Source organism: Tepidicella xavieri (genome assembly GCF_004363315.1).
GTDB lineage: Bacteria > Pseudomonadota > Gammaproteobacteria > Burkholderiales > Burkholderiaceae_C > Tepidicella > Tepidicella xavieri.
This window is the reverse complement of sequence record NZ_SNYL01000008.1, coordinates 56,515-112,702: the sequence shown is the minus strand read 5'-3', so window position 1 is coordinate 112,702 and position 56,188 is coordinate 56,515. Positions and strand designations below refer to the sequence as shown.

Genomic DNA, 56,188 nt, shown 5'->3' with positions numbered 1-56,188 from the left:
TCCGCACTGAAGCGCCCGATTCTGTGATGAAGAGCGGGGCGCCGCCAGGCGCGGCGCCCCAAAGCTAATGAGAGAACCGGATTCGACAGTATCGATGACGAAAAGGAAACTCCCAGAATGGGCCGCAGATGCGCTCGATGCCTATCGGCCTGTCAATCCATCGCACGGCTTGCCGCCGAATGCCGACCGGCTGGGTTCCTGGGAGGCTCTCCGGGACCGCCTTTCCTGTCGATGGCTCGAACTGGACGCCGATTGCTGGCGTGTTGGCGCGAATGGAGACACCATTCGGGGCCAAATCTTGGAGTCCGCAATCGAATGCGCGCTGGATTATGTGCGCGGAAAAACGCCTGCACGCGCGGTAGCGGCATTGCGGCAACTCGACGAACTCAATGAAGCTATCGGCCGTACAGCAGCGCAATTAGCAGAGCTCGTATCCATTCATCGGCAGATTCGAGAGTCAGAAGGGGTCGATGATTGGCCTCATGATGCGCCCGATCCACTTGACCTATGGAGCTGGGTCGGAGAATTGAACGCGGACGATTTAGAGGTGGCAAGATTGGCCCGACTGGTCTTCACGATAAATCGACCGCTGCCAGGCCTGGAGGACCTTTTGCAAGCCATTGCCGATCGGCATCCCGCACCGGCAAACCGACTTTGGTCGGCGGATCGTCGGGAGGTGTTCAGTCGAAAGACGGTCGGTTGGGCCCCAATCGCACGACGGCTCATGGCTACCCTTGAGCGCCGGGGGCATTGGCTAGGGGTGAACCTGCTGGACGCCCTCACTCCCGAGCAGATGGCATCGTTGCTCTGCGTGACGCTGGACGCCCCCGCCGAGGCCTTCAGCGCTGATGCAGTCAAGGCGCTCAAGACGCGCTACAAACGCCGAACGTAACCAATTCCGTGCGTGACGATTCCGGCCTAATCCATCTTTGAATCGTCCCTGACAAAAACACCCCCAAACCCGACGATCACTCCACCGGCCACTAATCGGCACGGCCCAGCGTCTGGGAACCGCAGGCCAACCCCTGCGGGACGCTGGCAAACCTGGAGTGATCGCAGTGTCTGAAAAACTACGCATCAAGGGCGCCCCCGCACGGGTGTCCGTCATGCAGGGGTTCGTGCCCCTGCGCACCCTCTGGGCCAACGATGACGCGCCCTACCCGTCGGAACATGCCGCCCGCTGGGCATTGCGCAAGCTGCGCGACGAGCTCGCCGAGGCCGGTGCTGTCGCCCTGCACCGCAACCGACTGTTGATCCACCCCGAGCGCTTCGCCGCCGTGGTGGAGCGCGCCGCCTTGAGCGCCTACGTCGAGCGGACGGCAAAAAATGGCTGAGGTCCTCAGGCTCGACCCCGCCGCCAGGCGCTCCGGCCAACGTGACAAGCGCCAATCTTCTACACGCCGGCAACCGCCGCAAACTCCGCAGCAGCGCGATCTGCTGGCAAAGGCCTGGCGTCTGGTCGATGCCCTCAACCCGCGCGGGCGCGCGCTCTGGAAGGCCACGCTGCGGCCCCAGGACAGCGGCGCCGAGCGGCCCTACCTGGTCGAGGTGCTGCCAGACCTGACGCTGCGCCTGAGCGACCCGGACACCGGCGAGGAAATCGCGCGCAGCAGCCTGCACCGCCGCCGCCGCACCAGTGCCGAGGGGATGCGTTGATGGCCCCGGCTGGAAATCCTGCACCACGCGGACGCTTTGACCGTGGGCTGTTGCCCGATCCAGAGACTTATTACATCGCAACCGAGGGGCTGGCGTTTCGCGAGAAGCGCGGCACCTGGCGCACGGCCGACTGTCCCTGGCACGGCGGGCAATCCTTGCGAATAAATCTTGCCAGCGGCGCGTACGCCTGCATGGGTTGCGGCGAACGCGGCGGGGATGTGATCGCGTTCGCCATGAACCGCCACGGCCTGACCTTCGTCGAGGCCGCCCGGCGACTCGGCTGCTGGATCGAGGATGGCAGCGCCATCGCGCCACCGCCGACGCGACCGGCCGGGCTGAGTGCCGCCGATGCCCTGGCACTGATTGCGGCCGACGCCGAGCTGCTGGCGATCGAGGCGCTGCGCGTTGCCAACGGCCACGTCCTCGACCAAAACGCCCGCCAGGCGATCATCGACGCAGCCCGTCGCGTGCTGCTGTTGGCCACGCCGCCAGGGGGACGCCGATGATGCAGGTGGACCCCAAACGCATCGAACAACTGCGTGCCCGCACGATGGCCGAACTCGACCCCAACGGCGCAATGCCTGGCGAGTGTCCTGGCCCTGGCGAACTGGCGCAGCGCCTGCAGCAACCGCTGCAGCTCGTGGACGCGCTCGAGCGCTGGGTCTACATCCTTGGGACCGATCGCGTCTTTGACCTGTGGCTGCTGCGCGAGTACCCGGTCCGGCACCTGCGCTATGAGCTGGCGGGGAATGCATCGATTTACAAGGCGTGGCTGACTCACCCGGCACGCCGCCAGGTGGCACCCGAAGATATCGTCTTCGAGCCCTCCGGGCACTGCTTGCCACATCAAATTAACCTCTGGCGCGGATTCCCTCTGGCCCCCGTCGAGGGCGACTGCGGACCGATTCTGGAGCTGGTCGAGCATTTGATGAGTGAGACCGCACCCGACCCAGAAGGGCGAGCGCGTCACGTGGAATACCTGCTGCACTGGTTGGCATACCCGCTGCAGCATCCCGGCGCCAAGCTGCGCAGCGCGCTGGTATTTCATGGCCCGCAGGGCTGCGGCAAGAGCCTGCTGTTCGAGGGCGTCATGGCCCGCATCTACGGCGAATACGCGCGCGTGATCGGCCAGGCGCAACTGGAGAGCCGGTACACCGACTGGGCCTCGCGGTGCCTCTTCGTGGTGGCCGACGAGGTGCTTGCACCCGGCGAGGCGGCCCACTACCGCCACCGGCTCAAGGCGCTGATTACGGGCGAAACGCTGATGATCGAGGCCAAGTTTGCGACCGTGCGCCAGGAGCGCAACGCCGCGAATCTGGTCTTCCTCTCCAACGAGGCGAAGCCGCTGGCGCTCGAGGCAGACGACCGACGTCACTACGTGGTCTGGTGCCCGCCTAAACGAACCGACGACCTCTATGCGCGCGTCGGGCGCTGCATTGATTCGGGCGGGCTCAACGCCTTTCTGGCCTACCTTGTCGGCCTCGACACGAGTCGCTTTGACCCCTACGCGCCGCCGCCCCTGACCCAGGCCAAGCGCGAGCTGGTGGAGCTCGGCCTACGCCCGGCGGAACGCTTCGTGCGCGACTGGCTCGCCCAGCAGCTCGAGCTACCCCTATGGCCCTGCAGTACAGCGCAGCTCTATCGCGGCTTTGCGCGCTGGTGCCGCGCCCACGGCGAGCGCAGCATCCCCGCACAGACGACGTTCACGGCGATCGCGGCGAAGGCTGCAGGCCAGCGCCTGTCGCGCCAGAAGTGCTCGCCATCAGGCGGCAGCAGCGGCGCGCCAATCACGCTCTGGCTGCCCAGTGGCGCCGGTCCACGCAACGGCGTGACCTGGTACGACTTCGCCACCCAGGCCGTGGCAGCCTTTGATGGACCGCTGCGCGGGTTCTGCCGCGTCTTTGGCGAGGAGGCCCCGACATGAGTGCTCCGCTTCCAACCCTTGGCGGCACCGCTTCCAACCCCATCGGCCACTTTGCCGCCGCCATCCCCCTCCGCTTCCACCCCGGTCGGAAGCGCAACCAACCGGAAGTGCGCGCAAGTGCTTGTCACGTATACGCTTCCACCGCTTCCAACCCATTACCTATTAAGGAAGAAAAGGTAGGTAAGTGGAGAAATTGGAAAGATGCGAAAACACGTGGAAGCGTTGGAAGCGACGGAAGCGCCAGGCTTCCCCCCAGGTCGGTTCCCCCTACGGGAAAAAGAGATGCGGGTCATTGGCGGCCGCGGCCTCTCGCTAGTGGGCAGTGCCAGGAATAGTTAAGGCTATCGACAAAGCAGCTCTGATTTATGAAAACTCAACTAATCACGAAAAGTGAATACGCCCGTCGCCGAGGCGTCGCACCCAGCGCTGTAACCCGCGCCATCGCAGAGGGTCGCATCACGCCAATAGCGGTCGACGGGCGAGAGATGATCGAGCCCATTGCGGCCGACGCGCAGTGGGCGGCCAACTCTCGTCGGCGGACGGGTAGCTCACCCGCCGTGCCGGTGCGAAGCGGTAGCGTAGCTCCGGGTGCCACCTACGAGGACGCACGACGCGTTCGCGAGGAAGCAGAGGCGCAGTTGGCCATGCTGAGGCTGCAGGAGCAGCGGGGTGAGCTCATTCGCGTCGACGCGGTACGGCATGCGGTCGCCCGGCGACTGAGCATCCTGCGTGAGCGCTTTCTGGGTATCCCTGACCGCGTTGCGACGGGCCTGGCTGCGACCACTGATCCGGTGGCTGTGCACCAAATACTAGAGGACGAGATTCGAGGTGCGCTGAGCCTTGTCGCTGATGGCGACTTGCTCAATTCGCAGGAGGGCAGCCATGCATGAATCGCTAGAGCTGTACGTGCTCCCGCTGGCTTCGCATGATGCCGAAATCGCCGGTCTGGAGGCCGTACCTGGCCGCCTTCCCGAAATCTGGCGACTGCCAGGCGAGCCGCTGCGGACGATGCTGCGCCGCGCACTGCGCGAGGCGACGCCGGGCCCCTCGTTCTGGTGTTCGCCGATCATCAGGAGGCCGCACCATGAGTGACCACCGCGAGCACTTGCTGGCGCTGCTCGAGGATCGGCCCTCACCCGAGACCTGGCAGTGGGTGCGCGAGCGCGTGCGCGCATGGCTCCTGTCGGGGCAGCGTGGCGCCCTTGACGCGGACGGCCGCCGACTGCGACGGCCCTCGCCAAGCCTGGCGCGCTGCCTGGGGATGCCAAGCACCCCCGAACCGGCCCGCCTTCGGCTCCGCGACGAATACCTGTACCGCCTGGCGCAGCACGTTGAAACCGAGATCGGTCCCCATCCCTGGCGCATCGCAGTCGAGCTCGCGCGAATGGCCCAGCGATTCGAGCTGCGCAAGTGGCCCGCCTGGTGGCGCCTGGCTGAAGCGCCTGAACACGCCAGCGAGCTCGAGCGGCTGCTGTTTGAGGCCCGCCGCATTGGCGGGGTGCCGCTGCCATCGACGCCCCGCCGCTACCGCCAGCTCCTGGAAAGCCGGGGCCGCTGAAGCGGTTTGTTGTCAGGACTTCGCGCGCGCGTCGGTTCAATCGTGGCATCAACACATCACGAAGGGACCCCGAATGGAAGCGACCCCAATCCGCCCGACGCTGCGCGAGCTGCAGCGCAGGACCGCCGACGAGCTCGGTTTGCAGGCGCAATCCCTGCAGCGATATGGGTCCAAGCTGGACCTCCGCGAGCTGGTGCTGTCCAAGACCCGCCACCCGTTGCGCCCGCTTGATGAGCGCAAGGTCTCGGCCTGGTCTGAGCTCTCCGAATCGCTGCGTCAGCGCGGCGGCAATGTTCCGAGTGGCACCTGGGTGCCGCTGAAAGCGCTGACGCGCGATCTGACCACGAGCAATTCGTCGAGCCTGACCACGGCGCGCCTGGACCGCGAAAACGCCGCAAGTCTGCTGCCGAGCTCCGCTGTCATTGGCGGCGGCGCTACCGTGCTCTCGGGCCTGACGGGATCGTCTTACGGCATCACCACCACCACGCCGCTTGACCCCGCCGATGGGTGGATTGCCGAGGGCGACCCGGCCCCCCAGCGTGAGCCGACCTTTGGCGAGTCGCGCCTCACGCCGAAAAGCCTGATCGTCACCGTCACACTCTCGCGCCGCCTGCTGCATGACGCAGCCGTCGACGTCAACGCGCTGCTGTCGCGCGAGCTGGTGACCCGCCTCGCACACGCCATCGACCTGGCCGCGATCAACGGCAACGGCACGAGCCAACCGCTGGGCCTGCTGGGCAATGCCGACCTCGACGTGCTCGAGGCTGGCGCGAACGGTGCTGCACCCACCTGGGGGCACCTGGTGGACCTCGAGCACTCTGTCGCCACACGCGCGGGCCAGATGGCTGCGCCTGCGTTCCTGATGAGCCCTGCCCTGGCCAAGAAGCTGCGGACCACCCAGCGCGTTTCAGGCGGCGACCTGTTCCTCTTCGAAGGCCGCGACCTGCTGGGCTACCCGGTGCGCGTGACCCCAAATGTCCCGGACAACCTGACCAAGGGCACCAGTTCCGGCGTCTGTTCTGCGCTGGTGCTGGGCGACCTGGCCGAGATCGCTGTCGGTTTCTGGGGTCCGGCAGCAATCGACTTGCTGGTCGACGACATTACCGGCGCCAAGGATGGCCGCGTGCGCATCATCGCCCGTGCTGACGTTGGCATCGCGCCGATCCGCGTCGGAGCCTTCGCAGCCTTCAAAGACCTGCTGGCCGCCTGAATGAGTACCGCCGCCAGCCGGATCAATCGCGTCCCAAAGGGGCTCATCGGCCGCAAGGCGGAGCAACCGCAGGCCAGCAACTCCGCCATCTGGGAACTGCTGCTACGCCCACGGGATGTAATGATGGCTCAACGGGGCTACTCGCTGGCGCTCGAGCTGATCCAAGGTAAGCGCGAGCTGATGCCGCTACTGCAGATCGAGTTGGTAGCCGCTGCAACCACGGGCGATGCGTCTCGCGCCTCTGGCTTTCTCGATGGCGTGTTAGCCGCAGTTGAATCTTTGGTGGCGAGCGGGGCTCGCGTCAATACCCAAAATCCCGTCACCCGTCATCTGCTGTCGATCGGCCCCCAGGAGCGGCGCGCCTTGCTGCCGTGGCTGGGAGCCGACGAAGGGGTGGCGGTACTGCGCGACTTTGTGGAGCTCGCGCAGTGGGTGGGGCTCAACTGCCGCATCAACCTGGTAAAAAAGCATTGAGCCGCTCTGGTGGCGCCGAAGTGACAGGCGCCACGGCGTGACCCAAGGCCGAAAGGCTGGAAAGTCCCCAACAAGCGCAGCGTGGTTTCTGCGTTCACTCGTAGTCGAGATGGGAAGACACCCCCGGCAGGCGAAAGCCTGACCGGGGCTCTGTCTTTATGGGGACGAGGCTCAAACGTCTGGCCATGCTTTGCACCCGTCTATGGCTGGTGTATATTGGTGCCTGTTGGTGTCTGTACTCGGCCTGTTAATCCGTAGGTCCCTGGTTCGAGCCCAGGTTGGGGAGCCAAATTCATCAATGACCGAGCCCGCCACTGTGCGGGCTTTGTGTTTTTTATGCACGCTTGGCACTGGCTTTAAAACCAAACCGCAGTACTGGCTGCTCCGGTTCTTGTGGAATATCAAGCCAGGCGGCAGATCTGAGCGCCATCGTCTGCTGCCCAGTACAGATTCATGTACGGCTCGCCCCGGTCATCGACCCCATAGACACATGCCCCAATTCGGCCGCTCCCCACACCCGCTGGAGATCGGCCACCACCTGACGTTGATGCAGCCACCCCTGCGGCACGGCTGCTTTCTGGATCACCTCGCCCAGCCAGTCTGACAGAGTCAGGCCTTGCCCATACAGCCTGAAGTCCAGCCCTTGCGAACGGGAGTCATGGAGGACTTGCAGGATGTCGATAGCGGGGCGGGTTGACCACGCCCGCTGGGCCAGAAAATCGGCTAATTGGTGCATGAGTGCATTGGCGGCATGCCGCTGCGGCATGAACTGCAGCGCCTCATCCACGCTTCTGCCGGGCAGCAGGTGGTAGTCCGTCTGGCTGTGGCGGAGGCGATGGCCATCCACCTTGTATCCGCGGCACCACAGCACGGGGGCTCCCCATTGCGTCACCCCGCCCATCTGCGTGGCCACCAGCACCGGAAATTCCAGATAGAACTTGAGGGTGGGGGCTGGCTCCAGATCGAGTGCGCAGTAGGCAAAGTTGGCACTCTCCCATTGTGCTGCAATGTCGGATTGCACGTCGGGCGGATAGCCCGCCAGAAACGGCTGCCTGGCGAGCGCCTCCCAGTTCAGCCCTTGTTTGTCAAACCCGAACAGCCACCGCTGGGTGCTGGCAAAGGCCGGGGTGATTTTTGCAGAGCGCTCCCAGCCCACAACCCTGGGGCCCAGGTAGTCGGCCAGGGCGCGGTAGTTGGCCCAGTGCGGGTGGTTGGACAAGCGGTCACTCGGCATTCCCCGGTATGATGTGAAATCAGGCCTTTGTATCTATCTGACCATTTCATGCCGACTGGTTTTCGCATTGTGGCCTCCACAGGTATCGATCCTGGGGATCGGCCTTATCAGCAGGATCAACTGCTGCTCACGGGGCATCATCGCGTCAAGGGCTGCGTGCTGGGCGTGGTGGCCGATGGCATGGGGGGCCGCAGCGGCGGGCGCAAGGCGGCCGATCAGGTGCTGCTGACGGCCCAGCAACTGTTCGAGCGCTACGATCCGCTGACCGATGACGCCGGCGCCTTTCTGCAGCGTGTCGGCCAGGAGGCCCATGTCGTGATCCGGCTGACCGCCGCCTCCACCGAAGAAGAGCCGCACAGCACCATGGCGGCGTTCCTCATCAACCCCAATGGCCAATGCCATTTCGTCCACTCGGGGGATTCCCGCCTCTACCACTTCCGGCAAGAGGTGCTGCAGCACCGCACCAAGGATCACTCCTTCGTGCAAAACCTGGTGGACAAAGGCCAGCTCACCGAAGAACAGGCGCTCATCGACCCGCGCAACAACCTGCTGCTCCATTGCCTGGGCGCCGATCACGACCCGGTACTCGATGTGCACCGCATCGATGCGCTGGAGCCTGGCGATGTGCTGATCGCTTGCAGCGACGGCATCTGGCACTATTTCAGCCCGTCGGAACTTGGGCGTATCACCCACCAGTTCCCGCCTCGCCAAGCGTGCGAATTTTTGGTGGACAAGGCGCGCCAGCGCGCCGAAGGCCACGGCGACAACATGGCCCTGATCGTGGTCAAGCTCGAACCCCTGCCCGCCCCTGCCCGCCCGCGTCCGGCGCTGTGGCCGGCCACCTGACGCGGCCCAGACCAGCGCCCGGCTCAGGTCAGTGAGGTGTCCACGTCCCGCCGCTGCTGGGCCAGGTATTCCTTGGACTGCATTTCATTGAGCCGCGAGACCGTGCGCGGGAACTCGTGGGCCAACGGGCCGTCGGTGTACAACTGCTCGGCCGGCACCGCCGCCGAGACGATCAGCTTGACCCGGCGGTCGTACAGCACGTCCACCAGCCAGGTGAAGCGCCGCGCTTCCGAGGCCATGTTCACCGGCATGTGCGGCACGTTGCTCAGCAGCACCGTGTGAAACTGGGTGGCAATTTCCAGATAGTCGTTTTGCGAGCGCGGGCCACCGCAGAGCGTGCGGAAGTCAAACCACACCACCCCGCCCGCGCGGCGAATGGCCCGGATTTCGCGGGCCTCGATGTGAAGCACCGGCGTCTCATCGTGGGCTTCGGCCAAGCGCTCGAAGGTCGCCTCCATCTCGGCTTCGGCTTCTGGCCCCAATGGGGTGTGATAGAGCTTGACCTGCTCCAGCGTGCGGCGCCGGTAGTCGGTGCCGTTGTCCACATTGAGCACCTCCATCGTCTGCTTGAGCAGCTCGATCGCCGGCAAAATGCGGTCGCGGTGCAGGCCGTCGGGATAGAGGCCGTCGGGGTGAAAGTTGCTGGTCGTGACCATGCCGATGCCATACTTGCGCATGGCATCCAGCACCCGGTGCAGGATCATGGCGTCGGTCACGTCAGCCACGTGGAATTCGTCAAAGCACACGAGCCGGTAGCGCTTGGCCATGCGCTTGCCCAGTTCGTCCAGCGGATTGACCGTGCCCTGCAACTCGGCCAGTTCGCGATGCACCTCACGCATGAACTCGTGAAAGTGCAGCCGCGTCTTGCGTCGCAGGGGCACGGCGTTGTAGAAGCAGTCCATCAGAAAGCTCTTGCCACGCCCCACGCCGCCATACATGTACACGCCGCGTGGAATGGGCAAGCGGTTGATGAGCTTTTTCAGGGGATTGGAGCGGCGCTGCTTGAAGTGCGCCCATTCGGCGGCGCAGCGCTCCAGCGCCTCGATGGCGCGCAGTTGCGCCGGGTCGCTCTTGAACCCGCGGGCTTTGAGCTCGGACTCATAGGCCGCGCGCACCGGCCCGAAGACCGGCACGCGCGCGCCTGGTGTGCTGGACTGCATCGAGGCTCAGCGTGGATGGATCGCTCAGAAATTGAGCGTGCGCTTGTCCACCGCCAGCGCGGCCTCCTTGGTGGCCTCGCTCAAGCTGGGGTGGGCGTGGCAGATGCGGGCAATGTCTTCCGCGCTGGCCTTGAACTCCATGGCCACCACGGCCTCGGCAATCAGTTCGGACGCCATCGGGCCGACGATGTGCACCCCGAGAATTTCATCGGTCTTGGCGTCGGCCAGAAACTTGACCATGCCCGTGGTGTCGCCCAGCGCACGTGCCCGGCCATTGGCCAGGAAGGGGAAGGTGCCGGCCTTGTACGCCACGCCATCGGCCTTGAGCTGCTGTTCGGTGCGGCCCACCCAGGCGATTTCCGGGCTGGTGTAGATGACCCAGGGGATGGTGTTGAAGTTGACATGCCCGTGCTGACCCGCGATGCGCTCGGCCACGGCCACGCCCTCTTCCTCGGCCTTGTGCGCGAGCATGGGGCCGCGCACCACGTCGCCCACCGCCCACACGCCGGGAAGGTTGGTGCGGCATTCGTCGTCCACCACGATGGCGCCACGCTCGTCCAGCTTCAGGCCCACCGCTTCGGCATTGAGGCCGTTGGTGTTGGGCACCCGCCCGATGGAGACGATCAGCTTGTCGGCTTCCAGGAGCTTGCCTTCGCCCTTGGCGTCGGTGTAAGCGATGCTCACGCCTTTCTTGCCGGTCTTGACTTCGCCGACCTTGACACCGAGCTCGATCTTGAGGCCCTGCTTGTCGAAGGCCTTCTTGGCCTCCTTGGCAATCTGTTCGTCCACGGCGCCGAGGAAGGTCGGCAGGCCTTCCAGAATCGTCACCTCCGCGCCGAGGCGGCGCCACACCGAGCCCATTTCCAGGCCGATCACGCCGGAGCCGATGACCGCCAGCTTCTTGGGCACGGCGCCCATGCGCAGCGCGCCATCGTTGGACAGCACATGGACCTCATCGAACGCCACCCCAGGCAGCGCACGCGGGTTGGAGCCGGTGGCCACGATGACCTGCTTGCCCACCAACGTCTCGGGCTTGTCGCCAGCGACGGCGATCTCGTAGCCCCCCTCGAAGGCGCGCGCGAATGAGCCGCGGCCGTGGAAGAAGCTCACCTTGTTCTTCTTGAACAGGTACAGGATGCCGTCGTTGTTCTGCTTGACCACCGCATCCTTGCGGGCGATCATCTTGGCCACGTCCATCTTCACCGTCCCGGTGGAGATGCCGTGCTCGGCAAAATGGTGCTGCGCGTGCTCGAAGTGCTCGGACGATTGCAGCAGCGCCTTGGAGGGGATGCAGCCCACATTGGTGCAGGTGCCGCCCGGCGCCGGGCCGCCGGCCGCGTTTTTCCATTCGTCGATACAGGCCACCTTGAAGCCGAGTTGCGCGGCGCGGATGGCCGCGATGTAGCCACCGGGGCCCGCGCCGATGACGATGACGTCGAAAGTCTGAGACATGATGAATTCCTGATTCGGTGGACCAACGCCCCCGAGGGGGCGTTGGCGGATGCGCTTCTGCGGATCAGATGTTGAACAGCAGGCGCGCCGGATCTTCCAGCGCTTCTTTCATGGCCACCAGGCCCAGCACGGCTTCACGGCCGTCGATGATGCGGTGGTCGTAGCTCATTGCCAGGTAATTGATCGGGCGAATCACGATCTGGCCGTTCTCCACCACAGGGCGCTCCTTGGTGGCATGCACGCCCAGGATGGCCGATTGCGGCGGGTTGATGATGGGCGTCGAGAGCATGGAGCCAAACACGCCGCCGTTGGAGATGGAGAAGGTGCCGCCGGTCATTTCCTCGATGCCCAGCTTGCCGTCTTTGGCTTTCTGACCAAATTCGGCGATTTTCTTCTCGATGTCGGCAAAGCTCATCTGGTCGGCGTTGCGCAGGATGGGCACCACCAGACCGCGGGGCGAGCCCACGGCGATGCCGATGTCGAAGTAACCGTGATAGACGATGTCGTTGCCGTCCACCGAGGCGTTGAGAATCGGGAACTTCTTCAGCGCATGCACCGCAGCCTTCACGAAGAAGCTCATGAAGCCGAGCTTGACGCCGTGCTCCTTCTCGAACTTCTCCTGGAAGCGCTTGCGCATCTCCATCACCGGGGCCATGTTGACCTCGTTGAAGGTGGTCAGGATGGCGTTGGTGGCCTGAGACTGCAACAAGCGTTCGGCCACGCGGGCGCGCAGGCGGCTCATCGGCACGCGCTGCTCGGGCCGGTTGGCCAGATCGGGGGCCACGACCGGCGCGCTGACCTGGGGCAGCACCTTGGTGGGAGCGCCCGTGGGGATGGACACGGGTGCGGCGGCCGGCTTGGCAGCGCCAGAGGCCACGGCAGCCAGCACATCACCCTTGGTGACGCGGCCATCCTTGCCCGTGCCGGTCACGGAGCCAGGCGGCAGGTTGTTGTCGGCCATCAGCTTGGCAGCGGCCGGCATGGCCACGGCACCCATGTTCTTGGCCTGGGCCAACACCGCTGCGGCCGTCGGAGCCGGTGCCGGGGCAGCCGCTTCGGCGGACGGTGCCGCTGCCACCTTGCCTTCGGTGTCGATGCGGGCGATCAATTGATCCGACACCACCGTGCCGCCATCGCCCACCACCAGCTCGGCCAGCACGCCAGCGGCCGGCGCCGGCACTTCGAGCACCACTTTGTCGGTTTCGATCTCGATCAGGATCTCATCGGCGGCCACGGTCTCGCCGACTTTCTTCTTCCATTGCAGCAGCGTCGCCTCGGCCACGGATTCCGACAACTGAGGCACTTTGACTTCTACGATAGCCATGATGTAACTGTCCTTGAATGCGTTGTTCTTGGTGTGTGGGGGATTACTTGGTCAGGATGAAGCCCTTGAGCTTGCTGAAAGCCGCTTCGACCAGGTTCTTCTGCTGCTCCTGGTGCAAGTGGGCATAGCCCACGGCCGGAGAAGCGGAAGCGGCGCGGCCGGCATAGCCCAGGCGCTGCCCGTCGAGCATGTTTTCATGGATGTTGTGCTGCACGAAGAACCAGGCCCCCTGGTTCTGCGGCTCGTCCTGACACCACACGATTTCCGTGGCGTTGGGGTATTTCTTGACTTCGGCGCCGAACGCTTTGTGCGGGAAGGGATAAAGCTGCTCGATGCGGATGATGGCCACATCGTTGGCACCCTTTTCCTCGCGCTTCTTGACCAGGTCGTAATAGACCTTGCCCGAGCACACGATCAGGCGCTTGACCTTGGCCGCGTTCTTGACCACATCGGCATGCTGCTCAGGGATGACGGTCTGGAAGCCGCCCTTGGTGAATTCGCTCAAGGGAGAGGTGGCATCCTTGTGGCGCAGCAGCGACTTCGGCGTAAACACCACCAGCGGCTTGCGCAGGTTGCGCACCATCTGCCGGCGCAGCACGTGGAAGATCTGGCTGGCCGTGGTCGGCTGCACGATTTGCATGTTGGTGTCGGCCGCCAACTGCATGAAGCGCTCGATGCGCGCCGAGCTGTGCTCCGGGCCCTGTCCTTCATAGCCGTGCGGCAGGAACAAGGTGATGCCATTGAGGCGGCCCCACTTCACTTCGCCCGAGGCGATGAACTGATCGATGACGACCTGCGCGCCGTTGGCGAAGTCGCCGAACTGAGCTTCCCAGATGACCAAGGTGTTCGGGTCGGCCGAAGCGTAGCCGTACTCGAAGCCCAGCACCGCCTCTTCCGACAGGATGGAGTCGATCACCACGAACGGCGCCTGGTTCTCGGCCACGTTCTGCAGCGGAATGTAGATACCCTCGTCCCACTTCTCGCGGTTCTGATCGTGGATGACGGCGTGGCGGTGGGTGAAGGTACCGCGGCCGCAGTCTTCACCCGACAGGCGCACCGCGTAGCCACTGGCCACCAGCGAGGCAAAAGCCATGTGCTCGCCCATGCCCCAGTCCACATTGATCTCGCCCCGGCCCATGGCGGCGCGGTCGGCCAGCACCTTTTTGACGAGCTGGTGCGGGGTGATGTTGTCTGGCACGGCGGTGATGCGCTCGGCCAGCCGCTTCCACTCGGTCAGCGGAATAGCGGTATCGGCCGCGTCGGACCACTTCTTGCCCAGGAAGGGGGCCCAATCCACGGCGTACTTGCTCTTGAAGTTGGTCAGCACCGGGTCCACGGTGTGCTTGCCCGCGTCCATGGCGGCGCGGTAAGCCTTGACCATCTCTTCAGCGCCTTCGTCGGTCAATACGCCCTGGGCCACCAGCTTGTCGGCGTACAGCTTGCGGGTACCGGGGTGCTTGGCGATCTTCTTGTACATCAGCGGCTGGGTGAGCGACGGGGTATCCTGCTCGTTGTGGCCCAGCTTGCGGAAGCAAACGATGTCCACCGCCACGTCCTTGGCGAACTCCATGCGGTACTCCAGCGCCAACTGGATGGCCAGCGCCACCGCTTCAGGGTCGTCGCCATTGACGTGCAGCACCGGCGCTTCGATCATCTTGACGATGTCGGTGCAGTACAGGGTGGAACGCGCGTCGCGCGGATCGGAGGTGGTGAAGCCGATCTGGTTGTTGATGACGATGTGCACCGTGCCACCGGTGGCATAGCCACGGGTCAGCGACAGGGCCAGCGTTTCCTGCACCACACCCTGCCCGGCAATGGCCGCATCGCCATGCACCAGCACCGGCAACACCTGTTTGCCTTTCGGGTCACCGCGGCGATCCATGCGGGCGCGCACCGAGCCTTCCACCACGGGGTTGACGATCTCCAGGTGCGAGGGGTTGAACGCCAGGCTCAGGTGAACGGGGCCGCCCGGCGTGGAAACGTCGGAACTGAAGCCTTGGTGGTATTTCACGTCACCGGCGGGCAGGTCTTCGGGCGCGGTGTGCTCGAACTCGGCAAACAAGTCCTTCGGCATCTTGCCCAGGGTGTTGACCAGCACATTGAGGCGGCCACGGTGGGCCATGCCGATGACGATCTCTTGCACGCCACGCTCACCCGCGCGCTGGATGAGTTCGTCCATCGCCACGATGAAGCTCTCTCCCCCTTCGAGCGAGAAGCGCTTCTGGCCCACGTACTTGGTGTGCAGGAACCGCTCCAGGCCTTCGGCGGCGGTCAGCCGCTCCAGGATGTGTTTTTTCTTCTCGGCCGTGAAGTTGGGCTTGCTGCGGATGCTTTCGAGCTTTTCTTGCCACCAGCGCTTTTGCGTCTGGTCGGAGATGTACATGTACTCGGCGCCGATGGTCCCGCAGTAGGTTTCGCGCAGGGCGTTGACCAGCTCGCGCAGCGGCATGGTCTCGCGGCCGAAAAAGGTGTTGCTGGTATTGAAGACGGTTTCGAGGTCAGCGTCGGCGAAACCGTAGAAGGCCGGATCCAGCTCGGGGATGTGCTCGCGCTCGGTGCGCTTGAGGGGGTCCAGGTCGGCCCAGCGCTGCCCGACGTTGCGGTAGGCGGCGATGAGCTGCTGCGTGAAAACGCGCTTGCGGCCCAGGTCCGAATCGGCACCGGCGGCAAACACCACCTGCGTCACGCCCTGTTTGGCGCGCTCGGCAAAGGCATTGATGACCGGGAGATGGGGAACGTCACGAGCGTCGGAGCCGTCCACGGCGGGCACGTTCTGCAGCGCGTCGAAGTACGCACGCCAGGAATCGGGCACGCTGGTGGGGTCTGCCAGATAGTTTTCGTACATCTCCTCGACGTAAGGGGCGTTGCCGCCGAAGAGATAGGAGTTGCCATTGAAGGCAACATAGACGCTGTTCGTCTCGCTCATGGGTTCGCTGACCTCCGTTCCCCTGCAGGGAACATTAGCTGGTTGGAAAAACCTTCCGCGACACGGCTGAACCGGTTGGCGGATGCGACAGTGACTGGAAGGACCTGTGCAAGCCCGCATTGTGCCACCGATCGCGGAGGGCTGACAAAGAAATCGTGCATGTCTCCTGCGGCCAGGGCGCCGGTGTCGCGCAGATGCACCAAGGCGTCGGCCGCCTGAAAGGTTTATTTTTTCTCGGCAGTGTCTTCGTCTTTGTTGACAGGCAACTGACCGGACGTGCCGACACTGACCGTGCCTGCGCCTACCGAGACGCCCACCCCCACGCCCACACGGCCATCAGAACCCACGCTGACGCCCACCCCGGCGCCACGGCCCACCGGGACCGAAACGCCCATGTTCACCGTGGAGCAGCCTGCCAGCAGGCCCAACGCCAAGCCCCATCCCAAGAGTGACATGGCCGCTCGCCTGCACGCGAGAATCGTCGAAAAACGCATGACCCATTGTAGGCCGATGCGGGCCTCAGCGGTCAATCAGCCTTGCCAGGCAGAAGGGCTTATTTGCTGCCTCGGGGCAAGAGCCGTTCGGTGGCGGGGACGCTGGCCGGCTCGTCCATTTCGATGGCGATCTGGGTGCAGACCGTGCGGCACAGGGTCACCGCGCGCTCGCTTTGCACGCGATAGATCACCTGCGTGCCTTCCTTGCGCTTGGCCAGCACGCCCGCGCGGTACAGCAGGTTGAGGTGCTGGGAAAGGTTGGGCTGGGTGGTGTCGATTTCGGCCAGCAGTTCGGAGACCGACTTCTCCCGATCGCACAGGGCGCTCAGGATGCGCAGCCGCATGGGCGTGGCCAAGATGCCAAACAGTTCGGCCGCCAGCTCGAACACGCGGGCGTTGTCTTCCCTGTCCTGTCCGTCGTCTGCACCCTTGATGTCTTGCATAGATTCGCTTGGCCCCCGTGCTGGCGTCGGGGTACGACCCACATGGGCACCCCGCTGCGGCCCGCCGCAGCGAGCCGGATATGCGAATATTAGCACTCAGCATGACGGGATACCGCCTGGCGTACCCCGACGCCAGGCCCGCGCGTCATGCTCAGGACGCCACCAGATCCTTGATCTGTTGCAAGGCAGCCGGGTCTTCCATGGTCGTCAGGTCACCGGGGTCACGCCCCTCGCAGACGGCCTGGATCGCCCGGCGCAGCAGTTTGCCAGAACGTGTCTTGGGCAGCAGGCTCACGAAGCGCACCCGCGCTGGCCGCGCCACGGCCCCCAGTTGCTCATCCACCACCTTCAGGATTTCACCCTCCAGCGCCTGGGCCGCCTCGGGGGTGGCGGCGCGGCTGGCGTCTTTGAGCACGGCAAAGGCCATGGCCACCTGGCCCTTGAGGGTGTCGGCCACGCCCACCACGGCCACTTCGGCCACGGCCGGATGGCTGGAGATGCTTTCCTCGATTTCGCGCGTGCCCAGGCGGTGCCCGGCCACATTGATCACGTCATCGGTGCGGCCCAGGATGTAGAAATAGCCATCCTCGTCGCGCACGCCCCAGTCGAAGGTGCTGTACATCTGGCGCCCGGGGATGCTGGACCAGTAGGTCTTGACATAGCGATCGTCATCGCCCCAGACGGTTTGCAAGCAACCCGGCGGCAAAGGCCCCTCCACGGCAATGACGCCTTTGCGGTTGGCCTCGGTGATTTCCTGCCCGCTGAGCTCGTCGATCAGGCGCACGTCGTAGCCATAGACGGCCTTGCCGGGCGAGCCGAACTTGGTCGGCGCCGGCTCCACGCCGTTGCAGATGGCCAGGATCGGCCAGCCCGTCTCGGTCTGCCAGTAGTTGTCGATGACCGGCTTGCCAATGGCTTGCGACATCCAGGTGGCCGTGGGCTCGTCCAGCGGCTCGCCAGCGAGAAACAGGGCCTTGAGGCTGGAGAGGTCGTATCGGGTGAGGTAAGCCGGGTCCTGTTTTTTGAGCACCCGAGCGGCCGTGGGCGCCGTGAACATGACGCTGACGCGGTATTTCTCCACCAGGCTCCACCAGATGCCGGCATCGGGCCGGATGGGCAGGCCCTCGTACATGATGGTGGCCATGCCGTTGATCAGCGGGCCGTAGATGATGTAGCTGTGGCCCACCACCCAGCCGATGTCGCTGGTGGAGAAGTACGTCTCGCCCGGCTGGGCCATGTAGATGTGGCGCATGGACGCGGCCAGCGCGACCGCGTAGCCGCCGGTGTCGCGCTGCACCCCCTTGGGGCGGCCGGTGGTGCCGCTGGTGTAGAGGATGTAGCTGGGGTGAGTGCTGTCCACCCACTCACAGGGCACCTGGGCATCGAGGTGCTGCGCGCGCAGGCTGGCGTAGTCCACGTCACGCCCGGCCACGGGCGCGAGATCGGCCAGGCCCCGGTTGACCATCACCACCCGCTGCGGCTGGTGCTTGGACAGTCGGATGGCCTCGTCCAGCAGGTGCTTGTAGGGCACGACTTTGCCGCCACGCATGCCGGCATCGGCGCTGACGATGACCTTGGGCTGTGCGTCGTCGATGCGGCTGGCCAGGGAGTGGCTGGCAAAGCCGCCAAACACCACCGAATGAATCGCGCCAATGCGAACCGCAGCCAGCATGGCAAAGGCGGCCTCAGGGATCATCGGCATGTAAATCAGCACGCGGTCGCCCTTGCTTACGCCCAAGGCGCGGTAAATGGCGGCGAAGCGCTGCACTTCCTGGTGCAGTTCCCGGTAGGTGTAAGCGGTTTCGGTGTGGGTTTCGGTGGAGACAAAGATCAGCGCGTTTTGCTCGGCGCGGTCTTTCAGATGCCGGTCCACCGCGTTGTGGCACAGGTTGGTCAACCCCCCTTCAAACCACCGGGCAAAGGGCGGACGCTCGTAGTTGCAGACCCGATCAAAGGGGCGCTGCCATTCGATCAGTGCGGCTTGCTCGGTCCAGAATGCATCGCGTTCGGCGATGGAGCGACGGTGGAAGTCGGCGTAGGAAACGTGGGCGGCCATGGTGTCTCCAGATGGGCAGGCCACCGAAGGCGGCCTGGATTCGAAATGCATTCATAATTATTGACAGCCGCCTTGCGCCGGGCTGACGGCAGGCCGCTGAACCACCCCGGCGGCCTGCGCCCCTCAATGCACCACCCGCTCGAACTGGAACTGCCCCGGGGCGCGGATCGGGTCCACATCCACCGGAATTTCGCTCTTGGGCGGGAAGCGGCCTTCCAGAATCAGCTTGGACAAGGGGTTTTCGATCCGTTGCTGGATCGCCCGTTTCAGCGGGCGAGCACCAAACACCGGGTCGAACCCCACCTTGGCCAGTTCGGCCAATGCGGCGTCGCTCACCGTCAAGGTCAGGTCCATCTTGGCCAGCCGCTCGGTCAGGGTGCGCAACTGGATGCGGGCAATGTTGGCGATGTGCTCGGCATTGAGCCCGTGGAACACCACCGTCTCATCGATCCGGTTGAGAAACTCGGGGCGGAAGTGCTGCTTGAGTTCTTCCCACACGGCGTCTTTGATGTCCTCCATGTCCTGCCCAGCCATGGCCTGGATGCGGTGCGAGCCGATGTTGGAGGTCATGACGATGACGGTGTTCTTGAAGTCCACGGTGCGGCCTTGCCCGTCGGTGAGGCGGCCGTCATCGAGCACTTGCAAGAGCACGTTGAACACGTCCGGGTGGGCTTTTTCCACCTCGTCGAGCAACACTACGCTGTAGGGCTTGCGGCGCACGGCTTCGGTCAGGTAGCCGCCCTCGTCATAGCCCACATAGCCCGGAGGCGCCCCAATGAGTCGGCTGACCGAGTGCTTTTCCATGAACTCGCTCATGTCGATGCGGATGAGATGCTCTTCCGTATCGAACAAGAAAGCAGCCAACGCTTTGCACAGCTCGGTTTTGCCCACGCCGGTGGGCCCCAGGAACAGGAAGCTGCCCAGCGGCCGGTTGGGGTCGCTCAAGCCGGCGCGGCTGCGCCGGATGGCGTTGGCCACGGCCACGATGGCCTCATCCTGGCCCACCACGCGCTCGTGGAGCTTTTCTTCCATGTGCAGTAGCTTGTCGCGCTCGCCCTGCATCAGCTTGGCCACGGGAATGCCCGTGGCTCGCGCCACCACTTCGGCGATTTCCTCGGCCCCGACCTGGGTGCGCAACAGCTTGTGGCCGGCGCTGGAACCACCGGCGGCCTCTTTGGCCTGGGCGTCTTTGAGGCGTTTTTCCAACTCGGGCAACTTGCCGTACTGCAACTCGGCAACCTTGTTGAAATCGCCTTTGCGCTTGTATTCCTCGATCTGCAGCTTGGTCTGCTCGATGTCTTTGCGCACTTGGTCAGAGCCCTGGGCGGCGGCCTTCTCGGCCTTCCAGACTTCCTCCAGATCGGCGTATTCGCGTTCGAGCCGGCCGATTTCGTCTTCGATCAGCGCCAAGCGCTTGATGGAGGCTTCGTCCTTTTCCTTGCGCACGGCCTCGCGCTCGATCTTCAGCTGGATGAGCCGGCGGTCGAGCTTGTCCATGGCCTCGGGCTTGGAGTCGATCTCGATCTTGATCTTGGCAGCTGCCTCGTCGATCAGGTCGATGGCCTTGTCGGGCAGGAAGCGGTCGGTGATATAGCGGTGGCTCAGCTCGGCCGCGGCCACGATGGCCGGGTCGGTGATTTCGACGCCGTGGTGGACCTCATAGCGCTCTTGCAGCCCACGCAAGATGGCGATCGTCGCTTCCACGCTGGGCTCTTCGACCAGCACTTTCTGGAAGCGACGCTCCAGCGCAGCGTCTTTTTCGATGTACTTGCGGTATTCGTCCAGGGTCGTGGCGCCAATGCAGTGCAGTTCACCGCGGGCCAGCGCAGGCTTGAGCATGTTGCCGGCGTCCATGGCGCCTTCGGCCTTGCCGGCACCGACCATGGTGTGGATTTCGTCGATGAAGAGAATGACGCGCCCCTCTTCCTGCGCCACTTCTTTGAGCACGGCTTTGAGGCGCTCCTCGAATTCGCCACGGTATTTGGCGCCAGCCAGCAGCCCGGCCATGTCCAGCGCCAGCACGCGCTTGTCTTTGAGGGTGTCGGGCACCTCGCCAGCGACGATGCGCTGCGCCAGCCCTTCGACGATGGCCGTCTTGCCCACGCCAGGCTCGCCAATGAGCACGGGGTTGTTCTTGCTGCGGCGCTGCAAGACCTGGATGGCGCGGCGGATCTCATCGTCGCGCCCGATGACCGGGTCGAGCTTGCCCGCCCGGGCGCGTTCGGTCAGGTCCAGGGTGTATTTCTTCAAGGCCTCGCGCTGCCCTTCGGCTTCGGGGCTGTCCACCTTCTGGCCACCACGCACCGCGTCGATGGCCGCCTCCAGCGACTGGCGCTTGAGCCCGGCCTTGCGGGCTTCGTCGGCCAGGGCGATCTTGCTGTCGGCCAGGGCCAGCAGGAACAATTCGCTGGCCACGAATTGGTCGCCGCGCTTGATGGCTTCTTTCTCGGCCGCTTGCAGCAGGGTGACGGTGTCGCGGCCCACCTGCACCTGTTCTTGCCCCTGGACCTGGGGCAAGCGGGCCAAGGCCTCGTCGGCCACTTTGGTCAGCGCGGGCACGTTCACCCCGGCGCGTTGCAGCAGGGCCTTGGGCCCGTCTTGCTGGCGCAGCATGGCGGCCAGCACGTGGGCCGGCTCGATGTAGGCATGGTCTTGCCCCAAGGCGAGGGTTTGGGCTTCGCCCAGGGCTTCCTGGAATTTGGTCGTGAGTTTGTCGATACGCATTCAAGCGCTCCCCAATCAAAGCATTGCTGCGAAGTTGGGGGCCTGAATGGGCATTTCAAGCGTTGCGCGCTTCGATTCCCCAGCGCGCTAGCGCCGCGTCGTCGCTGACGCGGGCATCCACCCAGTGGGCACCTTGGGCGGTGTGCTCTTTTTTCCAGAAAGGGGCCTGGGTCTTGAGGTAATCCATGAGGAATTCGCAGGCCTGAAAACTCTCGTGCCGGTGGGCGGAGGTGACGGCCACCATGACGATCTGGTCCTCAGGCAACAGCGGCCCCACCCGGTGGATGATGCGAACCCCAAGCACATCGAAGCGCCGCAGGGCCTCATCGATCATGGCTTCGATGGCTTTTTCGGTCATCCCCGGGTAGTGCTCCAGCTCCATGGCCTGCACGCGGTGCTCGGGGTGAGAGGCAGCCCCGTCCCGGTCTCGGACCGTGCCCACGAACACGCACACCGCCCCCACGCGGGCGTCGTGGGCGCGCAAGGCGGCCATCTCGGCGGAAACGTCGAAGTCCTCGGTCTGGATGCGAACCCGGGGCGTTGGCATGGCATCCCTCGTCAACCGCCCGTGACCGGCGGGAAAAAGGCCACCTCGGCGCCCGCGCGCAAGGGCGTGGCGTCATCGGCCATGGCATGATCGACCGAAGCCCGCAGCGATTTGCCGCGCGCCAGCGCTTCGGCCCAAGGGGAGCCGCGACCAATCAGCTCGTCGCGCAGCGCCCCGACCGTCCCGGCACGGGTTTGCAGGGTGAGCACCGAAGCCCCGACGGCTTCTCGCAAAGCGGCAAAGAACCGGACCTGGATCGTGATCGTCATGGCAAGTCGTCAGCCGAGCAAGGCATCCAATGGAAAATACCGCACCTTGTCCCCGTGGGCAATGGGCTGCGATGGCGGGTTGTCCACCAAGCCATCGGCCCAGGCCAGGGAGGTGAGCACCCCAGAGCTCTGATTGGGAAACAGGTCCAGCCCGCCCTGGGCGTTGCGGCGCACGCGCACGAACTCGCGGCGCCGGTCCGGGCGAGGCAGATCGAAATGCGCCACCATCTCCAGCGCGGGGGGAAGTCCGTGGGCGGCGGGGTCGTTGCGGCCCTGGAGCCGCCGCAGAAACGGACTGGCCAGCAAGAGGAAGGTGACGAAGCTCGACACCGGGTTGCCGGGCAGGCCGATGAAGTGGCAACGGCTGCCCCCCGCGGCGCGATTCACCCACCCGTGGGCGAACGGCTTGCCGGGTTTCATGCCCACTTGCCACAGATCCAAGCCGCCGAGCTGCTGCACCGCTGGCTTGACATGGTCTTCCTCGCCGACCGACACCCCGCCGCTGGTGAGGATCACGTCGTGGCCTTCGGCCGCTTCACGCAGGGCTTGTACGGTGGCCTCGCGCTGGTCTGGCACGATGCCCATGTCGGTCACCTCGCAGCCCAAGCGCCGCAGCAACGCGCGCAGGACATGGCGGTTGGAGTTGTAGATGGCCCCCGGGCGCATCTGCTCGGGCGGCACCTCGCCGGGCATCACCAGCTCGTCACCCGTGGAAAACAAGGCCACTTTGACGCGCCGGATCACGGTCAGCCGGTCGTGGCCGATGCTGGCGGCCAGCCCCAGCTCAGCCGGCCCCAGGCGCTGGCCCGCGGCCAACACCACGGCCCCGCGGCGCACGTCTTCCCCTTGGCGGCGTATCCATTGCCCGGGGGCTGGCACGGTTTTGAAACGCACCGTGGGCCGACCTTCGGCGGGCTCGCCCGCCTCGGTGTCTTCCTGCATCACCACGGCATCAGCCCCTTCAGGCACAGGGGCGCCGGTAAAGATGCGGGCCACGGTTCCGGGCATCAGCCGCTCGCCGAACTGTCCGGCAGCAATGCGTTGCGTAACGGGCAAGGCTTGCCCAGCGGCCGCGGTCACGTCAGCGATGCGCACCGCATAGCCGTCCATCGAGGCATTGTCGTGCCCAGGCACATCCAGGGCCGAGACGAGATCCTCCGCCAGCACGCGGCCGTCGGCCTCGAAGCTGGAAACGACCTCGGTCTGCGCCAGGGGCTCTACCCCGCTCAACAGGCGCGACAGCGCCTCTTCCAAGGCCATCAGGCCAGGCCGGGGTGCCGCAGAGACGGTGCAAGCGAAGGCGTTCATAGGGCGTCGGGATCCGGAAAGCGGTAGTCGAACCGGTGGGCGTGGGCGCTCAACCATTCGGCCACGGCGGCGGGCGCGTTGATGTCGAGCACGGGCAGGCCCGTGGGCTCGGGCAAGGCCTCAGGGGCATCGGTGCCCACGGCCACGACAAACGGGTCCAGCGGATAGAGCACATGCCCACCCGGCTGCGGCCGCCACAGTTCGATCTTGGGGATGTCGGCATCGCGGAAACCCTCCACCAACACCCAGTCGGCCACCGGCGTGAGTTCGGCCAGCAACTGATGCACTGTCAGCACGGCCTCGCGCTCAAACTCGCGCATCAGCACCAGGCGGCGCGAAGACGCCACCACCACCTCGAAAGCCCCGGCTTCCCGGTGGCGATGGCTGTCTTTGCCCGGATGGTCCACGTCCGGGCCGTGGTGCGCGTGTTTGACGACCGAAACCCGCTGCCCCGACGCGCGCAGCACAGGAATGAGCCGCTCGATGAGCGTCGTCTTGCCCACCCCGGAGAACCCGGCAAACCCCACCACGTGCATATCCACCACCCTTTACCGGTCTGTGCTCATGCCTGGCAATGCGCGGCAATATAGGCTTTGACCCGCTCGGCATCGACCGGCATGACCTGCACCCGCTTGGGCAGGTTTTCGATGCCGATGAAGGGCGCGGGCCGGCCGGGCTCGCGGCCCAGGGCCTCGACGAGGGTCTGGGCAAACTTGATGGGGAGCGCCGTCTCCAGCACGACCATGGGCACGCCTGAGCGCACATGCTCGCGGGCCACTTTCACGCCGTCGGCGGTGTGGGTATCGATCATCTGCCCGAAGCGGCTCCAGACATCGCGGATGGTGGCGATGCGGTCGGCATGGGTGCTCTTGCCACTGACAAAGCCGTAGCGGCTGGCCGCCAGCGGGAAATGGGGGTCGGCGCCCAGGTCGAAGCGGCCGTCGCGGCTGAGCGCATCGCCAAACAGGGCGCGGGTGCGCGGCGCATCGCGGCCCAGCAGGTCAAAGACAAAGCGCTCGAAGTTGCTGGCCTTGCTGATGTCCATCGAGGGGCTGGATGTCTCGAACGTGTCGGCGCTGCCGCGAACCCGGTACAGCCCGGTGCGGAAAAACTCGTCGAGCACATCGTTCTCATTGGTGGCCACCACCAACTGGTCGATGGGCAGCCCCATCATCCGCGCCACATGGCCGGCGCACACGTTGCCGAAGTTGCCCGACGGCACGGTGAAGCTGACCTTCTGGGCGTTGGAGGCCGTGGCCTGGAAATAGCCGGCAAAGTAGTACACCACCTGCGCCAGCAGCCGTGCCCAGTTGATGGAGTTGACGGTGCCGATCTGGTGGCGTTGCTTGAAGGCCAAGTCGTGGCTGACGGCCTTGACGATGTCCTGGCAGTCGTCGAACACGCCCTCGATGGCGATGTTGTGGATGTTGGGGTCCTGCAGGCTGAACATCTGGGCCTGCTGGAACGGGCTCATGCGCCCGTGGGGGCTGAGCATGAAGACGCGGATGCCGCGCTTGCCGCGCATCGCGTACTCGGCGGCGCTGCCGGTGTCGCCGCTGGTGGCCCCCAGGATGTTGAGCGTCTGGCCGCGGCGCGCCAGTTCGTACTCGAACAGGTGGCCAAGCAACTGCATGGCCATGTCTTTGAACGCCAGCGTGGGGCCGTTGGACAGCGCCTCCAGCCACAAACCTGGCTCCAGCGGACGCAGCGGCACGATCTCGCGCGTGCCGAACACCTCGGCCGTGTAGGTCTTGGCACACAAGGCGCGCAAATCGGCCGCGGGAATGTCGTCGATGTAGAGCGACAGCACCTCGAACGCCAAGGCGGCGTAGCCCTGCTCGCGATAGACCTCGCGCCAGCGCGTCAAGGTGGCATCGTCCACCTGGGGATAGCGTTCAGGCAGGTACAAGCCGCCATCGGGCGCCAACCCTTCCAGCAGGATTTCGCAAAAGCGCTTGCGCTCGGCGTGGCCGCGGGTGGAGAGGTAGCGCATCAGGCCAGTTCCTCCTTGCGGATGCGCACGATCGGCGCCAGCACGGTGGGCAGGCCCTGCATCTGGGCGATGGCGTCGTTCATCGTGCCTTCGCGCGTGCTGTGGGTGAGGATGATGAGATCGGTCTGGCGGCTGCCCTCCTCGGCTTCGCGCTGCAGCACGGCGTCGATGCTGATGCCGGCTTCGGCCAGCAGGCCCGTGACCTTGGCCAGCACGCCGGCTTCGTCGGCCACGCGCAGGCGCAGGTAGTAGCTCGTGACCACCTCGCTCATGGGCAGCACGGGCAGATCGCTCATCGACGCCGGCTGGAACGCCAGATGCGGCACGCGGTTGAGGGGGTCGGCGGTGTGCAGGCGGGTCACATCCACCAGGTCGGCAATCACGGCGCTGGCCGTGGGTTCGCTGCCCGCGCCCTTGCCGTAGTACAGCGTGGTGCCCACGGCGTCGCCCTGGACCACCACGGCATTCATGGCGCCTTCCACATTGGCGATCAGCCGCTTGGCCGGCACCAGGCACGGATGCACCCGCAGTTCGATGCCTTCCTGCGCCCGCTTGGTAATGCCCAGCAGCTTGATGCGGTAGCCCAGTTGCTCGGCGTAGCGAATGTCGGCCGCTTCCAGCTTGGTGATGCCCTCCACATGGGCCTTGTCGAACTGCACCGGAATGCCGAAGGCAATCGCGCTCATGATGGTCGCCTTGTGCGCGGCGTCCACGCCCTCGATGTCGAAGGTCGGGTCGGCTTCGGCGTAGCCCAGGCGCTGCGCTTCTTTGAGCACTACGTCGAAGTCCAGGCCCTTGTCGCGCATTTCCGACAGGATGAAGTTGGTGGTGCCATTGATGATGCCGGCCACCCACTGGATCTGGTTGGCGGTCAACCCCTCGCGCAGCGCCTTGATGATGGGAATGCCACCAGCCACGGCGGCCTCGAACGCCACCATCACGCCCTTGGCCTGGGCGGCCGCGAAGATTTCGGTGCCATGCACGGCAAGCAAGGCTTTGTTGGCCGTGACCACATGCTTGCCAGCGTCGATGGCCTCCATCACCAGCGCCTTGGCAATGCCGTAGCCGCCAATGAGTTCGACCACGATGTCGATGTCGGGGTTGGCAATCACCTGCCGGGCATCATTGACCACCCGCACGCCATCGCCCACGATGGATTGGGCGCGCGCCACGTCCAGGTCGGCGACCATGGCAATTTCGATGCCGCGGCCGGCGCGGCGCTGAATCTCCGCCTGATTGCGTTTGAGCACATGGAACACACCACTGCCTACGGTTCCAATGCCCAGCAGGCCCACTTGTATCGGTTTCATAGCGTTCGTTTCTCGGTCTTGATGGCGGATGCGGCCCCAGGCGCGCGAAGTCAGGTGCCGTGGCGCTTGCGGTAGTGCGCCAGGAAGCGGGCGATGCGGCCCACGGCATCGGCCAGGTCGTCTTCGTGTGGAAGGAAAACCAGGCGGAAGTGGTCCGGGGTCGGGTAATTGAACCCCGTGCCTTGCACGATGAGCACCTTCTCCTCGGCCAGCAGTTCATAGGCGAACTGCTGGTCATCCTCGATGGGGTAGATTTTCGGGTCCAGCCGCGGGAACATGTACAGCGCGGCCTTGGGCTTGACGCACGTCACCCCCGGGATCTCGGTCAGCAGCCGGTGCGCCAGGTCGCGCTGGCGGCACAGGCGGCCGGTGGGGGCGACCAGGTCGTTGATGCTCTGGTAGCCGCCCAGTGCGGTCTGGATCGCCAGTTGCCCGGGCGTGTTGGCGCACAACCGCATCGAGGCCAGCATGTTCAGGCCTTCGATGTAGTCTTTGGCGCGGCGCTTGTCGCCCGAGACGATCATCCAGCCCGCTCGGTAGCCGCAGGAGCGGTAGTTCTTGCTCAAGCCGTTGAAGGTGACGCACAGCACGTCCTCGGCCAGCGAGGCGATGGAGGTGTGCGTGTGCCCGTCATAGAGCACCTTGTCGTAAATCTCGTCGGCAAAGATGATGAGGTCGTGCTTGCGCGCCAGATCCACGATGGCTTGCAGCACTTCGTTGGGATACAGCGCCCCGGTGGGGTTGTTCGGGTTGATGACGACGATGCCCTTGGTGCGCGGCGTGATTTTGCGCTCGATATCGGCCAGATCGGGCGTCCATTCGGCCTGCTCATCACAGATGTAATGCACGGGGGTGCCGCCCGACAGTGAGACGGAGGCCGTCCACAGCGGATAGTCCGGCGCTGGTACCAGAATTTCATCGCCCGCATTCAGCAAGGCGTTCATGCTCATGGTGATGAGCTCGCTGGCGCCATTGCCCAGGTACACGTCGTCCACCGTCACGCCGGCAATGCGCTTTTCCTGAGTGTAGTGCACGATGGCCTTGCGCGGGGCGAACAGCCCCTTGCTGTCGGTGTAGCCTGCCGCATTCGGCAGGTTGCGGATCATGTCCTGCAGGATCTCGTCGGGCGGCTCCAACCCGAACACCGCCAGGTTGCCGATGTTGAGCTTGATGATCTTGTGGCCCTCTTCCTCCATCGCTCGCGCCTTGTCCAGCACGGGACCCCGGATGTCGTAACAGACATTGGCCAGCTTGGCGGATTTGAGAATGGGCGTGGAGAACATGATGCAACGGTGGTGAAACCTATAATTTCACCATACTTTTCCCCACCAGCCCTTGCCATGAAGCTGCAACCCGACCGCCTCGACACCCTGGCCGTCAACGCCCACGGCCCGGGCTGGATGGTCATCGGCGGGCAGCGCTACGAGGAAAGCGTCATCCTCTGCTCGGAAGGCTACCTCAAAGCCTGGCATTGCACTCGGCATGGGGCCCTGACGGTCAGCCACTTTGAACTGCTGGCCGAATGGCGGCCCGAGCTGGTGATTTTCGGCAGCGGCCTGACGCTGAAATTCGTTCGCCCTGAGCTGCTGCGCCCGCTCATCGAGGCCGGCATCGGGGTGGAGACGATGGACACGATGGCCGCTGCCCGCACCTACAACATTCTGGCCGGCGAAGGCCGGCGGGTGGCAGCGGCCTTTCTCATCGAAACCCCTTAGATTTTTCCGCCGGGCTGGCTGGCCTTTCGCGGTAAAATGCGGTATTACGTGTGGCGCCCGCCACCTCTTTATGGGTGGTGCCAGCCAAAGCCTTCGGGCGCCTTCGCAGCATTCAACCTAGCAGGGGATCCGCTTCATGGCCGTAGTCGTCAATAAACCCATTCCTGAATTTGAAGCCAATGCCACGGGCGGTGTCAAGGTCACTCATCAATCCCACCTCGGGAAAGTGCTGATCCTCTATTTCTACCCCAAGGACAACACGCCAGGCTGCACCACGGAAGCCATGCAGTTCCGCGACAAATACAGGGATTTCGTCAAGGCCGGCGCGGAGGTGTTCGGCGTCTCGCGCGACAACATGAAGTCCCACGACGACTTCAAGGCCAAGCTGGAACTGCCCTTCGAGCTGATTGCCGACACCGAAGAAAAGATGTGCCATATGTTCGGCGTGGTCAAGAACAAGATCATGTACGGCAAGAAGGTCAAGGGCATCGAGCGCAGCACCTTCCTCATCAGCCCGGAAGGCATTCTGCTGCAGGAGTGGCGCGGCCTGAAGGTGCCGGGCCATGTGGAGGAAGTGCTCAAGGCCGTCAAGATGGTCAAAAAGGCCGCATGAGCCGCGTTGCGGGTGGTGCATAATGAATCCATGCACCTGAGTTCGACGCTCACCGTCCAACCGTATTCTGTCCAAGCCGCCTGGGTTGCCCATGGCGGCTTTTTTCTTGCCGCCTGCCTCGGCCATTGACACTCATGCCCCTGCCCCCCGCCCCTGCCAAAAAAGCCGCTCGCCTGTCTGCCGACGCCATCGAGTCCACCCGCGTCGCCCGCAAACGGTCAGAGCCCGCCATGGATTTGTCCACCTCCTTGAGCCCGCTCACGCTGGAAGCGGCGCTCCCCTCCCCTGCGCCAGCTTCCGCCTCGGCCCGATCAAACGGCGCCACGCCCAAGCCATCGACCAAAGCCAAAGCCCCTGGCCAGGCCGTTGCAGCCCTGGCCAACGACGATGCAACGGCTTCCGTGCCGCCGACCCGATTGGCACCGCAGCGGCGCCGCAAAGCCGGCACGCTCGCTGCGGGGCCTCGGCGCCTGTTCGTGCTCGACACCAACGTGCTGATGCACGACCCGACCAGCCTGTTCCGCTTCGAGGAACACGACATCTTCCTGCCCATGATCGTGCTGGAAGAACTGGATGCGAACAAAAAAGGCATGAGCGAGGTGGCGCGCAACGCCCGGCAAGCCAGCCGCACACTCGACACCTTGGCCGCCCAGCGCGGGGGCGACATCAGCGCCGGCTTGCCCTTGTCGGCGCTTGGCAACAAAGATGCCACCGGCCATCTCTTTTTCCAAACCAGCCCGCTACAGCACGAACTGCCCAACAGTCTGCCCCAAGGCAAGGCCGACAATCAGATATTGGGCGTGGTGCAGGCCCTGAAAATGAAATACCCGGGGCGCGAGGTGGTGCTGGTGTCCAAAGACATCAACATGCGCGTCAAGGCCCGCGCGCTCGGCCTGGCGGCCGAAGACTACGAAAACGACAAGACCCTCGATGACGGCGAACTGCTCTACCCCGGCTCGCTGGCCCTGCCCCCAGACTTCTGGACCCGGCAAAGCAAGACGCTGGAAAGCTGGCAACAGGGCGGACACACCTTCTACCGCATCAGTGGCCCCATCGTCGAGCAATTGGTCATCAACCAATTCGTCTATTACGAGGCGGCCGGCGAGCCTTCGCTGTACGCCCGGGTGACCGAATTGCGCGGCAAGCAAGCCGTGCTCAAGACGCTGAAGGACTACACCCATCTGAAGAACGCCGTGTGGGGCGTGACCAGCCGCAACCGCGAGCAGAACTTCGCGCTGAACCTGCTGATGGATCCCGACATCGACTTCGTGACGCTGGCCGGCACCGCCGGCACCGGCAAGACCCTGATGGCTCTGGCCGCCGGCCTGACGCAAGTGCTCGATGAGCGCCGCTACACCGAAATCATCATGACCCGCGCCACCGTCAGCGTGGGCGAGGACATCGGCTTTCTGCCCGGCACCGAAGAAGAAAAAATGGGCCCCTGGATGGGCGCTCTGGACGACAACCTGGAGTTTCTGGCCAAGGGCGATGGCGGCAACGCAGGCGAATGGGGGCGCGCGGCCACCAATGAGCTGATTCGCAGCCGCATCAAGGTCAAGAGCATGAACTTCATGCGCGGCCGCACCTTCATGAACAAGTACGTCATCATCGACGAGGCGCAGAACCTGACGCCCAAGCAGATGAAGACGCTGATTACCCGCGCCGGCCCGGGCACCAAGATCATTTGCATGGGCAACCTGGCGCAGATCGATACCCCCTACCTGACCGAAGGCTCCAGCGGCCTGACCTATGCCGTGGACCGTTTCAAAGGCTGGCCCCATGGCGGGCACATCACGTTGGCGCGCGGGGAGCGCTCGCGTCTGGCCGACTTCGCCAGCGACGTGCTTTGATCCTGCAAATTTGATATCTCATCCACGCAACATCCCCTAAACAGGGGATGTTCGGAAGTCTTCCGGCGAAGTAGCTTATCGGGTTTATCGGAAATCGATGCCCTGATGGCGCCTTTTCATGGCCAACCCTGCTGCCGAGCCCTCCTCCCCTCCCACTTCTGAAGTTGCCACACCCGGGCATGTGCCATGGCCAGTGAGCAGCGAATTGCTGCTCGGCCTGGCGGCGGATTGGCTGTGGGTGATGGACATGCAGTTGCGCATCGTGCGCATCGAAAGCCTCAATGCCGGCCGCTTGGCGCCTGACGTCGAGCACGCCGTTGGCCATACGCCCTGGGAAAGCCCGCTGTTTGGCGTGCCCGGACATGGCTGGCGCCGCCATTTGCGGGTGTTGTGGTCGCACCAGCCGTTCAGAGACCTGGAACTGGCTTGGCGCAGCGGCGGACGCATCCGCTGGTCTGCCATCAGCGGCGTGCCGTTGTTCGACGGCAAGCAGCGTTTTTGCGGTTATGTGGGCGTGGCCTGCGACATCACGGCACGCAAGCAGGCAGAACTGGCCATGCGAGAAGCCCGCGCCGATCTGGACGCGACGCTGCGCGCGCTGCCCGATCTGATGTTCGAAGTCGATCAACGGGGCACCATCCACCATGTGCATGCGCCGCAGCCGGAGCTGCTGGCCGCGCCGGCGGATCGCCTGATCGGGCGCAATCACCGCCAATTCCTCCCCGCCGAAGTGATAACCGTCGTCGAGCAAGCCCTGACCGAGGCGCGACAGCAAGGGCACGCGCGTGGATACCGCTATGCCCTGCAACTGCCGCAAGGGCCATGCTGGTTCGAGCTGTCTGCCGCCCGCAAGCACACGCCAGGCAAGGCGACGCCTCGTTATGTGCTGATCGTGCGCGACATCACCGAACTCAAGCGGCGCGAGGCCGAATTGAGCGAGTTGGCTTTTCACGACTCCCTGACCGGCCTGCCCAACCGGCGCCTGCTGATGGACCGCATCGAGCAGACGCTGCTGCGCCAAACGGGGTGGGCCGCTTTGCTGTTCGTCGATCTGGACAACTTCAAGACCATCAACGACACCCGTGGTCACGCCACGGGCGACCAAGTCTTGATGGCGTTTGCCGATAAGCTGCGCCACTCGGTGCGCGAGGCCGATCCGATGGGCCGCCTGGGGGGCGATGAGTTTCTGGTGCTGCTGGTGGACCTGGGCGACGATGCCAGCGTGGCCCGGCGCGCGGTGCAACGCGTGGCGCGCGCATTGATGCAAGCCACCGCACAACCTTACCCGGGCGTAGAGCCGCCTATCTCGGTATCCGTCAGCATCGGGGCGTTGTTGTTTCAAAGCCCCGCATGCCTGAGCGAACTGCTGCCACAGGCAGACGCACTCATGTACCGCGCCAAACAGGCCGGCAAAGGCCGCGTCAGCCTGCGCTGGTACAAGCCCCCCAATCGCCCCCTCGGCGTTGCGGCCCTCACCGAACGCCGAAAGCAGCGCCGAGGGGTGGAAAAACCTCAGAAATCGTCCGAGTAATTGGCCAAGCTCTCAAAGCGGGTCAGCGCATTCAAGAACGCGAGCTTCACCGTCCCCGTGGGGCCGTTGCGCTGCTTGCCAATGATGATTTCGGCCACGCCGGGCTCCTTGCACTGGTCTTTGGTGTAGTACTCGTCGCGGTAGATGAACATGATGATGTCGGCGTCCTGCTCGATGGCGCCGGATTCGCGCAAATCGCTCATCATGGGGCGCTTGTCGGTGCGCTGCTCCACCGAGCGGTTGAGCTGCGACAGCGCAATCACCGGGCATTGCAACTCCTTGGCCAGCATCTTCAGGCCGCGGGAAATCTCACCCAGTTCGGTGGCGCGGTTTTCCCCATCGCTGCTGCTGCCGCTCATCAACTGCAGGTAGTCCACCACGATCAGGCCCAGCTTGCCGCACTGCCGCGCCAGCCGCCGGGCGTTGGCGCGCAGTTCGCTGGGCGTCAGACCCGGCGTTTCGTCGATGTGCAGCGACACGTTGCGCAGCTTCTCGATGGCCTCGGTCAGGCGTGGCCATTCGTCGACGGTCAGCTTGCCGGTGCGCAAATGGCTCTGGTTGATGCGCCCGATGGAGCCGACGATACGCACCGCCAACTGCGCGGCGCCCATTTCCATGGAAAACACCGCCACCGGCAAGCCTTCGTTGAGGGCCACGTGTTCGGCGATGTTGATGGCGAATGCCGTGTTGTGCGTCACCACATCGCCATCGGTGATGTAAAGCCGGCTCGGATGACTGACCGCAATGCACTGACATGGAACCGTGCGGGAAGGCTCGATGCCCGTCAACACCAGGCGCTTGCGCCGCTGGGGGCGCTCTGGCAAGCGTGCCACCTTGTCAGAGAGCAACAGCAGCGATCGCGGTTCGGGATGCGAAATGTGACAAACATACGCCGGAAGGCCCGCGACTCGCTGACCTTGCGCATTGGTGAAGTGGGTGGGCTTGGATGCCACAGAGCACCACCCTCCCAAGGATCGAACCAGCTCGCACACGTCTTGGGCCAATCGGTGACTGGCCGTAGAGAACCGGATGCTGCCCCACCGCTCGACCCAGCCGTCCGTATCGAGCAAACCCCGCAACAAATCCAGCCGCGCTTGTCGATGCGCGCTCAGGTACACGGGGGGGATGAACTTTTGTTCACTCGTCAAGCCAGACAAGCCGAGTTGCTCCAAGGCCGAGCGCAAAGGGTTGTCAGTCACCCCTTGCACGCCCGCCACTTTGCCGCGATGCCGTTGCACGACGCGATAGTTGCAGCGGTCCGCATGCACCACTTCCAACGCTTGCCCGATGCGGGACTGCAACCGGCCCAAGAGTTCTTGCGAGACCGAGCTGAACCGCACCGAGCCAGCCCCGCTGAGACCGCCATCGCCCAACAACGCCCCCAGCACCCAGGGGTCGATCGGCAGCGGCTCATGGTGACCGAACTCACCGCTGTGTGGCTCGATCCAGATGCGCCGGCGGTAGCGCGCTTTGGCGATCAACTGCCGCAGCTGTTGGGTGCTCAGCACCTTGGGCTGAGGCCAATGACGGCACGACACCTGCCACAGATGCTCGTCGCAAGCCTCCGCGCTGCGCCCGTCCGAAAAGGTCAGCCGCCAGACCTGCTTGGTGCCTTGCGGAAACACCCCCGTCACCACCGATGGGCGCCCATCGACCGAGGCCACCGCATCGCCCACGGCCAAATCACCCATCCGCTTCCAACCCGTCAAAGTACGCACTCGCGCATCCAGCGGCTGGGCTTTGCCCATGCTGGGCCGTGCCGCGAGCACGATCAGATCGCCCGGCTGCAGGCCAGCGGTCATGCGGTCCAGGTCCATGAATCCGGTGGGCACCCCGGTGATGTCGTTGGGGTTGTCGGCCATGTCCTGGACCCGGTCCAGCAGATCCACCACCAGCGAGTCCAGCGACTGAAAGCCCTGCTTCATGCGCGAGCCTTCTTCGCCGATGTGGAAGATCTTTTGCTCCGCTTCGTCCAGGATGGCGGCCACTGGCCTGCCTTTGGGGTTGAAGGCCTGGGTGGCGATTTCGTCGCTGACGGAGATGAGCTTGCGCAATATGGCGCGCTCGCGCACGATTTCGGCATAGCGGCGGATGTTGGCCGCGCTCGGCACGTATTGGGCCAAGGTGTTGAGGTAGGCCAAGCCGCCCACTTCATCGGCCTTGCCTTGGCTGCTCAACTGCTCGAACACCGTGATGACGTCCGCGGGCTTGTTCGCATTGATCAGGGCCGCGATGGCGCTGTGGATGAGCTGATGCTCGCTGCGGTAGTAGTCGCTTTCGGAAACCAGGTCGGCCACCCGGTCCCAGGCGCCGTTGTCGAGCAGCAGCCCGCCCAGCACGCTGGACTCGGCTTCGATCGAATGCGGCGGCACCCGCAACTGCGCCATTTCATGGTCGGGCACGAAGGGCAGGCTGTCGGGGTTCAGGTCGTCCATGGGAAATACAGCAGACATGGGATTCCTCTCAGGCCGCCATCTTAGCGGCGCTGCGAACAAGCCATCCAGAAAGCAAAAGCCCCGTCGAGCCGATGCAAGACGGGGCTTGGAATTGGTAGGCGCGATTGGACTCGAACCAACGACCCCCACCATGTCAAGGTGGTGCTCTAACCAGCTGAGCTACGCGCCTGGGTCGGTTGCAAGCCCTGCATTGTAGCAGCAAAATCTGGCTCATCCTGCCACTGGCGCTGAATTTCTCGCGCCTCGTCCAGCCGCTGGATGAGGGCTTGCACGGCTTCGGGCCAGAAGTGCTGGCCGGTGTTTAGGGCCGGGCACATCGAACAACAGCGTTCTTTCGGAACGGGAACACCTTGGGTGCTCAACGCCGCCAGACCCGCTGCACGCCGGGGACGTCCTGCACCACGGCCATGACGCGCGCCACCTTCATCGCATCAGGCACCTCCACGGTGAAGGTCATCCAAGCCACTCCCTTGACGGACTGGGTCTGCACGCCAATGACGTTGATCTTCTCCCTGGCAAACGCATCGGAAATATCGCGCAGCAGGCCCTGGCGGTCTATCGCTTCGACGGCCACGTCCACCGGATAGTGCGGCGCATGCTCGCCTTTGGCCTTGGCGCCGCTCCACTGCACGTCGATGACCCGGCCCGGGTGACGCTGCGCCAAGGTGGCGAAATCGGGGCAATCGGCCCGGTGCACGCTGACCCCTTTGCCGCGCGTGACATAGCCGCGGATGTCGTCCGGCGGGGCCGGCTTGCAGCACTTGGCCAGCTGGGTGAGCAGCGAATCCATGCCCACCACGAGCACGCTGCCCTGCGGGGCCCGGTCTTCGCCGCGGGCTTTTTTGAGCACCACCTCATCGGGCGTGGGCAGGGCCTGGGGCGGGTTGAGGTATTGCTCCACCGCCCGCAGGGTGATTTCTTCCTTGCCCAGCGCCTCGCACAAGGCTTGCGGATGGTCGTAGCCCAGGCCGGCGGCGAGTTCTTCGAGGTTGATGGCGGTCTTGCCCTCGCGCTGCAGCAGCTTGTCCAGCGCTTCGCGGCCGCGCTGGATGTTGTCTTGCGCGGCCAGCGCGTTGAACCAGGCCCGCACCTTGCTCTTGGCCCGGTGGCTGACCAGATAGCCCTGCTCCGGATTGAGCCAGTCCCGCGACGGCCCGCCCTCCTTGGCGGCGACGATTTCGACGGTCTGCCCATTCTGCAGCGGGGTGTTGAGCGTGACCATGGCGCCATCGACGCGGGCGCCACGGCAGCGGTGTCCCAGATCGGTATGCACCGCATAGGCAAAGTCCACCGGCGTGGCCCCCTTGGGCAGCTCGACGATGGCGGCATGCGGCGTCAGCACGTAGATGGCATCGTCGAACAGATGCTGCGCCGCCCCCATGTCGCTCTGCCAGGCCAGGAGCTGGCGCAGCACAGCGATCTTGGCGTCGTAGTCGGAACTGGCGCTCACCCCGGCATAGCCCTTGGCGCCGGCCTCCTTGTAGGCCCAGTGGGCGGCCACGCCGTGCTCGGCATGCTCGTGCATGGCCTGGGTGCGGATCTGGATTTCGAAGGCGCGCCCCTGCTCGTCGCGCACCACCGTGTGCAAAGACTGATAGCCGTTGGGCTTGGGCTTGGCGATGTAGTCGTCGAACTCTTCGGGCACCGGGCTGAAGTGCGCATGGGCGTATGCCAGCACCCGATAGCAATCGTCGATTTCGGGCACCACCACGCGCAAGGCCCGGATGTCGAACACCTGATCGAAATCCAGCGACTTGCCGCGCATCTTCTTGACGATGCTGTAAATGTGCTTCGGCCGTCCCTGCACCTCGGCCTGGATGCCTTGGGCCCGCAAAGCCGCTTCCAATTGGCTGCGCACCTGCTCCACATGGCTTTCGCGCTCGACGCGCTTCTCATCCAGCAGCCGGGCGATCTGTTTGTAAGTGTCTGGCTCCAGAAAACGGAAGGCCAAGTCTTCCATTTCCCATTTGAGCTGCCAGATGCCCAGCCGGTTGGCCAGCGGCGCGAACACGTGCAGCGATTCGCTGGCCAGGCTTTCGTCAGGCACGGTTTTGGAGGCGGCGTGATAGCGCAGCGTCTGTAAGCGTGAAGCCAGCCGTAGCATCACCACCCGCAGATCCCGCGAGAAGGCCAGCAACATCTTGCGGATGTTCTCCGTCTGGCTGGCTTCGAGTTCGGTGGCACCGATGCGGGCCGCCGCGGTGCCGGCCTGCTCGGCAGCGGCGCGCTGCGCGCGAATCTGCGCGGCCTTCAGGCGGGTTTGCCGCTGGAGTTGCACCAGTTTGGTGGTTTCGATGGCCACATCGGCGTAGTCGGGCCCGAAGGCTTTGCTGATCACCTCCCGCGGGCGGTTGAGGTACTGGCAGGCGTACACCAGATACACACACGCCTTCATTTCGGTCGTGCCGCCGATGGCGTCGATGATCTGGGCCACGCCATCGGCGTGATCGAGGGTGTTTTCGCCGGTGTCCAGCGTCTCGGCCAGCAGCAGCGGTTCGGCAAAGGCACGGGCGCGCTCGACGGCGCGCGGATCGGTGGGGACGGTTGGGCGACGGGCCAAGGCCGACACCAGGGCCGGCACGGGCGCCTCCGGCGGCTGGCCAACGGGCTTGGCAAGGCTGGTCGATGCAAGGGTTTCGACCATCATGCCTCCAGCAAGAATGCACGCACTGCGGCGACCTGATCGTCGGCCACGAGCGTGGGGGCGTGCCCCACGCCGGCGAATTCGACCAGCCGGGCCCGCGGTCCGCGCTGCGTCATGGCCAGCGCCGTCTCGCGGCTGAGCAAGTCGGACTGCGCGCCGCGCAGCAGCAGCGTGGGCGCAGTGATGGCGTCATAGAGTTGCCAGAGCACGGCTTCGCCAGCCTGAGCGGCCTGGCGCGTGGCCTCGCCGTCTTCGGCGGCCAGCAGGGCTTTGAAAGGCACGGCGATGTCGGGGTCGTAATGGAAGGTCCAGCCCCCCTGCACCGCGCGCAGCATGGGGCGCGACAACGCCAGCCACTGCTCGGGCGTGTGCGGCCCGAAGGAGCGGGAAATCTCCCACAGCGCGTCGGCGGCGGCCTGCTCCGACGCAAACACCGGCTGTATGCCCAGATAGGCGCCGATGCGCCGCAGCGAGGACGGCTCGATCACCGGCCCCACGTCGTTGAGCACCAGGCGACGCAAGCCCCCAGCCGGTTGCGCGGCCAGGGTCATGCCGATGAGCCCGCCCATGCTGGTGCCCACCCAGTCGATGGTCAGGGCATACGGCTCGGCCGTGCCAGCGACCGCGGCATGGCGCTGGCGCAAATGCGCCAGCAGCACGCCCAGGTCATTCGCATAAGTCGGAATCTGATAGGCCATCGGATCGGCCAGCCAGTCGCTGTGGCCACGGCCGGCCACGTCCACGCACACCACGCAGGCGTGCGGCGCCAGCGCCTGGGCCAGGACATCGAAATCGCGCGACTGGCGGCTCAAGCCGTGAACGCAGACGACCACATGGGCAGGACAGGGCTGCCCGGTGGCGTTCCACTCCCACCAGGCGATGCGGCGCTCGTCACTGTGCTTGGCCCGAGGGCCAGGCACATCGAGGTGATGCAGTACGGGTTCCATGAGGCTATGGGGTCTGTGGCCGGTTGCGGTCGAACCCGCCGGCGCGGGTTCCCCGATAATGCTCCGGCACCGATCGTAAATCATCAGGAGTTACAGCATGCTGAACGGAAAAACCGCCCTGGTCACCGGATCGACCAGCGGCATCGGCTTGGGCATCGCCAAGGCGCTGGCGCGCCAAGGGGCCAACGTCATGCTCAACGGCTTCGGCGAGGTGGAAGCCGCCAAAGCCGAAGTCGCGGCTTTGGGCGTGAAGGTGAGCTACCACCGCGCCGACATGAGCAAACCGGCCGAGATCGAAGACATGATGAAGGCCGCCGCCGCGGAGTTCGGTCGGGTGGACGTGCTGGTCAACAACGCGGGCATCCAGCATGTGGCGAACATCGAGGATTTCCCCGTCGATCGCTGGGACGCCATCATCGCCATCAACCTCAGCAGCGCGTTTCACACCACGCGGCTGGCGCTGCCGGCCATGAAGGCCGCGAACTGGGGACGCATCATCAATGTGGCCTCGGTGCATGGGCTGGTGGCCTCGGCGCAAAAATCCGCATACGTGGCTGCCAAGCACGGCATCGTGGGGCTGACCAAGGTCACCGCCCTGGAGACGGCCACCACGGGCGTGACGTGCAACGCCATCTGCCCCGGCTGGGTGCTGACCCCGCTGGTGCAGAAGCAGGTGGACGCCAAAGTCGCGGCGCTGGGCATCAGCAACGAAGAAGCCACGCGCCGGCTGCTGGGCGAAAAAGAGCCTTCGATGCAGTTCACCACGCCAGAGGAACTGGGCGAACTGGCCGTCTTCTTCTGCTCGCCGGCGGCCAACAATGTGCGTGGCGTGGCCTGGAACATGGATGGCGGCTGGGTCGCCCAGTGACGCGATCACTGTAGCTGCACGCTGCCCGAGACGGTGACTTGCACCAGCGTCTTGCCCGGCTCTGCCGGCACGGGTGCCGACATCACCGCGGCGTTGGCGTCGGCCGCCATCATCATGCGCGGCCGCATGGCGTATTCCTGGCCGCCTTCGCTGACGGCCACTTCGCGCAGCGTGTAGCCGCTGAACCCGAAATCTTTGGCCACTTGCTGGGCCGTGGCTTTGAAGCGGGCAATGGCCTCGCTGCGAATGCCGTCCTCCAACGCCTGGCGGGCCTGACGGCTGAGCGAGAAGTGCATCTGCGAAAGCGCCATGCCGGGGGTATCGCCAGCAGTGGCGGCGATGCGGGCGATGTCTCGGCCCTGAACCAGCAATTCCGCGCTGCCCTGCCAGCCCACGATCTGGCCTTCCCGGTTGTGGCGGGGCTGCACGCTGAACCCGCCGCTGCTGACCTCCAGTTCCCCCTCCTTGACGCGCGGGCGCACGTGGCGCAAGGCGTTGTCCAAAGCGGTCTGGAGTTGGCGCTGGACGGTGGCGGCGTCGGCCGCCTGGGCGCGGTGCGTCAACACCACGGTGAGCCAGTCCTGCACCGCCTCCTGCTGGGCGCTGGCGCTGAGTTGGACCACATTGTGCGGGGCCGGCGCAGGCGCCTGCGCCCAGAGCGGCGATGTCAGAGCCAGCGCAACCCCGGTGAGCGTGACAGCGCGAAAGCGTTGGAAGTTCGTCATGGTTTTATCACTCCTGAATGAGACAGCCGCCAGTGTGCCACCGAAAACGGGCCTTGCCGAGCGATCCGCCGCACAAAGGCGCAACATCTGTAACCGGGCGTTTCGCCGGCCGCCCACCCGCTTTCCGACCCGGCCGGCAGTGTCACAATGAGCACTGTTACATTTTCGGGAGCCTGCCATGCCGACTCTGCCCAACCGCGCGGACCGCATCATCGTCGTGGACGACGATGCGCGCATCCGCGACCTGCTCAATCGCTATTTGACCCAGGAGGGCTTTGACGTGTGGGTAGCCGAAGATGCGCGCACGCTGGACAAGCTGCTCATGCGCGACACGGTGGACCTGATCGTGCTCGACCTGATGCTGCCCGGCGAAGACGGGCTGAGCATCTGCCGCCGCCTGCGGGCCGCGAACAACCGCACCCCCATCATCATGCTGACGGCCAAAAGCGAGGACGTGGACCGCATCGTCGGGCTGGAAGTGGGGGCCGATGACTACCTCGGCAAGCCGTTCAACCCACGGGAATTGCTGGCACGCATCCATGCCGTGCTGCGCCGCCGCCCACCGCCAGAGGTGCCTGGCGCGCCCTCCGCCGAGCAAGAGGTGGTGACGTTCGGCCCCTTCGAGCTGGACTTGGGCAAGCGCATCTTGCGCAAAAACGGCAAGGAAGTGGGCTTGACCACCGGTGAATTCGCCATGCTCAAGGCCCTGGTTCGCCACCCCAGGCAGCCCATGTCGCGCGACAAACTGGCGCAACTGGCCCGCGGCCGCGAGTTCGAGCCTTTTGACCGCAGCCTCGATGTGCAGGTGTCGCGGCTGCGCAAGCTGATCGAGGCCGACCCATCCTCGCCCCGCTATCTGCAAACCGTCTGGGGGGTGGGCTATGTGTTCGTGCCCGATGACGACGCCTGAGCGCGCATGAGCACCAACAGCCCCAGCCCGGTTCGGGGCATCAGCCTGTTCTGGCGCACGTTTTTGCTGCTGGGCGCGTTGCTGATGGGCTCGGTACTGGCCTGGTTTCTGACGTTTCTCACCCTGGAAGAAGAGCCCCGGGCGCTGCAGAGCGCCCAGCAGCTCGCCTCGGTCGTCAACCTCACCCGCGCCGCCATGGTCCACGCCGACCCGATTGCGCGGGTGTCGCTCGTCAAGACGCTGGTGGAACAGGAAAACGTGCGCATCGCCGTGCGCGAACCCACCGACACTTACCGGGCTTACGACCAGGACGCCTTGAGCCGGCGCATCAGCGAGCTGCTGGCGTCGCGGCTGGGGCCGGAAACCATCGTGGCACGGGAAGTCAACGGCTTCGAGGGGCTGTGGATCGGCTTCATGATCGACGACGATAACTTCTGGCTGCTGGCTGATCCGGAACGGGTGGGCAGCATCAGGGGACAGACCTGGCTGGTTTGGCTCGGCATTGCGGCAAGCCTCTCGCTGCTGGGGGCGGCCCTGTTCGCGGGCTTGCTCAACCGGCCGCTGAAGCAACTTTCGGCGGCCACGGCGCGGGTGCGCGACGGGGATTTCCGCTCTGGCCGGCTCGACGAGGAGGTGGCCACCATCGAAATTCGCGAGGTCAACGTCGGCTTCAACCGGATGGCCGAGCAACTAGCCAAGGCCGAAACCGATCGCACGCTGATGCTGGCCGGCATCTCGCACGATCTGCGCACCCCCCTGGCCCGGCTGCGGCTCGAAACCGAGATGAGCGTGCCCGATGAAACCGCCCGCCAGCTCATGGCCGCCGATATCGAGCAGGTCACGGCCATCATCGACAAGTTTCTGGACTACGCCCGCGCCGAGCACGTGCAGATGGGCGCGGTGTGCCTCGATGAAGTGATTCAAGCGGCCCTGCAGCCCTATGCCGGCGCGCCCGATTGCGAGGTGCGGTTTGCCCCAGACCAGCGCTGGATGGTGCAGGCCGACGAGGTGGAACTGCGCCGGGTGATCGACAACTTGCTGGAAAACGCTTCGCGCTACGGGCGCAGCAGCGACCAGACGCTGCGCGTGGACATCCACATTCGTGCCCACGCCGACTGGGTACAGCTGGAACTGACGGACCACGGCGCAGGCGTACCCGCCGACCTGTTGCCGCGCATCGTGGAGCCATTCTTTCGCGCCAACGAGGCACGCACCGCCGCCACCGGCTCCGGCTTGGGGCTGGCGATTGCGGTCAAGACGATGCAGCGCATGGGGGGGCAATTGCGCCTGCGGCCCGCCGCCACGGGCGGCTTGACGGCCGAACTGCTGCTGCGCCCTGCCTGAGCCCAACCCTTGCTCAAGCCATGCGCTGCAGCAGCACCACCGCCCGGCATTCGATGCTCAGCCCCTGACCGACCGGCCCGAGTTTTTCAGCGGTTTTGGCTTTGACGTTGACCTGCTCCTGCCGCACCCCGAGGATGGCGGCAATGCGTTGTCGCATCGCTGCCTTGTAAGGGGCCAACTTGGGCGCCTGCGCAACGACGGTGGCGTCCACATTGGCCAAGACATAACCCAAGGCTTGGGCCTGGGCCCAGGCGTGGGCCAGCAATTCGGCCGAGTCGGCCCCTTGAAAGCGGGCCTCGGTGTCGGGAAACAAGGTGCCGATGTCGCCCAACGCCGCAGCCCCCAGAATGGCATCGGTGATGGCGTGCAGCAATGCATCGGCATCCGAATGCCCAAGCAATCCACTGTGATGGGGGATTGCCACCCCGCCCAGCACGAGTGGACGGCCCGGAACCAGAGCGTGCACATCCCAGCCTTCCCCCACGCGCCACAGGGGCTGCGCCTCAGGGCGGGGGGTCATGCCGCCTCCTGGGCCGCGTCGGCATGCATCAACAAGGCTTGAGCCATGGCGAAATCCTCCGGGTAAGTGACTTTGAAGTTGCGGCTGCTGCCGACCACCAGCAGCGGCCGCTCGCCGAGGGCCTCCACCGCGCTGGACTCGTCGGTCACACCTTGGAAGCCCGAGGCTTGGCGCGCGGCCAGCGCCTGGTACAACACCTGCCAGCGGAACATCTGAGGCGTCTGGGCCAGCCATTTGTCACCGCGCTCCACCGTGGCTTGCACCCTGGGTGGGGCTTGCTGGCCGGTGGCTTGTTTCAAGGTGTCGGGCAGCGGCAGGGCCAGCAGCCCGCCCACCGGCTCATCGCGGCAAGCGTCGATCAACCGTTCGATATCGGCCGGGCGGATCAGGCAGCGGGCGGCATCGTGCACCAGCACCCAGTCTTGCGCTCTGGCCCCAGCCCCTGAGAGGGCCAGCAAGCCATTGAAGACACTGTGCGCACGGGTTTCGCCGCCTACATGCCAAACCCGGATGCGCTCGTCGGCGGCATGGTATTGCGTGTCGCCCGGCGCCACCACCACGCCCACGCCGGCGATGGCAGGCACCGCCAGAAAAGCGGCCACGGTGTGATCGATCACGCGACGGCCTGCGACGCGCTGGTATTGCTTCGGCCCTTGCGCGCCCGAGCGGCTGCCCACGCCGGCGGCAGGAATCAAGGCGTACAGCCGCTGCGGGCCGTCGGCTCGGTCATCGAAAGGCCGCAGAACGGGTTCGGGCATGGCTGGGGGCGGGATGGTCATGGTGAAGTCGGATTCTAAAATCCCGCTTGGCCGACACCCCGCCCACGTTGGAGCGGGGTGTCTGCGCTTGTCATTGCCTTCGCCGTTCATGGACCTGCCCAAACTCACCCCCGGAAAACGCTTTGCCCTGCCCCGCCCCCTCGGTTCTGCCGACGCTTTGCTGCTGGCCGAACTGGCTCGCCGCGAAACGTCAGAAGGCCGTCCGCTGGCCATCGTCACCGCCGACGCGGCCGACGCACAGCGACTCCTGGAAGAAATCCCGTTCTTTGGACCGGAACTGCGCTGCGCCCTGTTCCCGGACTGGGAGACGCTGCCCTATGACAGCTTCTCGCCCCATCAAGACTTGATCTCGGAGCGGCTGGCCACGCTGTGGCGTATCCAGCAGCGGCACGCCGACGACGGGGCCGACGTGGTGCTGGTGCCGGCCACCACGGCGCTGTATCGGCTGGCGCCCCCGTCGTTCCTCGCGGCATACACCTTTTCCTTCCAGGTGCGCCAGAAGCTGGACGAGGCCAAGTTGCGGGCGCAACTGACGCTGGCGGGCTACCAGCATGTCACCCAAGTCGTCAGCCCTGGCGAGTATGCGGTGCGCGGCGGCCTCATCGACTTGTTCCCCATGGGCTCGCCCGTGCCCTACCGGGTGGACCTGTTCGACGACGAGATCGACTCGATCCGCACCTTCGACCCGGACACCCAACGCAGCCTCTACCCCGTGCCCGAGGTGCGGCTGCTGCCAGGACGGGAATTCCCCATGGACGAAGCCGCCCGCGCCCGATTCCGGGCCCGCTGGCGCGAACTGCTCGACGGCGACCCCACCAAAAGCCGCATCTACAAAGACATGGGCAACGGCGTGGCCACGGCCGGCATCGAGTATTACCTGCCCCTGTTCTTCGAGCAAACCGCCACCGTCTTCGACTACCTGGGCCAAGATGGCCCGCATGCCGCGACCTTGGTGCTCCATGGCGACTTGGACCATGCCTTTGCGCGCTTTTGGCAAGACACCCAGGAGCGCTACCGCTTGATCCAAGGTGACCCGGAGCGTCCGGCGCTGCCGCCTCAGGCGTTGTTTCTGGATGCCGAAGGTTTCTACGCCGCTGCCCGCGCCCATCGGCAGTTGGCGCTTCGGCCCGAGCAGCCCGAAGCCCGCGCCCTGACCTGGGCCCAGGGTCTGCCGGACTTGGCCGCCCAGCGCGGGGCCGAAGACCCTTTGGCCAAGCTGCAAGCCCACATTCGCCAAACCCCGGCCCGCGTGCTGCTGCTGGCCGAAAGCGACGGCCGACGCGAAAGCCTGCTGGACTTTCTGCGCGCCAGCGGCCTGAACCCACCCGCCTTCGACTCGTTGGCCGAATTCCAGGCCAGCGCCGAAAAAACCGGCATCGCCACCGCCGCGCTGGCCAACGGCTTTGCCTGGACTGACGGCGGCATCCACTTCGTCACCGAAACCGAGCTGTTCGCCGCCGGCCCCACCCTGCGGCGCCGCCGCAAGCAAGAGCAGGTCAGCGACGTCGAGGCGCTGATCAAGGATTTGAGCGAACTCAACGTGGGCGACCCCGTGGTGCACAGCGCCCACGGCATTGGACGCTACCGCGGCCTGGTCCATATGGACATGGGCGCCACCAACCCCGACGGCAGCCCCGCGCAGCAAGAATTCCTGCACCTGGAATACGCCCAGGGCGCGGCGCTGTACGTGCCCGTCAGCCAGTTGCACCTCATCAGTCGCTACACCGGCGTCAGCCCCGAGGAGGCCCCACTGCATCGCTTGGGGTCCGGCCAGTGGGACAAAGCCAAGCGCAAAGCCGCCGAACAGGTGCGCGACGCCGCCGCCGAACTGCTCAACCTCTATGCCCGCCGCGCTGCCCGCCAGGGCCATGCCTTTCGCTTCAGCGCGCAGGACTACGAACAGTTCGCCAACGATTTTGGCTTTGAGGAAACCCCCGATCAGAAAGCCGCCATCCACGCCGTCATTCAGGACATGATCAGCCCGCAACCCATGGACCGCCTGGTCTGTGGCGACGTGGGCTTCGGCAAGACGGAAGTGGCGCTGCGCGCCGCCTTCGTGGCCGTGACCGGAGGCAAGCAGGTGGCCTTTTTGGCCCCGACCACCTTGCTGGCCGAGCAGCACTACCAGACCCTGGTGGACCGCTTTGCCAAGTGGCCCGTCCGCATCGCCGAGATGAGCCGCTTCCGTACCGCCAAAGAGATCAACGCCGCCATGAAAGGGATCGCCGATGGCACCGTGGACATCGTGGTGGGCACGCACAAGCTGCTCAGCGAAAAAACCCAGTTCAAAAACCTGGGCCTGCTCATCATCGACGAGGAGCACCGCTTTGGCGTGCGGCACAAAGAAGCGATGAAAGAACTGCGCGCCGAGGTGGATGTGCTCACGCTCACTGCCACGCCCATTCCGCGCACCCTGGGCATGGCGCTGGAGGGCTTGCGCGATTTGAGCGTGATCGCCACCGCGCCGCAGCGCCGCCTGGCCATCAAGACCTTTGTGCGCAACGAGGACAACGGCATCATCCGCGAAGCCGTCTTGCGCGAGCTCAAGCGCGGCGGGCAGGTGTACTTCCTGCACAACGAGGTCGAAACCATCGAAAACCGCAAGCAAAAGCTGCAAGACATCCTGCCCGAAGCGCGGATCGCCGTCGCCCACGGCCAGATGCCTGAACGCGAGCTCGAACGCGTCATGCGCGACTTCGTGGCCCAGCGCTACAACCTGCTGCTGTGCTCCACCATCATCGAGACCGGCATCGACGTGCCCAACGCCAACACCATCGTCATCAGCCGCGCCGACAAATTCGGGCTGGCGCAGTTGCACCAATTGCGCGGGCGCGTGGGCCGCAGCCACCACCAGGCCTACGCCTACCTGCTGGTGCCCGACATAGAGGGGCTGACCAAGCAAGCCGCCCAGCGGTTGGAAGCCATCCAGCAGATGGAGGAACTCGGCAGCGGCTTTTACCTGGCCATGCACGACCTGGAAATCCGCGGGGCCGGCGAAATCCTGGGCGAAAACCAAAGTGGCAACATGATGGAAGTGGGCTTTCAGCTGTACAACGAAATGCTGGCCGAGGCCGTGGCCAGCCTCAAAGCCGGCCGTGAGCCCGACCTGCTCAAACCCTTGTCGGCCACCACCGACATCAACCTGCACGCCCCCGCCCTGCTGCCCAACGACTACTGTGGCGACGTGCACCTGCGCCTGAGTTTTTACAAAAAGCTCGCCACGGCCAAAACCATCGATCAAATCGACGCCTTGGTCGAAGAAATCGTGGACCGTTTCGGCAAACTCCCCCCTCAGGCGCAAACGCTCATGGACGTCCATCGCCTGCGCGTGCTGTGCGCCCCCTACGGCGTGCAGAAGGTGGACGCCACACCCGGCGTCATCCTCATCACCTTCCGGCCCAACCCGCCCGTGGACCCGATGCGCATCATCGAGCTGGTGCAGAAGAACAAGCACATCAAGCTGGCCGGCAACGACAAACTGCGCATCGAGCGCGCCCTGCCTGAACCCAAAGACCGCGCCCAAATGGTGCGGGATGTGCTCAGGTCGTTGGGGCAACCGTCGAAGATGGCCGACTCGGCGTTGCTGGCTTGATGCCGGCCCGCGGGGGCAGGCGGCGGGCATCAGCCTGCCCCTGTGCCCTCACCTGTTCAAGCCAGCGCTGGCGCTGCTCGGGCGTGGACTTGTGCACGGGGCCGATACGCGTCATGTCAACCGGTTTGAGGCCGCAGAACCTCAAGATGCTGCGCTCCAGGGACCGTGCCGTGGGGTCGCCCTGAATGAATCGCAAATACCAGCCCGGGGAATCGGTGGTCATGATTACCCTGGCGCTGCGCCCAGCCAGCAGACCATCGACCAAACCATTGGGCAGATAACGAAACGCCCAGCCTCGCTCCAGCACGCGATCGAAAAAACCCTTTAGCAGGGCTGGCATGGAGCCCCACCAGACGGGAACGACCACCACGATACGCCGTGCCTCTGCGATAAGCTGCTGTGCCCGTTGCAGATCGGGTTCCAAGGCCTGTTGCCCGTTGAAGCCCTGATGGAGGATGGGGTCGAACGCCAATTGGCGCAGCGCCAGCAGTTCCACCCGTGCCCCTGCCTCGCGCAGTCCGTCTGCGTGGCTCTTCGCCAATGAGGCACACAAGGAATCAGCATCGGGATGCCCGTCAATGATGAGTACGTCAGCCAAGTCACACCTTCCTTTTGAATCTTTACATTGTCAATATTGACCGGCCAAGTATTCGATAAAATCTTTCTTATGTCAAGTTTAGTCACCAACAAACGCGCCTACCACCATGGCAACCTGCGCCAGGCCTTGCTCGATGCGGCGCTGCGCCTGCTGGCCGAAGTCCCGGCCGCCAAGCTGAGCCTGCGCGAATTGGCGCGCTCCGCGCAGGTCAGCCACGCGGCGCCTTATCACTACTTCCCCGACCGCGAGGCGTTGATCCGTGCGGCCGGAGTGGAAAGTATGCGGCGCCTGCTGCAGGCCCAGCACCGGGCAGTGGCCGAATCCCATGGCCCACGACAACGCCTGCTGGCCTTGGGACTGGCCTATATGCGCTTTGCCGCGCAAGAGCCGCACTGCTTTGCCCTGGTGTTCGACCCACAGTACTGCAGCCCCGGCGAACCATCGGAAGAGATGGCCCCCCTGATCGCCGAGAACGAGCGCCTGCTGGCCGATTGCGTCAACCAGGCACGGACAGCCGGGGTATTGCCCCCGGTTCCAGCGCAGCACCTGGCCACGGGGTTTTGGGGAGCTGTACACGGGTTGGCCCAACTGACCATGGCTGGGCACATCGACCTTCCCGCCGCCGAAGCGGCACTGGACGCCTTGCTGGCGGCCACGCCGCATCCGCAATAATCCGGAAATGTCTACCCCGATCGAATTTGCCCCTGGTCTGACCGTCCAGGGCTTCACCCCCCCCTTGCGCTTGCGCGATTTCAAGCTCATAGCTTTCGACATGGACTCCACGCTCATCAACATCGAGTGCGTGGACGAGATTGCCGACGCCGTGGGTCGCAAGGCCGAAGTGGCCGCCATCACCGAAGCGGCCATGCGCGGCGAGATCACCGACTTCCAGGAAAGCCTGCGCCGCCGCCTGGCCCTGCTGCGCGGCGTCACCGAAGCCGACATGTTGCGGGTCTACAACGAACGCCTGCGCCCCAACCCCGGCGCGGCCGAACTCATCGACGCCTGCCATGCCGCCGGGCTGAAGGTGCTGCTGGTCTCGGGGGGGTTCACCTTCTTCGCCGAGCGCCTCAGGCAGCGCCTGGGTATCGACTTCGTGCGCGCCAACCAGCTGGAAATCGCCGACGGCGCCCTGACGGGCCGCCTGGTCGCGCAATGCTGGGGCGAGATTTGCGACGGCGCCGAAAAACGCCGCACCTTGCTGGAAGTGGCCAGCCTGCTGGGCGTGCAACCGAGCCAATGCATTGCCGTGGGCGATGGCGCCAACGACTTGCCCATGATGGCGGCCGCCGGGTTGTCGGTGGCCTACCATGCCAAGCCCAAGGTGCGGGAACAAGCCATGGTGTCCATCCACCAAGGCGGGCTGGACCGGTTGCTGGAAATCGTCCGCCCCTGAGGCGCTCCCCTGCCCATGACCGCTCCCGAGCCCACCGCCCGTCCCCCTCGCCCGCGCTGGGTCAGCCACCTCGGCACGGTGGCGCTGGTGCTGATCGTGCTTTTGGGGGTACAAGCCTGGCAGACCCGCCACGTGAGCGCTGCGCTGGACACCGCCGCCCCGGCGCAATGGCTCGCCGCTGACGGCTCGCTGCAAAGCGGACGCTTGCAAGACGCCATCGATGCGATGCGCCGCCCCGGCCAACCCGTGGCGTTGTACGTGTGGGCGGAATGGTGCCCCATCTGCCGAGCGCAGCAAGGCACCATCGACCGGCTGGGGCAAGACTGGCCCGTCCTCACCGTGGCCATGCAATCGGGTGAGGCCGCCCAGGTGTGGCGCTACCAACAACAGCACGGCCTGGGCTGGCACACGGTGATCGACCCGCGTGGCCAGCTTTCCCGGGAACTGGGGTTTCGCTCGGTGCCGGCGTTTGTGGTCATCGACGCGCAAAACCGGCTGCGTCTCCCCACGGTCGGCTACACCTCGGCCTGGGGCATGCGGGCGCGCCTCTGGCTGGCCCGCCTGCTTTGACGCGGGCTCTTCGGCCCCTCAGCCCTGCAAGGCCTTGGCCAGTCGGCCCACGCCTTCGCGGATGCGGTCTTCGCCCACGGTGGCAAAGCTCAGGCGGAACGTGGACACATCGGGGTCGCGGGCAAAAAACGGCGCTCCGGGCACGAAAGCCACCCCGTGCTCGATGGCACGCCGCGCCAGTTCGTTGCCATCGGCCAGACGCCCCCCCGCTCCGGTCAGCCGCGCCCAAACGAACAAGCCCCCTTGTGGCGCCACGAAGGACACCGCCTCCCCCAATTCGCTGCGCAGCGCCTCCACCATGGCTTGCGCGCGCTGCGCGTACACCTGCCGTACCCGCTGCAAGGTGCCGGGCATGCGCCCGGCCTTGAGGTACTGCGCAGCCGTGGCCTGGGCAAAGGTGCTGGTGTGAGCGTCGCTGAACTGCTTGCACATGACCGCCTTGGCCAGCAATTCGGGCGGGGCGATCATCCAGCCCACGCGCAAGCCTGGGCTGAGCACTTTGCTCAACGAGCCACAATGCACCAACCGCTGTCGACTGCCCGGCACCTGGTCGCTCAAGGCCAGCAGGCTGGGCGGGGGCGCTTCGCCGAAGTACAAATCACCATACGGGTCGTCTTCAACGATCAAGGTGTCGTGCCGCACCGCCATCTCCAGCACCTGGTGCCGGCGTTCCAGGCTCAACATGGCGCCGCTGGGGTTGCCGAATGTGGGAATCAGGTAAACGAACTTGGGGCGATGCTCGACGATCAGTTGCTCCAGCCGCTGCACGTCCACCCCGTGGCCGTCGATGGGGGCGGTGATGAGCTGCGCTCCGTATAGGCGGAAGCACTGGATGGTGGCCAGGAAGGTGGGGCCTTCGACGATGACCTTGTCACCGGGGGAGATCAGCGTCTTGCCCAGCAAATCCAGCGCTTGCTGGCTGCCAGTGGTCACCAGCAGTTGCTCAGGCAACACCTGGGCGCCTTTGCTGCCCATGAATTCGGCCAACTGTTCGCGCAAAGGCTGATAGCCCTCGGTGGCACCGTATTGCAGGGCCGCGCCCGGCTCCTGCTCCAGCGCCGCCAGGCTGGCCTGGCGGATGCCATCCACATCGAACATCGCCGCATCCGGGAAGCCCCCCGCGAAGCTGATGATGCCGGGCTTGCCCAACAGCTTAAAGAGCTCACGGATGGCGGAAGTCTCGACGTTGTTGAGGCGATCGGCAAAACGGACGGCGGAAGAGTCACTCATCGGGGAGAATTCCATACATGAACCAGGAACAGATCGAGCGGTTTTTCGCCACCTTGAAGGCAGCCAATCCCCAGCCCAACACGGAATTGGAGTATACGAGCGTGTTCGAACTGCTGGCCGCCGTGCTGCTGAGCGCCCAAGCCACCGATGTGGGCGTCAACAAGGCCACGCGCCGGCTGTTTCCCGTGGCCAACACGCCACAGAAAATCCTGGCCCTGGGGCTCGAAGGGCTGGAGTCTTACATCAAAACCATTGGCCTGTATCGCAGCAAAGCCAAGCACCTGATGCAGACCTGTCAGATTCTGGTGGAGCGACACGCCGGCCAGGTGCCGCGCACGCGCGAAGCCCTGGAGGCTCTGCCCGGGGTGGGCCGCAAAACGGCCAATGTGGTGCTCAACGTCGCCTTCGGCGAGCCGACCATGGCGGTGGACACCCATATCTTCCGCGTGAGCAACCGCACGGGCCTGGCCCCCGGCAAAACCCCGCTGGCCGTGGAGCGGCAACTGCTCAAGCGGGTGCCCGCGCCTTATCGGGTCGATGCCCATCACTGGCTGATCCTGCACGGGCGCTATGTCTGCCAGGCCCGGCGGCCACAGTGCGAGCGCTGCGCCGTTGCCGACTGCTGCGACCACGCCCGCGCCGCCCGCCGACGCGCCCCGTAAGCCATGAGTCGAGAGCAGCCCTCCCACGTCCTGCCCTGGCTGGCGCCCGGCGAGCCGTTCCCCGATGTGGAGCAAGCCTGGCGTCAGGGCGACCCCATTCCCGGCTTGTTGGCAGCAGGCGGTTCGTTGGACACGCCGACGCTGCTGCGCGCCTATTCCAGCGGGATTTTCCCCTGGTTCAGCGACGACCAGCCCATCCTCTGGTGGAGCCCGGATCCGCGCATGGTCCTGCGGCCTGAGCACTTTCGCCTGCACCCCTCGCTGCGCAAAACCCTGCGCGCCGGCCTCAAAAGCGGCCGGCTGGACATCCGCATCGACACGGCGTTCGAGCGCGTCATCCGGGCCTGCGCGCAGACACCGCGCAGTGGGCAACGCGGCACCTGGATCGTGCCGGCCATGATCGATGCCTATGCCGAGCTGCATCGCGCCGGCTGCGCCCACAGCGTCGAGACCTGGTGGGAGGGTGAACTGGTCGGTGGCCTGTACTGCGTCGGCATCGGGCGGATGGTCTTTGGCGAATCCATGTTCAGCCACCGCAGTGACGCCTCCAAAATGGCGCTGGCCGCCCTCGTGGCATGCGCACGGGCCTGGGGCGTACCAGCCATCGACTGCCAGCAAAACACCCGGCACCTGGCTTCTCTGGGCGCCGCTGAAGTCAGCCGGCAAGCTTTTCTCGGCTGGGTGCATGAGGCCATCCGGCAGCCTGGGCCCGACTGGCGCTTCGACCCCGTATACTGGGGCCAGCTTTCGACCAACGGTGCTGCCCTGCCGTGACCTACCCCAAAGAGCTTCCGCTGCACGCCGTGCAGTTTTATGCCACGGCGCCTTACGCCTGCAGTTACCTGCCCGGGCGAGTGGCCCGCTCCCAGGTCGCCACCCCCAGCCACCTCATCCACAACGACACCTATTCCGGACTGGTGACAATGGGGTTTCGGCGCAGCGGCCTGTTCACCTACCGCCCGCATTGCGACGGCTGCCGGGCCTGCATCCCGCTGCGGGTCGATGCCCAAGCCTTCCGCCCCAACCGCAGCCAGCGCCGGGCCTGGAGCCGCCATGCCGCGCTGCAGGCTCGGGTCATGACGCTCGGCTACTCCGAAGCCCATTACCAGCTCTACCTGCGCTACCAGCGGCACCGCCACCCCGGCGGCGGCATGGACCACGACAACACCGACCAGTACAGCCAATTCCTGTTGCAGAGCCGGGTCAACTCCCGCCTAGTGGAATTCATCGACCCGACCCGCGGCGACGAGGCCAGCGGGCTGAAGATGGTGTCCATCGTCGATGTGCTCGACGACGGGCTTTCGGCCGTGTACACCTTTTACGAACCCGAACCCCACAGCGCTTACGGCACTTACAGCATCCTCTGGCAGATCGAGCAGGCCCGCGCCATGGGCTTGCGGCACGTCTATCTGGGCTACTGGATCGCGGAAAGCCCCAAGATGAGCTACAAGGCCCGTTTTCAGCCCCACGAATTGCTGATCGATGGTCTCTGGCGGCCAGGCCCTCAACGCTGAACCACGATTTCATCAGGTAAAATCGTCAGGCATCATCGTTGACCATGACCCGCCCACCAACCGCTTTGCCTGCCCAACCCAGCGTGCAAGTGATCGAACGCATCTTCCAGTTGCTGGAAGTGCTCGCTTCACGCGAAGAGCCCGTCTCGCTCAAAGAAATCAGCGAACGCACCGGCCTTCACCCCTCCACGGCCCACCGCATCCTCAACGACTTGGCCATTGGCCGCTTCGTCGATCGACCGGAGCCTGGCGCCTACCGGCTCGGCCTGCGCCTGCTGGAACTCGGCAACCTGGTCAAAGCCCGGCTGAGCGTGCGCGATACGGCGCTGGGCCCCATGCGGGAGTTGCACAAACTCATTCAGCAGCCGGTCAACCTCAGTGTGCGACAGGGCGATGAAATCGTTTACGTGGAGCGGGCTTACAGCGAACGCTCCGGCATGCAGGTGGTGCGTGCGATCGGCGGCCGCGCCCCGCTGCACCTGACCTCCGTGGGCAAGTTGTTCCTGGCCGACGACGACCCCCAGCGCGTACGCGCCTACGCCGCCCGCACCGGCCTGATGGGCAATACCCGCAACAGCATCACACAGCTGGCCGTGCTGGAGCGTGAGCTGGCCCAATGCCGCCGCCTGGGCGTGGCACGGGACAACGAAGAACTGGAACCCGGCGTGCGCTGCATGGCCGCCGGCATTTATGACGATCAAGGCAAGCTCGTCGCCGGCCTGTCGATTTCAGCGCCAGCAGACCGCATCGACGAAGACTGGCTGCCCAAGCTGCAAGCCACCGCCGCCCAAATCAGCGCCGCGCTGGGCTACCGCCCACCGTCGGCCTGAAACGCCCACCGCTCAGCTCAGCTCAGCTCCGATCCGACGCGGTGGCCATGTGCTGCGGGCCATCGAAGAGTGACGATTCCACCCAGCGGCGCAGGCACTCGGCATCCCCCAGGCGGGCATTCACATCGGTGGCATCCAGCAGCACCATGATCAGCTGACGGCCGGCCATGTTGACCTGCATCACCACGCAGCGGCCTGCCTCGCGGATGAAGCCAGTTTTCTGCAAACCAATGTCCCAGGCGTCGCTGTTGACCAACCGATTGCTGTTGCGGTAAGGCAACACCTGATTGCCCACGGCCAGCTCATAGCTGGGCGAGGTGGTGTAGCGGCGCAGCAGGGGCCGCTCGTGGGAGGCCGCCGTCAAAATCGCCAAATCCCGGGCGCTCGACTGGTTCAGGCTCGACAGCCCGGTCGGATCGACAAAGCGGGTATCGGTCATGCCAAGTTGCGCGGCTTTCTGGTTCATCAGCTCGACGAAACGCTCCACGCCCCCGGGGAAGGTCCGCGCCAATGCATGGGCCGCGCGGTTTTCGCTCGACATCATGGCCAGATGCAGGGCCTCGGTCCGGGTCAGCCGGGTGCCCACCGCCAGGCGCGAGCCGCTGTTCTTCAGCCGGTCCACATCGGCGCTGGTGATGGTGATGACTTCATCCATGGGCAGATTGGCGTCTGCGATCAGCACCCCGGTCATCAATTTGGTCAGGGACGCAATCGGCAACACCGCCGTGTCGTTCTTGCCCAGCAAGATCTCGTTGGTCTGCGCGTCCATGACCAGCGCGACGCTGGAATTCAGGTTCAGCGGGTCCGGCACGCGCCGCAGCCCCATGCGCTCGGCATACGAGACGATGGCCGCCGTGCCGGCCGCAGCCCCCGCCGCCGCTGCCACGGGCCGGGTGGCCCGCTGCGGCACCTGGGCCGTCGTGCGCTTGGGTGCGGCGGCAGCCACGGGACGCTTGCTGGGCGTGCCTTGAGCGGTGGTGCGCTGTGGCGCAGACGCCTTGACCCGCTGCTTGCTTTCATGCCCCAGGCGAGGGGCAGCCGAGGCGCTGGGCAGCGCTTGCTGGGCCACGGGTCGCTTGGAGGGCATGCTGGCATGAGCCGCCATGGACCATCCCACCGCCCCCAGCATCAAGGAACAGGCCAACCAGAGCCGATGACCAACCGGACGACGGATTCTGTTCATGGATATTCCCTCTAGCAACTCTCAAGCAATGGCACGGAGTATAGAGGGGAAAATCCAGAAAAACAATGTGATTCATTGACTTGCGGCAACTTTTTAAGTCAGTGCCGCAAGTTCCCGACATGAACTCAGGGTTTTCACCGATTGCCATCGGCAAAAACCCTTTACCTCAGCCACTCAGCCCTGAGCCGCTACCCGGTCGGCCTTGCTGTGGAGCTTGTTCAGCGCACTCAGATAAGCTTTGGCCGATGCCACCACGATGTCGGGGTCGGCGCCCACGCCGTTGACCACCCGGCCACCGTGTTGCAAACGCACCGTGACTTCACCCTGACTCTCGGTGGAGCCACTGGTGATGGCATTGACCGAGTACAGCAGCAGTTCCGCGCCGCTCTTGACGTGCTGCTCAATCGCCTTGAGCGAGGCATCCACCGGACCGTTGCCGTCGGCCTCGCCCACCAGTTCTTTGCCGTCGATGGTAAACACCACCCGCGCGTGCGGGCGCTCCCCGGTCTCGCTGTGCTGCGACAAGGCCACCAAGCCGTACTGCTCTTTCTCGGGGGTGACGCTCTCGTCGCTGACGAGCGCCAGAATGTCCTCATCGAAAATCTCGCTCTTGCGATCGGCCAACTCTTTGAACTTGGCAAACGCGGTGTTGAGCTCGGTTTCCGACTCCATCTCGATGCCCAGTTCCTCCAGGCGCTGCTTGAACGCATTGCGGCCCGAGAGCTTGCCCAGCACGATCTTGTTGGCGCTCCAGCCCACGTCTTCGGCCCGCATGATCTCGTAGGTGTCGCGGGCCTTGAGCA

53 protein-coding genes and 1 tRNA gene (2 of these 54 running past the window's edge) are annotated in these 56,188 nt (G+C 65.1%); 27 read left to right on the top strand and 27 right to left on the bottom strand.

Annotated features, from left to right (window positions below; translation table 11 throughout):
* The 11 genes from DFR43_RS08300 to DFR43_RS08250 all read left to right on the top strand — a co-directional run.
* Nucleotides 1-10, top strand: the final stretch of a protein-coding gene (locus tag DFR43_RS08300) for a hypothetical protein (protein WP_133597556.1). Its footprint begins 227 nt before the window's first position; only the last 10 of its 237 coding nucleotides appear in the window; its start codon lies beyond the left edge, outside the window; the stop codon is at nt 8-10.
* An 84-nt stretch (nt 11-94) separates the two neighbouring features.
* Nucleotides 95-892, top strand: coding sequence for a hypothetical protein (locus DFR43_RS08295; protein ID WP_133597554.1), 798 nt, complete (start codon nt 95-97; stop codon nt 890-892).
* A gap of 166 nt (nt 893-1,058) precedes the next feature.
* A complete protein-coding gene (locus DFR43_RS08290; protein ID WP_133597552.1) occupies nt 1,059-1,334 on the top strand; it encodes a hypothetical protein in 276 nt (91 codons plus the stop codon).
* On the top strand, nt 1,327-1,656 hold the full coding sequence (locus tag DFR43_RS08285; protein WP_133597550.1) for a hypothetical protein: 330 nt from the start codon (nt 1,327-1,329) through the stop codon (nt 1,654-1,656). Before DFR43_RS08290 ends, DFR43_RS08285 begins: the two co-directional genes overlap by 8 nt.
* 50 nt (nt 1,657-1,706) lie before the next feature.
* Complete coding sequence (locus DFR43_RS08280; RefSeq protein WP_164499716.1) at nt 1,707-2,162, top strand: CHC2 zinc finger domain-containing protein; 456 nt, start codon at nt 1,707-1,709, stop codon at nt 2,160-2,162.
* Nucleotides 2,159-3,580, top strand: a complete 1,422-nt coding sequence (locus DFR43_RS08275) for a primase-helicase family protein (protein ID WP_133597545.1) — start codon at nt 2,159-2,161, stop codon at nt 3,578-3,580. The genes DFR43_RS08280 and DFR43_RS08275 overlap by 4 nt, the downstream gene beginning before the upstream one ends.
* A 485-nt stretch (nt 3,581-4,065) precedes the next feature.
* Nucleotides 4,066-4,470, top strand: coding sequence for a hypothetical protein (locus DFR43_RS08270; RefSeq protein WP_133597543.1), 405 nt, complete (start codon nt 4,066-4,068; stop codon nt 4,468-4,470).
* Complete coding sequence (locus tag DFR43_RS08265; RefSeq protein WP_133597541.1) at nt 4,463-4,672, top strand: hypothetical protein; 210 nt, start codon at nt 4,463-4,465, stop codon at nt 4,670-4,672. Before DFR43_RS08270 ends, DFR43_RS08265 begins: the two co-directional genes overlap by 8 nt.
* Nucleotides 4,665-5,138: a hypothetical protein gene (locus DFR43_RS08260; RefSeq protein WP_133597539.1), complete on the top strand. Its 474-nt coding sequence runs from the start codon at nt 4,665-4,667 to the stop codon at nt 5,136-5,138. The genes DFR43_RS08265 and DFR43_RS08260 overlap by 8 nt, the downstream gene beginning before the upstream one ends.
* Nucleotides 5,139-5,211: 73 nt before the next feature.
* A complete protein-coding gene (locus DFR43_RS08255) occupies nt 5,212-6,348 on the top strand; it encodes a phage major capsid protein (RefSeq protein WP_133597537.1) in 1,137 nt (378 codons plus the stop codon).
* Nucleotides 6,349-6,822, top strand: coding sequence for a hypothetical protein (locus DFR43_RS08250; protein WP_133597535.1), 474 nt, complete (start codon nt 6,349-6,351; stop codon nt 6,820-6,822).
* Between the two features lie 451 nt (nt 6,823-7,273).
* Here the strand turns inward: DFR43_RS08250 and DFR43_RS08245 are convergent, their stop codons facing one another.
* On the bottom strand, nt 7,274-8,056 hold the full coding sequence (locus tag DFR43_RS08245; protein WP_164499715.1) for a hypothetical protein: 783 nt from the start codon (nt 8,054-8,056) through the stop codon (nt 7,274-7,276).
* Nucleotides 8,057-8,104: 48 nt separating this feature from the next.
* On the opposite strand from DFR43_RS08245, the gene DFR43_RS08240 reads away from it, so the two are divergent.
* A complete protein-coding gene (locus DFR43_RS08240) occupies nt 8,105-8,902 on the top strand; it encodes a PP2C family protein-serine/threonine phosphatase (RefSeq protein WP_133597529.1) in 798 nt (265 codons plus the stop codon).
* 23 nt (nt 8,903-8,925) lie between these two features.
* On the opposite strand, the gene zapE is transcribed toward DFR43_RS08240, so the two are convergent.
* The 15 genes from zapE to DFR43_RS08165 all read right to left on the bottom strand — a co-directional run bounded on the left by zapE (nt 8,926) and on the right by DFR43_RS08165 (nt 28,191).
* Nucleotides 8,926-10,062, bottom strand: a complete 1,137-nt coding sequence (gene zapE, locus DFR43_RS08235) for a cell division protein ZapE (protein ID WP_133597527.1) — start codon at nt 10,060-10,062, stop codon at nt 8,926-8,928.
* Between the two features lie 24 nt (nt 10,063-10,086).
* Entirely contained in the window at nt 10,087-11,514 is a 1,428-nt protein-coding gene (gene lpdA, locus DFR43_RS08230; RefSeq protein ID WP_133597525.1) for a dihydrolipoyl dehydrogenase, read from the bottom strand.
* Between the two features lie 64 nt (nt 11,515-11,578).
* Entirely contained in the window at nt 11,579-12,838 is a 1,260-nt protein-coding gene (odhB, locus tag DFR43_RS08225; protein ID WP_133597523.1) for a 2-oxoglutarate dehydrogenase complex dihydrolipoyllysine-residue succinyltransferase, read from the bottom strand.
* Between the two features lie 43 nt (nt 12,839-12,881).
* Nucleotides 12,882-15,764, bottom strand: coding sequence for a 2-oxoglutarate dehydrogenase E1 component (locus DFR43_RS08220; RefSeq protein WP_133597521.1), 2,883 nt, complete (start codon nt 15,762-15,764; stop codon nt 12,882-12,884).
* A gap of 224 nt (nt 15,765-15,988) precedes the next feature.
* Nucleotides 15,989-16,219: a hypothetical protein gene (locus DFR43_RS08215; RefSeq protein ID WP_133597519.1), complete on the bottom strand. Its 231-nt coding sequence runs from the start codon at nt 16,217-16,219 to the stop codon at nt 15,989-15,991.
* Between the two features lie 98 nt (nt 16,220-16,317).
* Nucleotides 16,318-16,701 carry an ArsR/SmtB family transcription factor gene (locus tag DFR43_RS08210; RefSeq protein ID WP_133597517.1) on the bottom strand — a complete coding sequence of 128 codons (384 nt, stop codon included), beginning with the start codon at nt 16,699-16,701 and terminating at the stop codon, nt 16,318-16,320.
* Nucleotides 16,702-16,852: 151 nt separating this feature from the next.
* A complete protein-coding gene (locus DFR43_RS08205) occupies nt 16,853-18,757 on the bottom strand; it encodes a propionate--CoA ligase (RefSeq protein WP_133597515.1) in 1,905 nt (634 codons plus the stop codon).
* 123 nt (nt 18,758-18,880) lie between these two features.
* Complete coding sequence (gene clpB, locus DFR43_RS08200; RefSeq protein ID WP_133597513.1) at nt 18,881-21,481, bottom strand: ATP-dependent chaperone ClpB; 2,601 nt, start codon at nt 21,479-21,481, stop codon at nt 18,881-18,883.
* Nucleotides 21,482-21,536: 55 nt separating this feature from the next.
* Nucleotides 21,537-22,028 carry a molybdenum cofactor biosynthesis protein MoaE gene (locus tag DFR43_RS08195; protein ID WP_133597511.1) on the bottom strand — a complete coding sequence of 164 codons (492 nt, stop codon included), beginning with the start codon at nt 22,026-22,028 and terminating at the stop codon, nt 21,537-21,539.
* A gap of 11 nt (nt 22,029-22,039) precedes the next feature.
* The gene (locus DFR43_RS08190; protein ID WP_133597510.1) at nt 22,040-22,297 is read right to left on the bottom strand and encodes a MoaD/ThiS family protein; all 258 of its coding nucleotides are present in this window, start codon (nt 22,295-22,297) and stop codon (nt 22,040-22,042) included.
* A gap of 9 nt (nt 22,298-22,306) precedes the next feature.
* Nucleotides 22,307-23,605, bottom strand: coding sequence for a molybdopterin molybdotransferase MoeA (locus DFR43_RS08185; RefSeq protein WP_133597508.1), 1,299 nt, complete (start codon nt 23,603-23,605; stop codon nt 22,307-22,309).
* Nucleotides 23,602-24,141, bottom strand: coding sequence for a molybdopterin-guanine dinucleotide biosynthesis protein B (gene mobB, locus DFR43_RS08180; protein ID WP_133597635.1), 540 nt, complete (start codon nt 24,139-24,141; stop codon nt 23,602-23,604). Before mobB ends, DFR43_RS08185 begins: the two co-directional genes overlap by 4 nt.
* 26 nt (nt 24,142-24,167) lie before the next feature.
* Nucleotides 24,168-25,598 carry a threonine synthase gene (gene thrC / locus DFR43_RS08175; RefSeq protein ID WP_133597506.1) on the bottom strand — a complete coding sequence of 477 codons (1,431 nt, stop codon included), beginning with the start codon at nt 25,596-25,598 and terminating at the stop codon, nt 24,168-24,170.
* Entirely contained in the window at nt 25,598-26,908 is a 1,311-nt protein-coding gene (locus DFR43_RS08170) for a homoserine dehydrogenase (protein WP_133597504.1), read from the bottom strand. Before DFR43_RS08170 ends, thrC begins: the two co-directional genes overlap by 1 nt.
* A gap of 50 nt (nt 26,909-26,958) precedes the next feature.
* Nucleotides 26,959-28,191 carry a pyridoxal phosphate-dependent aminotransferase gene (locus DFR43_RS08165; protein ID WP_133597502.1) on the bottom strand — a complete coding sequence of 411 codons (1,233 nt, stop codon included), beginning with the start codon at nt 28,189-28,191 and terminating at the stop codon, nt 26,959-26,961.
* A gap of 57 nt (nt 28,192-28,248) precedes the next feature.
* Here DFR43_RS08165 and DFR43_RS08160 point away from each other — a divergent pair, with 57 nt between their 5' ends.
* From DFR43_RS08160 to DFR43_RS08145, 4 genes are all read left to right on the top strand, one after another.
* The gene (locus DFR43_RS08160; RefSeq protein WP_133597500.1) at nt 28,249-28,623 is read left to right on the top strand and encodes an Mth938-like domain-containing protein; all 375 of its coding nucleotides are present in this window, start codon (nt 28,249-28,251) and stop codon (nt 28,621-28,623) included.
* Between the two features lie 136 nt (nt 28,624-28,759).
* Nucleotides 28,760-29,236, top strand: coding sequence for a peroxiredoxin (locus tag DFR43_RS08155; RefSeq protein ID WP_133597498.1), 477 nt, complete (start codon nt 28,760-28,762; stop codon nt 29,234-29,236).
* Between the two features lie 134 nt (nt 29,237-29,370).
* Nucleotides 29,371-31,086, top strand: coding sequence for a PhoH family protein (locus DFR43_RS08150; protein ID WP_133597496.1), 1,716 nt, complete (start codon nt 29,371-29,373; stop codon nt 31,084-31,086).
* 193 nt (nt 31,087-31,279) lie between these two features.
* Nucleotides 31,280-32,617: a diguanylate cyclase domain-containing protein gene (locus tag DFR43_RS08145; protein ID WP_164499714.1), complete on the top strand. Its 1,338-nt coding sequence runs from the start codon at nt 31,280-31,282 to the stop codon at nt 32,615-32,617.
* Here the strand turns inward: DFR43_RS08145 and dnaB are convergent.
* From dnaB to DFR43_RS08125, 4 genes are all read right to left on the bottom strand, one after another.
* Nucleotides 32,599-35,070, bottom strand: a complete 2,472-nt coding sequence (gene dnaB / locus DFR43_RS08140) for a replicative DNA helicase (RefSeq protein ID WP_133597492.1) — start codon at nt 35,068-35,070, stop codon at nt 32,599-32,601. The genes DFR43_RS08145 and dnaB overlap by 19 nt on opposite strands.
* A gap of 95 nt (nt 35,071-35,165) precedes the next feature.
* Nucleotides 35,166-35,242, bottom strand: a tRNA-Val gene (locus tag DFR43_RS08135).
* A gap of 189 nt (nt 35,243-35,431) precedes the next feature.
* Nucleotides 35,432-37,720, bottom strand: a complete 2,289-nt coding sequence (locus tag DFR43_RS08130; protein ID WP_245988874.1) for a RelA/SpoT family protein — start codon at nt 37,718-37,720, stop codon at nt 35,432-35,434.
* The gene (locus DFR43_RS08125; RefSeq protein ID WP_133597490.1) at nt 37,717-38,664 is read right to left on the bottom strand and encodes an alpha/beta fold hydrolase; all 948 of its coding nucleotides are present in this window, start codon (nt 38,662-38,664) and stop codon (nt 37,717-37,719) included. Before DFR43_RS08125 ends, DFR43_RS08130 begins: the two co-directional genes overlap by 4 nt.
* 97 nt (nt 38,665-38,761) lie before the next feature.
* Between DFR43_RS08125 and DFR43_RS08120 the strand changes: the two genes are divergently transcribed.
* Nucleotides 38,762-39,532 (top strand): 3-hydroxybutyrate dehydrogenase, encoded by a 771-nt coding sequence (locus tag DFR43_RS08120; RefSeq protein ID WP_133597488.1) that lies wholly within the window; start codon nt 38,762-38,764, stop codon nt 39,530-39,532.
* Nucleotides 39,533-39,537: 5 nt separating this feature from the next.
* Here the strand turns inward: DFR43_RS08120 and DFR43_RS08115 are convergent, their stop codons facing one another.
* Nucleotides 39,538-40,257 (bottom strand): SIMPL domain-containing protein, encoded by a 720-nt coding sequence (locus DFR43_RS08115; RefSeq protein ID WP_133597486.1) that lies wholly within the window; start codon nt 40,255-40,257, stop codon nt 39,538-39,540.
* 178 nt (nt 40,258-40,435) lie between these two features.
* Between DFR43_RS08115 and ompR the strand changes: the two genes are divergently transcribed.
* Both ompR and DFR43_RS08105 read left to right on the top strand, forming a co-directional pair.
* Nucleotides 40,436-41,167, top strand: a complete 732-nt coding sequence (ompR, locus tag DFR43_RS08110; RefSeq protein WP_133597484.1) for an osmolarity response regulator transcription factor OmpR — start codon at nt 40,436-40,438, stop codon at nt 41,165-41,167.
* Nucleotides 41,168-41,173: 6 nt separating this feature from the next.
* Nucleotides 41,174-42,511, top strand: coding sequence for an ATP-binding protein (locus DFR43_RS08105; protein WP_133597482.1), 1,338 nt, complete (start codon nt 41,174-41,176; stop codon nt 42,509-42,511).
* 13 nt (nt 42,512-42,524) lie between these two features.
* Here DFR43_RS08105 and ispF read toward each other — a convergent pair whose 3' ends face one another.
* Nucleotides 42,525-43,031, bottom strand: a complete 507-nt coding sequence (gene ispF / locus DFR43_RS08100) for a 2-C-methyl-D-erythritol 2,4-cyclodiphosphate synthase (RefSeq protein ID WP_133597480.1) — start codon at nt 43,029-43,031, stop codon at nt 42,525-42,527.
* Nucleotides 43,028-43,810: a 2-C-methyl-D-erythritol 4-phosphate cytidylyltransferase gene (ispD, locus tag DFR43_RS08095; RefSeq protein ID WP_342776096.1), complete on the bottom strand. Its 783-nt coding sequence runs from the start codon at nt 43,808-43,810 to the stop codon at nt 43,028-43,030. The genes ispF and ispD overlap by 4 nt, the downstream gene beginning before the upstream one ends.
* Before the next feature lie 88 nt (nt 43,811-43,898).
* On the opposite strand from ispD, the gene mfd reads away from it, so the two are divergent.
* Nucleotides 43,899-47,402: a transcription-repair coupling factor gene (mfd, locus tag DFR43_RS08090; RefSeq protein ID WP_133597476.1), complete on the top strand. Its 3,504-nt coding sequence runs from the start codon at nt 43,899-43,901 to the stop codon at nt 47,400-47,402.
* Here the strand turns inward: mfd and DFR43_RS08085 are convergent.
* Nucleotides 47,350-48,000 carry an NAD(P)H-dependent oxidoreductase gene (locus DFR43_RS08085; RefSeq protein WP_133597474.1) on the bottom strand — a complete coding sequence of 217 codons (651 nt, stop codon included), beginning with the start codon at nt 47,998-48,000 and terminating at the stop codon, nt 47,350-47,352. The genes mfd and DFR43_RS08085 overlap by 53 nt on opposite strands.
* A gap of 69 nt (nt 48,001-48,069) precedes the next feature.
* Between DFR43_RS08085 and DFR43_RS08080 the strand changes: the two genes are divergently transcribed.
* From DFR43_RS08080 to DFR43_RS08070, 3 genes are read left to right on the top strand one after another with little or no spacing between them, the layout of a single operon-like run.
* Nucleotides 48,070-48,672: a TetR/AcrR family transcriptional regulator gene (locus tag DFR43_RS08080; RefSeq protein ID WP_133597472.1), complete on the top strand. Its 603-nt coding sequence runs from the start codon at nt 48,070-48,072 to the stop codon at nt 48,670-48,672.
* 7 nt (nt 48,673-48,679) lie between these two features.
* Entirely contained in the window at nt 48,680-49,396 is a 717-nt protein-coding gene (serB, locus tag DFR43_RS08075) for a phosphoserine phosphatase SerB (RefSeq protein WP_133597470.1), read from the top strand.
* A 15-nt stretch (nt 49,397-49,411) separates the two neighbouring features.
* Nucleotides 49,412-49,966 (top strand): redoxin domain-containing protein, encoded by a 555-nt coding sequence (locus DFR43_RS08070; protein ID WP_245988873.1) that lies wholly within the window; start codon nt 49,412-49,414, stop codon nt 49,964-49,966.
* Between the two features lie 18 nt (nt 49,967-49,984).
* On the opposite strand, the gene DFR43_RS08065 is transcribed toward DFR43_RS08070, so the two are convergent.
* Nucleotides 49,985-51,196 carry an aminotransferase-like domain-containing protein gene (locus DFR43_RS08065; protein WP_133597468.1) on the bottom strand — a complete coding sequence of 404 codons (1,212 nt, stop codon included), beginning with the start codon at nt 51,194-51,196 and terminating at the stop codon, nt 49,985-49,987.
* 17 nt (nt 51,197-51,213) lie between these two features.
* Here DFR43_RS08065 and nth point away from each other — a divergent pair, with 17 nt between their 5' ends.
* The 4 genes from nth to DFR43_RS08045 are packed head-to-tail and all read left to right on the top strand — an operon-like array spanning nt 51,214 to nt 54,202.
* Nucleotides 51,214-51,858 carry an endonuclease III gene (gene nth / locus DFR43_RS08060; protein WP_133597466.1) on the top strand — a complete coding sequence of 215 codons (645 nt, stop codon included), beginning with the start codon at nt 51,214-51,216 and terminating at the stop codon, nt 51,856-51,858.
* Nucleotides 51,859-51,861: 3 nt separating this feature from the next.
* Nucleotides 51,862-52,632: a leucyl/phenylalanyl-tRNA--protein transferase gene (gene aat, locus DFR43_RS08055; RefSeq protein WP_133597464.1), complete on the top strand. Its 771-nt coding sequence runs from the start codon at nt 51,862-51,864 to the stop codon at nt 52,630-52,632.
* Nucleotides 52,629-53,372, top strand: coding sequence for an arginyltransferase (locus tag DFR43_RS08050; RefSeq protein ID WP_133597463.1), 744 nt, complete (start codon nt 52,629-52,631; stop codon nt 53,370-53,372). Before aat ends, DFR43_RS08050 begins: the two co-directional genes overlap by 4 nt.
* Nucleotides 53,373-53,416: 44 nt before the next feature.
* Nucleotides 53,417-54,202 carry an IclR family transcriptional regulator gene (locus DFR43_RS08045; RefSeq protein ID WP_133597461.1) on the top strand — a complete coding sequence of 262 codons (786 nt, stop codon included), beginning with the start codon at nt 53,417-53,419 and terminating at the stop codon, nt 54,200-54,202.
* Between the two features lie 22 nt (nt 54,203-54,224).
* Here DFR43_RS08045 and DFR43_RS08040 read toward each other — a convergent pair whose 3' ends face one another.
* Nucleotides 54,225-55,307 (bottom strand): D-alanyl-D-alanine carboxypeptidase family protein, encoded by a 1,083-nt coding sequence (locus DFR43_RS08040; protein ID WP_133597629.1) that lies wholly within the window; start codon nt 55,305-55,307, stop codon nt 54,225-54,227.
* A 252-nt stretch (nt 55,308-55,559) separates the two neighbouring features.
* On the bottom strand, nt 55,560-56,188 hold the 3' portion of the coding sequence (locus tag DFR43_RS08035) for a 2-isopropylmalate synthase (RefSeq protein WP_133597458.1). It continues 913 nt past the right edge of the window; only the last 629 of its 1,542 coding nucleotides appear in the window; its start codon lies beyond the right edge, outside the window; its stop codon occupies nt 55,560-55,562.

Excerpts from the sequence above, each read along its gene's own strand:
- DFR43_RS08295 (WP_133597554.1), top strand. The coding sequence starts at position 95 with ATGACGAAAAGGAAACTCCCAGAATGGGCCGCAGATGCGCTCGATGCC.
- DFR43_RS08285 (WP_133597550.1), top strand. The coding sequence starts at position 1,327 with ATGGCTGAGGTCCTCAGGCTCGACCCCGCCGCCAGGCGCTCCGGCCAA.
- DFR43_RS08275 (WP_133597545.1), top strand. The coding sequence starts at position 2,159 with ATGATGCAGGTGGACCCCAAACGCATCGAACAACTGCGTGCCCGCACG.
- DFR43_RS08270 (WP_133597543.1), top strand. The coding sequence starts at position 4,066 with ATGATCGAGCCCATTGCGGCCGACGCGCAGTGGGCGGCCAACTCTCGT.
- DFR43_RS08265 (WP_133597541.1), top strand. The coding sequence starts at position 4,463 with ATGCATGAATCGCTAGAGCTGTACGTGCTCCCGCTGGCTTCGCATGAT.
- DFR43_RS08260 (WP_133597539.1), top strand. The coding sequence starts at position 4,665 with ATGAGTGACCACCGCGAGCACTTGCTGGCGCTGCTCGAGGATCGGCCC.
- DFR43_RS08255 (WP_133597537.1), top strand. The coding sequence starts at position 5,212 with ATGGAAGCGACCCCAATCCGCCCGACGCTGCGCGAGCTGCAGCGCAGG.
- DFR43_RS08250 (WP_133597535.1), top strand. The coding sequence starts at position 6,349 with ATGAGTACCGCCGCCAGCCGGATCAATCGCGTCCCAAAGGGGCTCATC.
- DFR43_RS08245 (WP_164499715.1), bottom strand. The coding sequence starts at position 8,056 with ATGCCGAGTGACCGCTTGTCCAACCACCCGCACTGGGCCAACTACCGC.
- DFR43_RS08240 (WP_133597529.1), top strand. The coding sequence starts at position 8,105 with ATGCCGACTGGTTTTCGCATTGTGGCCTCCACAGGTATCGATCCTGGG.
- zapE (WP_133597527.1), bottom strand. The coding sequence starts at position 10,062 with ATGCAGTCCAGCACACCAGGCGCGCGCGTGCCGGTCTTCGGGCCGGTG.
- lpdA (WP_133597525.1), bottom strand. The coding sequence starts at position 11,514 with ATGTCTCAGACTTTCGACGTCATCGTCATCGGCGCGGGCCCCGGTGGC.
- odhB (WP_133597523.1), bottom strand. The coding sequence starts at position 12,838 with ATGGCTATCGTAGAAGTCAAAGTGCCTCAGTTGTCGGAATCCGTGGCC.
- DFR43_RS08220 (WP_133597521.1), bottom strand. The coding sequence starts at position 15,764 with ATGAGCGAGACGAACAGCGTCTATGTTGCCTTCAATGGCAACTCCTAT.
- DFR43_RS08215 (WP_133597519.1), bottom strand. The coding sequence starts at position 16,219 with ATGTCACTCTTGGGATGGGGCTTGGCGTTGGGCCTGCTGGCAGGCTGC.
- DFR43_RS08210 (WP_133597517.1), bottom strand. The coding sequence starts at position 16,701 with ATGCAAGACATCAAGGGTGCAGACGACGGACAGGACAGGGAAGACAAC.
- DFR43_RS08205 (WP_133597515.1), bottom strand. The coding sequence starts at position 18,757 with ATGGCCGCCCACGTTTCCTACGCCGACTTCCACCGTCGCTCCATCGCC.
- clpB (WP_133597513.1), bottom strand. The coding sequence starts at position 21,481 with ATGCGTATCGACAAACTCACGACCAAATTCCAGGAAGCCCTGGGCGAA.
- DFR43_RS08195 (WP_133597511.1), bottom strand. The coding sequence starts at position 22,028 with ATGCCAACGCCCCGGGTTCGCATCCAGACCGAGGACTTCGACGTTTCC.
- DFR43_RS08190 (WP_133597510.1), bottom strand. The coding sequence starts at position 22,297 with ATGACGATCACGATCCAGGTCCGGTTCTTTGCCGCTTTGCGAGAAGCC.
- DFR43_RS08185 (WP_133597508.1), bottom strand. The coding sequence starts at position 23,605 with ATGAACGCCTTCGCTTGCACCGTCTCTGCGGCACCCCGGCCTGGCCTG.
- mobB (WP_133597635.1), bottom strand. The coding sequence starts at position 24,141 with ATGCACGTGGTGGGGTTTGCCGGGTTCTCCGGGGTGGGCAAGACGACG.
- thrC (WP_133597506.1), bottom strand. The coding sequence starts at position 25,598 with ATGCGCTACCTCTCCACCCGCGGCCACGCCGAGCGCAAGCGCTTTTGC.
- DFR43_RS08170 (WP_133597504.1), bottom strand. The coding sequence starts at position 26,908 with ATGAAACCGATACAAGTGGGCCTGCTGGGCATTGGAACCGTAGGCAGT.
- DFR43_RS08165 (WP_133597502.1), bottom strand. The coding sequence starts at position 28,191 with ATGTTCTCCACGCCCATTCTCAAATCCGCCAAGCTGGCCAATGTCTGT.
- DFR43_RS08160 (WP_133597500.1), top strand. The coding sequence starts at position 28,249 with ATGAAGCTGCAACCCGACCGCCTCGACACCCTGGCCGTCAACGCCCAC.
- DFR43_RS08155 (WP_133597498.1), top strand. The coding sequence starts at position 28,760 with ATGGCCGTAGTCGTCAATAAACCCATTCCTGAATTTGAAGCCAATGCC.
- DFR43_RS08150 (WP_133597496.1), top strand. The coding sequence starts at position 29,371 with ATGCCCCTGCCCCCCGCCCCTGCCAAAAAAGCCGCTCGCCTGTCTGCC.
- dnaB (WP_133597492.1), bottom strand. The coding sequence starts at position 35,070 with ATGTCTGCTGTATTTCCCATGGACGACCTGAACCCCGACAGCCTGCCC.
- DFR43_RS08130 (WP_245988874.1), bottom strand. The coding sequence starts at position 37,720 with ATGATGGTCGAAACCCTTGCATCGACCAGCCTTGCCAAGCCCGTTGGC.
- DFR43_RS08125 (WP_133597490.1), bottom strand. The coding sequence starts at position 38,664 with ATGGAACCCGTACTGCATCACCTCGATGTGCCTGGCCCTCGGGCCAAG.
- DFR43_RS08120 (WP_133597488.1), top strand. The coding sequence starts at position 38,762 with ATGCTGAACGGAAAAACCGCCCTGGTCACCGGATCGACCAGCGGCATC.
- DFR43_RS08115 (WP_133597486.1), bottom strand. The coding sequence starts at position 40,257 with ATGACGAACTTCCAACGCTTTCGCGCTGTCACGCTCACCGGGGTTGCG.
- ompR (WP_133597484.1), top strand. The coding sequence starts at position 40,436 with ATGCCGACTCTGCCCAACCGCGCGGACCGCATCATCGTCGTGGACGAC.
- DFR43_RS08105 (WP_133597482.1), top strand. The coding sequence starts at position 41,174 with ATGAGCACCAACAGCCCCAGCCCGGTTCGGGGCATCAGCCTGTTCTGG.
- ispF (WP_133597480.1), bottom strand. The coding sequence starts at position 43,031 with ATGACCCCCCGCCCTGAGGCGCAGCCCCTGTGGCGCGTGGGGGAAGGC.
- ispD (WP_342776096.1), bottom strand. The coding sequence starts at position 43,810 with ATGACCATCCCGCCCCCAGCCATGCCCGAACCCGTTCTGCGGCCTTTC.
- mfd (WP_133597476.1), top strand. The coding sequence starts at position 43,899 with ATGGACCTGCCCAAACTCACCCCCGGAAAACGCTTTGCCCTGCCCCGC.
- DFR43_RS08080 (WP_133597472.1), top strand. The coding sequence starts at position 48,070 with ATGTCAAGTTTAGTCACCAACAAACGCGCCTACCACCATGGCAACCTG.
- serB (WP_133597470.1), top strand. The coding sequence starts at position 48,680 with ATGTCTACCCCGATCGAATTTGCCCCTGGTCTGACCGTCCAGGGCTTC.
- DFR43_RS08070 (WP_245988873.1), top strand. The coding sequence starts at position 49,412 with ATGACCGCTCCCGAGCCCACCGCCCGTCCCCCTCGCCCGCGCTGGGTC.
- DFR43_RS08065 (WP_133597468.1), bottom strand. The coding sequence starts at position 51,196 with ATGAGTGACTCTTCCGCCGTCCGTTTTGCCGATCGCCTCAACAACGTC.
- nth (WP_133597466.1), top strand. The coding sequence starts at position 51,214 with ATGAACCAGGAACAGATCGAGCGGTTTTTCGCCACCTTGAAGGCAGCC.
- aat (WP_133597464.1), top strand. The coding sequence starts at position 51,862 with ATGAGTCGAGAGCAGCCCTCCCACGTCCTGCCCTGGCTGGCGCCCGGC.
- DFR43_RS08045 (WP_133597461.1), top strand. The coding sequence starts at position 53,417 with ATGACCCGCCCACCAACCGCTTTGCCTGCCCAACCCAGCGTGCAAGTG.
- DFR43_RS08040 (WP_133597629.1), bottom strand. The coding sequence starts at position 55,307 with ATGGCGGCTCATGCCAGCATGCCCTCCAAGCGACCCGTGGCCCAGCAA.